The sequence below is a fragment of the Tateyamaria algicola genome (assembly GCF_047715485.1).
In the GTDB taxonomy this organism is placed as follows: domain Bacteria; phylum Pseudomonadota; class Alphaproteobacteria; order Rhodobacterales; family Rhodobacteraceae; genus Tateyamaria.
Genome location: NZ_CP180422.1, coordinates 1,180,911 through 1,238,581 on the forward strand (window position 1 = coordinate 1,180,911; position 57,671 = coordinate 1,238,581).

The 57,671-nt window shown below is 63.2% G+C and carries 46 protein-coding genes and 2 pseudogenes (2 of these 48 cut by a window edge); 24 read left to right on the forward strand and 24 right to left on the reverse strand.

Annotated features, from left to right (window positions below; genetic code table 11):
- Nucleotides 1-637, forward strand: the 3' portion of a protein-coding gene (locus ACMHLQ_RS08200; RefSeq protein WP_415404289.1) for a D-lyxose/D-mannose family sugar isomerase. The gene continues 29 nt to the left of window position 1, outside the view; 637 of the gene's 666 nt are visible here — the last part of the coding sequence; the start codon falls outside the window, past its left edge; its stop codon occupies nt 635-637.
- On the opposite strand, the gene ACMHLQ_RS08205 is transcribed toward ACMHLQ_RS08200, so the two are convergent.
- Nucleotides 624-4,028 (reverse strand): indolepyruvate ferredoxin oxidoreductase family protein, encoded by a 3,405-nt coding sequence (locus ACMHLQ_RS08205; protein ID WP_415404290.1) that lies wholly within the window; start codon nt 4,026-4,028, stop codon nt 624-626. The genes ACMHLQ_RS08200 and ACMHLQ_RS08205 overlap by 14 nt on opposite strands.
- 126 nt (nt 4,029-4,154) lie before the next feature.
- Between ACMHLQ_RS08205 and ACMHLQ_RS08210 the strand changes: the two genes are divergently transcribed.
- On the forward strand, nt 4,155-4,613 hold the full coding sequence (locus ACMHLQ_RS08210) for an Lrp/AsnC family transcriptional regulator (RefSeq protein ID WP_415404291.1): 459 nt from the start codon (nt 4,155-4,157) through the stop codon (nt 4,611-4,613).
- A 174-nt stretch (nt 4,614-4,787) separates the two neighbouring features.
- Here the strand turns inward: ACMHLQ_RS08210 and ACMHLQ_RS08215 are convergent.
- The 8 genes and pseudogenes from ACMHLQ_RS08215 to ACMHLQ_RS08250 all read right to left on the reverse strand — a co-directional run bounded on the left by ACMHLQ_RS08215 (nt 4,788) and on the right by ACMHLQ_RS08250 (nt 13,389).
- Nucleotides 4,788-6,124, reverse strand: a pseudogene (locus ACMHLQ_RS08215) (glutamine synthetase).
- Entirely contained in the window at nt 6,061-7,281 is a 1,221-nt protein-coding gene (locus ACMHLQ_RS08220) for a cytochrome P450 (RefSeq protein ID WP_415404292.1), read from the reverse strand. The pseudogene ACMHLQ_RS08215 and the gene ACMHLQ_RS08220 overlap by 64 nt, the downstream one beginning before the upstream one ends.
- Nucleotides 7,278-7,991, reverse strand: coding sequence for a type 1 glutamine amidotransferase (locus ACMHLQ_RS08225; protein ID WP_415404293.1), 714 nt, complete (start codon nt 7,989-7,991; stop codon nt 7,278-7,280). The genes ACMHLQ_RS08220 and ACMHLQ_RS08225 overlap by 4 nt, the downstream gene beginning before the upstream one ends.
- 47 nt (nt 7,992-8,038) lie before the next feature.
- Entirely contained in the window at nt 8,039-8,971 is a 933-nt protein-coding gene (locus tag ACMHLQ_RS08230) for a Bug family tripartite tricarboxylate transporter substrate binding protein (protein ID WP_415404294.1), read from the reverse strand.
- A 33-nt stretch (nt 8,972-9,004) separates the two neighbouring features.
- On the reverse strand, nt 9,005-10,495 hold the full coding sequence (locus ACMHLQ_RS08235) for a tripartite tricarboxylate transporter permease (protein WP_415404295.1): 1,491 nt from the start codon (nt 10,493-10,495) through the stop codon (nt 9,005-9,007).
- Between the two features lies 1 nt (nt 10,496).
- Nucleotides 10,497-11,183 (reverse strand): tripartite tricarboxylate transporter TctB family protein, encoded by a 687-nt coding sequence (locus tag ACMHLQ_RS08240; RefSeq protein WP_415404296.1) that lies wholly within the window; start codon nt 11,181-11,183, stop codon nt 10,497-10,499.
- Nucleotides 11,184-11,233: 50 nt separating this feature from the next.
- The gene (locus tag ACMHLQ_RS08245) at nt 11,234-12,592 is read right to left on the reverse strand and encodes an aminotransferase class III-fold pyridoxal phosphate-dependent enzyme (protein WP_415404297.1); all 1,359 of its coding nucleotides are present in this window, start codon (nt 12,590-12,592) and stop codon (nt 11,234-11,236) included.
- Nucleotides 12,589-13,389, reverse strand: a complete 801-nt coding sequence (locus ACMHLQ_RS08250) for an IclR family transcriptional regulator (protein WP_415404298.1) — start codon at nt 13,387-13,389, stop codon at nt 12,589-12,591. The genes ACMHLQ_RS08245 and ACMHLQ_RS08250 overlap by 4 nt, the downstream gene beginning before the upstream one ends.
- 89 nt (nt 13,390-13,478) lie before the next feature.
- On the opposite strand from ACMHLQ_RS08250, the gene hpaE reads away from it, so the two are divergent.
- The 5 genes from hpaE (at nt 13,479) to hpaH (ending at nt 19,258) form a co-directional block, all read left to right on the forward strand.
- Nucleotides 13,479-14,990, forward strand: a complete 1,512-nt coding sequence (hpaE, locus tag ACMHLQ_RS08255; protein ID WP_415404299.1) for a 5-carboxymethyl-2-hydroxymuconate semialdehyde dehydrogenase — start codon at nt 13,479-13,481, stop codon at nt 14,988-14,990.
- 104 nt (nt 14,991-15,094) lie between these two features.
- The gene (gene hpaD, locus ACMHLQ_RS08260; protein ID WP_415404300.1) at nt 15,095-16,075 is read left to right on the forward strand and encodes a 3,4-dihydroxyphenylacetate 2,3-dioxygenase; all 981 of its coding nucleotides are present in this window, start codon (nt 15,095-15,097) and stop codon (nt 16,073-16,075) included.
- Nucleotides 16,076-16,228: 153 nt separating this feature from the next.
- The gene (locus tag ACMHLQ_RS08265) at nt 16,229-17,623 is read left to right on the forward strand and encodes a pyridoxal phosphate-dependent decarboxylase family protein (protein WP_415404301.1); all 1,395 of its coding nucleotides are present in this window, start codon (nt 16,229-16,231) and stop codon (nt 17,621-17,623) included.
- On the forward strand, nt 17,623-18,474 hold the full coding sequence (locus tag ACMHLQ_RS08270) for a fumarylacetoacetate hydrolase family protein (RefSeq protein WP_415404302.1): 852 nt from the start codon (nt 17,623-17,625) through the stop codon (nt 18,472-18,474). Before ACMHLQ_RS08265 ends, ACMHLQ_RS08270 begins: the two co-directional genes overlap by 1 nt.
- The gene (gene hpaH / locus ACMHLQ_RS08275) at nt 18,464-19,258 is read left to right on the forward strand and encodes a 2-oxo-hept-4-ene-1,7-dioate hydratase (protein ID WP_415404303.1); all 795 of its coding nucleotides are present in this window, start codon (nt 18,464-18,466) and stop codon (nt 19,256-19,258) included. The genes ACMHLQ_RS08270 and hpaH overlap by 11 nt, the downstream gene beginning before the upstream one ends.
- A 2-nt stretch (nt 19,259-19,260) precedes the next feature.
- Here hpaH and ACMHLQ_RS08280 read toward each other — a convergent pair whose 3' ends face one another.
- The 4 genes from ACMHLQ_RS08280 to ACMHLQ_RS08295 form a co-directional block, all read right to left on the reverse strand.
- A complete protein-coding gene (locus ACMHLQ_RS08280) occupies nt 19,261-20,205 on the reverse strand; it encodes a glucokinase (protein ID WP_415404304.1) in 945 nt (314 codons plus the stop codon).
- Complete coding sequence (locus ACMHLQ_RS08285; RefSeq protein WP_415404305.1) at nt 20,205-20,978, reverse strand: ATP-binding cassette domain-containing protein; 774 nt, start codon at nt 20,976-20,978, stop codon at nt 20,205-20,207. Before ACMHLQ_RS08285 ends, ACMHLQ_RS08280 begins: the two co-directional genes overlap by 1 nt.
- The gene (locus tag ACMHLQ_RS08290; protein WP_415404306.1) at nt 20,975-22,300 is read right to left on the reverse strand and encodes a sugar ABC transporter permease; all 1,326 of its coding nucleotides are present in this window, start codon (nt 22,298-22,300) and stop codon (nt 20,975-20,977) included. Before ACMHLQ_RS08290 ends, ACMHLQ_RS08285 begins: the two co-directional genes overlap by 4 nt.
- A gap of 128 nt (nt 22,301-22,428) precedes the next feature.
- Nucleotides 22,429-23,463, reverse strand: a complete 1,035-nt coding sequence (locus ACMHLQ_RS08295) for a substrate-binding domain-containing protein (protein WP_415404307.1) — start codon at nt 23,461-23,463, stop codon at nt 22,429-22,431.
- Between the two features lie 176 nt (nt 23,464-23,639).
- On the opposite strand from ACMHLQ_RS08295, the gene ACMHLQ_RS08300 reads away from it, so the two are divergent.
- Both ACMHLQ_RS08300 and ACMHLQ_RS08305 read left to right on the forward strand, forming a co-directional pair.
- The gene (locus ACMHLQ_RS08300; protein WP_415404308.1) at nt 23,640-24,842 is read left to right on the forward strand and encodes an ROK family protein; all 1,203 of its coding nucleotides are present in this window, start codon (nt 23,640-23,642) and stop codon (nt 24,840-24,842) included.
- Complete coding sequence (locus tag ACMHLQ_RS08305) at nt 24,835-26,334, forward strand: CRTAC1 family protein (RefSeq protein ID WP_415404309.1); 1,500 nt, start codon at nt 24,835-24,837, stop codon at nt 26,332-26,334. Before ACMHLQ_RS08300 ends, ACMHLQ_RS08305 begins: the two co-directional genes overlap by 8 nt.
- An 18-nt stretch (nt 26,335-26,352) precedes the next feature.
- On the opposite strand, the gene ACMHLQ_RS08310 is transcribed toward ACMHLQ_RS08305, so the two are convergent.
- The 3 genes and pseudogenes from ACMHLQ_RS08310 to xylB all read right to left on the reverse strand — a co-directional run bounded on the left by ACMHLQ_RS08310 (nt 26,353) and on the right by xylB (nt 30,389).
- A complete protein-coding gene (locus ACMHLQ_RS08310) occupies nt 26,353-27,657 on the reverse strand; it encodes a cytochrome-c peroxidase (RefSeq protein ID WP_415404310.1) in 1,305 nt (434 codons plus the stop codon).
- A pseudogene (gene xylA, locus ACMHLQ_RS08315) lies at nt 27,638-28,944 on the reverse strand (xylose isomerase). The gene ACMHLQ_RS08310 and the pseudogene xylA overlap by 20 nt, the downstream one beginning before the upstream one ends.
- Nucleotides 28,941-30,389 (reverse strand): xylulokinase, encoded by a 1,449-nt coding sequence (gene xylB / locus ACMHLQ_RS08320; RefSeq protein WP_415404311.1) that lies wholly within the window; start codon nt 30,387-30,389, stop codon nt 28,941-28,943. Before xylB ends, xylA begins: the two are co-directional and overlap by 4 nt.
- A 201-nt stretch (nt 30,390-30,590) precedes the next feature.
- Here xylB and rpe point away from each other — a divergent pair, with 201 nt between their 5' ends.
- Complete coding sequence (gene rpe, locus ACMHLQ_RS08325; RefSeq protein WP_415404312.1) at nt 30,591-31,280, forward strand: ribulose-phosphate 3-epimerase; 690 nt, start codon at nt 30,591-30,593, stop codon at nt 31,278-31,280.
- A 76-nt stretch (nt 31,281-31,356) separates the two neighbouring features.
- On the opposite strand, the gene ACMHLQ_RS08330 is transcribed toward rpe, so the two are convergent.
- The 6 genes from ACMHLQ_RS08330 to ACMHLQ_RS08355 form a co-directional block, all read right to left on the reverse strand.
- On the reverse strand, nt 31,357-32,850 hold the full coding sequence (locus ACMHLQ_RS08330) for a class I adenylate-forming enzyme family protein (RefSeq protein WP_415404313.1): 1,494 nt from the start codon (nt 32,848-32,850) through the stop codon (nt 31,357-31,359).
- Between the two features lie 13 nt (nt 32,851-32,863).
- Nucleotides 32,864-33,283, reverse strand: a complete 420-nt coding sequence (locus ACMHLQ_RS08335; RefSeq protein WP_415404314.1) for a PaaI family thioesterase — start codon at nt 33,281-33,283, stop codon at nt 32,864-32,866.
- Nucleotides 33,264-34,334, reverse strand: a complete 1,071-nt coding sequence (locus tag ACMHLQ_RS08340) for an acyl-CoA dehydrogenase family protein (protein WP_415404315.1) — start codon at nt 34,332-34,334, stop codon at nt 33,264-33,266. Before ACMHLQ_RS08340 ends, ACMHLQ_RS08335 begins: the two co-directional genes overlap by 20 nt.
- Nucleotide 34,335: 1 nt before the next feature.
- A complete protein-coding gene (locus tag ACMHLQ_RS08345; protein ID WP_415404316.1) occupies nt 34,336-35,535 on the reverse strand; it encodes an acyl-CoA dehydrogenase family protein in 1,200 nt (399 codons plus the stop codon).
- Between the two features lie 3 nt (nt 35,536-35,538).
- On the reverse strand, nt 35,539-37,632 hold the full coding sequence (locus ACMHLQ_RS08350; protein WP_415404317.1) for a 3-hydroxyacyl-CoA dehydrogenase NAD-binding domain-containing protein: 2,094 nt from the start codon (nt 37,630-37,632) through the stop codon (nt 35,539-35,541).
- A 168-nt stretch (nt 37,633-37,800) separates the two neighbouring features.
- Nucleotides 37,801-38,298: a class I SAM-dependent methyltransferase gene (locus ACMHLQ_RS08355; RefSeq protein WP_415404318.1), complete on the reverse strand. Its 498-nt coding sequence runs from the start codon at nt 38,296-38,298 to the stop codon at nt 37,801-37,803.
- Between the two features lie 147 nt (nt 38,299-38,445).
- On the opposite strand from ACMHLQ_RS08355, the gene ACMHLQ_RS08360 reads away from it, so the two are divergent.
- From ACMHLQ_RS08360 to ACMHLQ_RS08375, 4 genes are read left to right on the forward strand one after another with little or no spacing between them, the layout of a single operon-like run.
- Complete coding sequence (locus tag ACMHLQ_RS08360; protein WP_415404319.1) at nt 38,446-40,215, forward strand: dipeptide ABC transporter ATP-binding protein; 1,770 nt, start codon at nt 38,446-38,448, stop codon at nt 40,213-40,215.
- A gap of 19 nt (nt 40,216-40,234) precedes the next feature.
- Complete coding sequence (locus tag ACMHLQ_RS08365; RefSeq protein WP_415405254.1) at nt 40,235-42,142, forward strand: ABC transporter substrate-binding protein; 1,908 nt, start codon at nt 40,235-40,237, stop codon at nt 42,140-42,142.
- Nucleotides 42,139-43,167, forward strand: a complete 1,029-nt coding sequence (locus tag ACMHLQ_RS08370; RefSeq protein ID WP_415404320.1) for an ABC transporter permease — start codon at nt 42,139-42,141, stop codon at nt 43,165-43,167. The genes ACMHLQ_RS08365 and ACMHLQ_RS08370 overlap by 4 nt, the downstream gene beginning before the upstream one ends.
- Nucleotides 43,168-43,172: 5 nt before the next feature.
- Nucleotides 43,173-44,327, forward strand: a complete 1,155-nt coding sequence (locus tag ACMHLQ_RS08375) for an ABC transporter permease (protein WP_415404321.1) — start codon at nt 43,173-43,175, stop codon at nt 44,325-44,327.
- On the opposite strand, the gene ACMHLQ_RS08380 is transcribed toward ACMHLQ_RS08375, so the two are convergent.
- Nucleotides 44,324-46,396, reverse strand: a complete 2,073-nt coding sequence (locus ACMHLQ_RS08380; protein ID WP_415404322.1) for a DEAD/DEAH box helicase — start codon at nt 46,394-46,396, stop codon at nt 44,324-44,326. The two genes, ACMHLQ_RS08375 and ACMHLQ_RS08380, sit on opposite strands and share 4 nt — an antisense overlap.
- An 89-nt stretch (nt 46,397-46,485) precedes the next feature.
- Nucleotides 46,486-48,843: a mechanosensitive ion channel family protein gene (locus tag ACMHLQ_RS08385; RefSeq protein WP_415404323.1), complete on the reverse strand. Its 2,358-nt coding sequence runs from the start codon at nt 48,841-48,843 to the stop codon at nt 46,486-46,488.
- Between the two features lie 279 nt (nt 48,844-49,122).
- Here ACMHLQ_RS08385 and ACMHLQ_RS08390 point away from each other — a divergent pair, with 279 nt between their 5' ends.
- From ACMHLQ_RS08390 to ACMHLQ_RS08435, 10 genes are all read left to right on the forward strand, one after another.
- Nucleotides 49,123-50,346, forward strand: a complete 1,224-nt coding sequence (locus tag ACMHLQ_RS08390; RefSeq protein WP_415404324.1) for a glycosyltransferase family protein — start codon at nt 49,123-49,125, stop codon at nt 50,344-50,346.
- The gene (locus tag ACMHLQ_RS08395; RefSeq protein ID WP_415404325.1) at nt 50,343-51,590 is read left to right on the forward strand and encodes a glycosyltransferase family 4 protein; all 1,248 of its coding nucleotides are present in this window, start codon (nt 50,343-50,345) and stop codon (nt 51,588-51,590) included. Before ACMHLQ_RS08390 ends, ACMHLQ_RS08395 begins: the two co-directional genes overlap by 4 nt.
- Nucleotides 51,587-52,654, forward strand: coding sequence for a glycosyltransferase (locus ACMHLQ_RS08400; protein ID WP_415404326.1), 1,068 nt, complete (start codon nt 51,587-51,589; stop codon nt 52,652-52,654). Before ACMHLQ_RS08395 ends, ACMHLQ_RS08400 begins: the two co-directional genes overlap by 4 nt.
- Nucleotides 52,651-53,235 (forward strand): histidine phosphatase family protein, encoded by a 585-nt coding sequence (locus tag ACMHLQ_RS08405; RefSeq protein ID WP_415404327.1) that lies wholly within the window; start codon nt 52,651-52,653, stop codon nt 53,233-53,235. Before ACMHLQ_RS08400 ends, ACMHLQ_RS08405 begins: the two co-directional genes overlap by 4 nt.
- Nucleotides 53,232-54,359: a glycosyltransferase family protein gene (locus ACMHLQ_RS08410; protein WP_415404328.1), complete on the forward strand. Its 1,128-nt coding sequence runs from the start codon at nt 53,232-53,234 to the stop codon at nt 54,357-54,359. The genes ACMHLQ_RS08405 and ACMHLQ_RS08410 overlap by 4 nt, the downstream gene beginning before the upstream one ends.
- Entirely contained in the window at nt 54,356-55,096 is a 741-nt protein-coding gene (locus tag ACMHLQ_RS08415) for a polysaccharide deacetylase family protein (protein WP_415404329.1), read from the forward strand. The genes ACMHLQ_RS08410 and ACMHLQ_RS08415 overlap by 4 nt, the downstream gene beginning before the upstream one ends.
- Nucleotides 55,093-55,572, forward strand: a complete 480-nt coding sequence (locus tag ACMHLQ_RS08420) for a class I SAM-dependent methyltransferase (protein ID WP_415404330.1) — start codon at nt 55,093-55,095, stop codon at nt 55,570-55,572. The genes ACMHLQ_RS08415 and ACMHLQ_RS08420 overlap by 4 nt, the downstream gene beginning before the upstream one ends.
- A 116-nt stretch (nt 55,573-55,688) precedes the next feature.
- Nucleotides 55,689-56,252 carry a PA14 domain-containing protein gene (locus ACMHLQ_RS08425; protein WP_415404331.1) on the forward strand — a complete coding sequence of 188 codons (564 nt, stop codon included), beginning with the start codon at nt 55,689-55,691 and terminating at the stop codon, nt 56,250-56,252.
- Between the two features lie 198 nt (nt 56,253-56,450).
- On the forward strand, nt 56,451-56,795 hold the full coding sequence (locus ACMHLQ_RS08430) for a hypothetical protein (RefSeq protein WP_415404332.1): 345 nt from the start codon (nt 56,451-56,453) through the stop codon (nt 56,793-56,795).
- 388 nt (nt 56,796-57,183) lie between these two features.
- Nucleotides 57,184-57,671, forward strand: the 5' portion of a protein-coding gene (locus ACMHLQ_RS08435; RefSeq protein ID WP_415404333.1) for an FAD-dependent oxidoreductase. The gene runs 1,066 nt beyond the window's last position; only the first 488 of its 1,554 coding nucleotides appear in the window; the start codon lies at nt 57,184-57,186; its stop codon lies beyond the right edge, outside the window.

Consider the following 57,671-nt stretch of genomic DNA (forward strand, 5'->3'; position numbering starts at 1 on the left):
GGCCGAAGGGGCCGACTTCTTTGCCAAACACGGCTGGACACCTCCACCCTTTGGCCACTGGAGCCCGGATGAAATCCGCAGCGAAAAGGCCGCCCATATCCGCGACCGCCGCCTTGGCTGGGACATCACCGATTACGGGCAGGGCCGTTTCGACGAGATGGGCCTGTTTCTCTTCACCATGCGCAATGGCGATCTGTCCGAGATGGGCCAGCAGGGCGCGATGCTCTATGCCGAAAAGCTGATGATTTCCCGTCAGGATCAACTGTCGCCCATGCACCGCCATGTGCTCAAGACCGAGGACATCATCAACCGCGGCGGTGCCACGCTGGTGCTCGAGCTGTTCACCTGCGACGCCGACGGCCAGATCGACCGCAAGACAGGCGTGAACGTGCTGACCGACGGCGTGCCGGTGACTCTGCCCGCGGGCGGTCACCTGAAACTGCCCGTCGGGGCCTCTGTCACCCTCACGCCGACCACTTGGCACGCCTTTTGGGGCGAGGGCGGTGATTGCCTGATCCACGAGGTTTCGACCGTCAACGATGACATGACCGACAACATCTTTGCCGACCCTATTGGCCGGTTCTCGGATATCGAGGAAGACGTGGCGCCGACACACCTGCTGGTCAGCGACTACTAGCGCGCTCCAGTGCGGCATCGGCCAACGGTTTGAGGCGGGCCACCGCCTCGGACTTGACCGGCCCGTATCCGCGAAACTCCAGTGGTGCGGCCAGGAAGGTGCGCGCCGCGTCCTCATCCGCGATGCCGCCCGCCAAACGTGCCAGCCCGTCAATGTACCAGTAGATTAAGGCGCGTTCCTCGCGCCGCTCGGCCATGTACCCGAACGGATCAGCCCAAGTGCCGCGCAGGCGCTTGCCCTTGGCCAGCAGGCGCATGGCACCCTGCATCCACGGCCCAAACCGCCGCTTGCGCGGCCTGCCCCGCGCATCATGCGCACGGGACAGCAGCGGCGGCGCCATGTGGTAGTGCACCTTGAAATCACCCTCAAACTGATTGGACAACCCTTCGACAAAGCCGGTTTGTGTATGCAGTCTCGCCACCTCGTATTCATCCTTGTAAGCCATCAGTTTGTAGAGCGCGCGGGCAGCCATCACGCGCATCTCCTCTCCAAACGCTTTGGTATGTTCATCTAGCATATCCCGGTAGCGCCGCGCATATCCCGCATCCTGATAGTCCGTCAGCAGACCAGCACGATGCGCAATGATCTCCTCAGCCGTGCGCGGCCCCTGTGGGCCGGGCGCAGCCTCAACCGCTGACGGATCATGCGCCCAGACACGCCCCAAATCAAAGGCGCGCCTGTTGGCCTCCACCGCAACACCGTTCAACTCAATCGCCTGCGTCAGGGCCACATCACTCACCGGCACCAGCCCCATCTGCCAAGCCGCCCCGAGCATCAGGACATTGGCAAAGACGGTATCGCCCAGCACCCGCTCCGCGAGCGCATTGGCATCCAGACTGCGCAGATGCTGGGCCCCGATCACCCCGGCAATCGCCGCCTCGCGCGCGTCCACCCGCAACTCAGCATCGCGGTGCAACACAATGTCACCTGTCGGCATCTCGGCACGGTTCAGCACCATCCGCGTGCCTGCGCAGTAGTGCGCGGATGCCTTGGGGGCTGAGGACACGACAACATCACAACCAATTACCGCATCTGCCGCCCCGGCCTCGATCCGCACCTGATGGATTGCCTCGGGATTGTCGGCAAGACGGATGTAGCTGAGCACCGTACCGAATTTCTGCGCAAAGCCGGTGAAATCCAGCACCGACGCCCCCCGCCCCTCGATATGCGCGGCCATGGTGATCAAGGCGCCAACGGTCACCACCCCGGTGCCACCCACGCCTGTCACCAGCAAATCAAACGGCGCATCCAGGGCAGGCAGCACAGGCGCAGGCACATCCCGCAGCAGCGCCCCAACATCCAAGCTCTCTCCCCCGGACCGTCGCCGCACTGCGCCCTCAACCGTCACGAAGCTGGGGCAAAACCCGTTCAGACAGGACATATCGCTGTTGCAGGTCGATTGATTGATCCGCCGCTTGCGCCCCAAGGGGGTCTGGATCGGCTCCACGCTCAAACAATTGCTTTCGACCGAGCAATCGCCGCAGCCCTCGCACACTTCCGGGTTGATCACGGCAAAGCGGGTCGCTGCCGCCATCTCGCCCCGCTTGCGACGGCGGCGTTTCTCGGTCGCGCAGGTCTGTTCATAGATCAGGACGGTCACGCCGGGCACATCCCGCAAGCGGCGCTGCACGTGGTCTAGATCGGCGCGGTCATGGAAACTGACGCCGGGTGGGAAGTCGGCCTGCCGGAACTTGTCGATGTCATCAGACACCAGCGCAATGCCCGCCACCCCTTCGGCATAGGACGACCACGCGATGCCATGCACGCTCACCGGCCCGTCAACAGGCTGCCCACCCGTCATGGCCACGGCATCGTTGAACAGCACCTTGTAGGTGATATTCGCCCCCGCAGCGACAGCCTGCCGCACGGCGAGAGAGCCGGAGTGATACCATGTCCCCTCCCCCAGATTCTGAAAGATATGCTTGCCCCCGTTGAACTTCGAGGTCGCCGCCCACGGCACCCCCTCGCCCCCCATCTGCGCATAGCCGCCCGTCTCTCGATCCATCCAGGACGCCATCACATGGCATCCGATGCCACTGGCCGCGCGCGACCCTTCCGGCACCTTGGTGGACGTGTTGTGCGGACAGCCCGAGCAGAAGTAAGGCGTGCGCGTGGCCCCTGCGACATTCAGCAGCACCGGCGGGTCCTGCAAGGTACGCGCCCGCGCGGGCAGGTCCAGATCGGGCACAAAGGGGTGCAGACGCGCCGCCACCAGCGGGGCCAGCATTTTGGGGCTCAACTCTCCGGTCCAGGGCACCAGCGGCGCGCCCGTCTCGTCCTGCTTGCCCACCATACGATCGGGTATGTCCCGCGGCAGGTCATAAAACGCCTCTTTCAACTGGCTCTCGATGATCCCGCGCTTTTCCTCGATCACCATGACTTCGGTCTTGCCGCGCACAAAGGCGCGCGCATCCTGGCGCGCCAGCGGCCAGACCATGCCAACCTTGTAGACGTCGATGCCCTGCGCGCGGCATGTGTCGGCATCCAGCCCCAGCAGGCGCAGCGCCTCCATCAAGTCCAGATGCCCCTTGCCCGTGGTGACAAAGCCGAACCGTGCGTCGGGCACGCCATAGACACAGCGATCAATCGGGTTCGCCCCGACAAAGGCGCGCACGGCCTCCAGCTTGTGCCCCATCCGCGCCTCGATCTCGGGGCTGGGCAGATCCGATGGGCGGATGTGCAAACCACCGGGCGGGGCGGTAAAATCCGGCTGGGTAAATGCAGGCTCGGGTGGCAACAAGACTGACGCACCGCTTTCCACAGTTTCCGAAATCGCCTTGAAGCCGACCCAGGTCCCGGAAAATCGGCTGAGCGCGAGGCCGTATGCCCCGAAACTCAAGTACTCTGCCACGTTGGCCGGGTTCAGCGTGGGCATGAACCAGGTCATGAACGCCACATCCGACTGGTGCGGCATGGACGAGGATACGCAGCCATGATCATCCCCCGCAACCACCAGCACGCCGCCCAAGGGTGAGGACCCATAGGCGTTGCCATGGCGCAGCGCATCGCCCGACCGGTCCACCCCCGACCCCTTGCCGTACCACATGGAAAACACGCCCTCATGGGTGCAGTCGGGGTCAAGGACCGCCTGCTGCGCGCCCAAAACGGCGGTGGCACCAAGGTCTTCGTTCACGGCAGGCAGGAACGTGATCTCAGCCGCCTTTGTCCTGGCCCGCTCGCGCCATAACTCCAGGTCGAGCCCGCCGAGCGGAGAGCCGCGATAGCCCGACACGAACCCCGCCGTGTGCCGCCCTGCCGCCCGATCCCGCCGCGCCTGATCCAGCATGATGCGCACCAGCGCCTGCGTGCCGGTCAGAAACACGCGCCCCTCGGTACGCTCATACCGGTCCTCAAGGCGATAGGGGTCGAAACGGTGGCTGGCATCGGACATCTGGCGTGCTCCTTTACGCTCAGTATCCATCGATATTGGTGGATGATGCGTTCAAATCAACCGCTTGTTGATGTGTACATCGAACGGTTGTTTCACATATCCATTAAATGTGGATAAAATCACCGCATGACCCTCGACTCACGTGACCACGCTCTCTTGCGCCATCTTCAGGCCGACAGCCGCATATCCAACGCCGATCTGGCGGACAAGGTCGGCATGTCCGCCTCTGCCTGCTGGCGCCGCGTGCGCAGCCTCGAAGAGGCGGGCGTCATCGACCGCTACGGTGCCATCCTGAACCCGCGCGCCGCCGGGCTTACCTTTCAGGCCATCGTGCACGTGCAACTGACCCGCCACAGCGAGGATGATCTGGCAGCCTTCATTCGCGGAGTCACCACCCGGCCCGAAGTGGCCGAATGCTATGCCACAACGGGGCAGTCCGACTACCAAATGCGAGTGCTTTGCCGCGATCTGGATGCCTATAACGCGTTCCTCGACACATTCCTGTTCCGCCTGCCTGCCGTGGCCAGCGCCCAAACCAACGTGGTTCTGCGCGAGATCAAGGTGAACAAAGGCCTCGCGCTCTGAAAGGGGCGCAGACCACCCTTCTCTGTTCGGAAAAATCCCGGGGAGGCCAAAGGCCGGGGGCAGAGCCCCCTCAAAAATAGTGTCGCCGCAAGGCGTCTGCAGGATCACGCCAGGTTTCGACAAACCTTTGTGAAAAATCGGCAAATCACCTCAAATCTGCCAACAGGTGCCTCATCACACAAACGGCAGATAGTAATCTCGCACCTCATCCACAGACTTGCCCGACAACCGCTTCCACTCGTCCTGCTTGAGAAAGATGAGGGCGTCGCAAATCTCTTCCCCCACAGCCTCCCGCAACGGCTTGTCCCTGTCCAGCGCATCCAGCGCCTTGTCGAGTGCCGAGGGCACATGCCGCGTCGCTCGCACGTTCTCCAACCCGTCCAGATCCTCGGCCGCAGGCAGATCATAGCCCTGCTCCACCCCCAGCAAGGCCGCCTGCAACACCGCAGCCACGGCAAGGTACGGATTGGTCGCACAATCTGCCATCCGATGCTCCAACCGCGCCGACCGGGGGAGGTTACACAAGACCGCGTTGTCACCAGACGATGATCATCCGCCCAGTTCGCCCAATACCCGGCCATCGATGCAGGCCCCAAGCGGTCATAGCTGTTCACGGTCATCGCCAGCAGCCCGGCGAGACCCTCGTGGTGATGGATCAGGCCCGCCATGCACCCCTTGGCGACATCCGACAGCACCCCATCCGGCGCAATCACATTGCCGCCCTGCGCATCAGCAAAGCTGAAATTGATGTGGAGGCCCGACCCGCCCCGATCCGGGATCGGCTTGGGCAGAAAGGTCAGCAGCAAGTCCATGTCCGCCGCGACCTCACGCGCCATAGCCTTGAAAAGAAACGCATTATCACAAGCGGCCAAAGCATCGTCGAACTTCAGCGTCAACTCGAACTGCCCGCTGTCATATTCGCCGTTCATCGACTCGATGGGCAGGCCCGCCGCCTCTGCCGTCATCCAGAGCGCATTCATCAACCCGTTCGGATCGTTCTGCGGACCGGTGCCATAAACAAACGCGCCGGGTGTGTCATAAGGCACCCACACGCCGTCCGCGTCCTGCTGGAACACATAGGCTTCCAGTTCCAGGCCCACCATGGGCGACAGTCCCTTCGCCTCCCAAGCCGCCACGGCTGCCTGCAAGCGGCCGCGCGCGCACAGGCCAAAGGGCGCGCCGTCCACATGCAAGGTGCCCAGCGCAATCTCGGAGTCCTGCTGCCAATCCGGGCGACGCAGATCATCCAGCACCAGCTCCATATCCGGGATGCCGTCAAACACCCCCGCGCCGGGCACCGGGATCAGGTCGCGATCAAAGGTCGTGCCAAACACGCCGCGGGCAAATCCGATGCCGCCCGCCGCAGCCACATCCGAGGGGACGTATTTGCCCCGTGGCAGGTTCAGCAGATCACAAAACAGGGCGCGGGTGCGTTGGGTCATGTCGGTCACTTCAAGGTTGGGCGCAGGGTCAGCGATTTGACCCCGCAGATGAAATTTGAACGGGTCCATGTGGGGGCGTCAACCGCCTCCAAGCCGCTGATCCGGCTGGCCAACTCCTGCAACACGCATTTCAGCTCCAGCTTGGCCAGCCACATGCCCAGGCACACATGCGGACCGCCTTGGCCAAAGGCCACATGGCGGTTCGGGCTGCGATCCAGCCGGGCGGTGTGGGGGTCATCAAACACAGCCTCATCGCGACTGCCGGATACGAACCACATCAGCACCTTGTCCCCTGTGCGGATGGTCTGACCATGCATTTCCACATCCCGCGTCGCGGTACGGCGAAAGTGCAAGGTGGGCGAGGCGAGGCGGATGAACTCATCCGCGCAACTGTCCCATACAGCGCCCGACTGCAAGTGGCCCAGCAGTTCCTTTTGTTGGGTCAGCAACCACAGCGCCATGGCGATGGAATAGCGCGTCGTGTCATTGCCCGCGGCTACCAGCAGGCAAAAGAAGTTCTTGAAATCCTGCCCCGCCATCGCGCCATCCTCGGCCCGCAAGACCCGCGCCAGAATGCCAGCCTCATCAATGGCGCGTGCCCCATTCAGGATGTCATCGGCATAATCATACAACTCCACCCCGGCCGGAGAGCGGAAGGGCATCATCCGGTAAGCGTCGGTATCGACCTTGTCGATCACGGTGTCGGTGAAATCGGGGTCGGTGTTGCCAATCAGCGCATCACCGCGTTCGACCAGCCAATCGAGGTCACCTTCGGGCACACCCAGAATGCGGCCCAGCATCAGCATGGGCAGACGCTTGGCAATCAGATCGATGCCGTCGAATTCGGTGTGCTCCAACGCTTGCGCGACGATGTCACGGGCCAGCTCGCGGATCAGCGGCTCGAACCCGGCCATGACGGGTTTGGCAAAGGCGGGATTAACGGTGCGGCGCGTCGCCGAATGCTCAGGCGGGTCCGTTTCCTGAAAGGTGCGGCGGGCGAGGTATTCTTCGCGGCTCTGATCTTCGATCCGGATTCCTTGAGCGCTGGAAAACGTTGTCGGGTCCTTCTGCGCGGCCATGATGTCGGCGTAGCGGGTCAGCGACCAGAATCCCTTTTGCCCAGCGAAATCCGGGGTCCAGTGCAGCGGCGCATCCCTGCGCATTTTCGCAAATGTGTCGTGCGGCACCCCGTCGACAAAGCTGTCGTGATCAGCGAGGTTTTTCATAGGGTTCCCCCGAAAAAGCGCGTGGCCCATTGGGCAAACACCGCCCCGTCATGGGCCCGCTCCAGCGTGGACTCGGCCCCGGCAATCTCTGCGGCGCTCAGATGCGGCTTGGTATAGTCCAGCACGCAGCGCATGAACGGGTCGGTGAATTCGGGATGGGCCTGCGTTGTAAAGATGTGGCGCCCCTTGGTGAACCCGGCCAGCGCGCAATTGGGCGAACTGGCATAGGGCGCACAATCGCCCGGCAGGGCCGTCACCCCGTCATGGTGAAACTGGTAGAGGTTCAGCGCCTCGCGCCCCGGTGTCATCCACGGCATCGTGCCGGTCATGGTCATGTGATCGACACCGATGTTCCAATCCTGCCGCTTGACCTGCCCACCCAGGGCAACCGCAATCGCCTGATGACCAAAGCAGGCACCGAGCAGGGGTTTACGCGCCGCGTCACAGCGGCGGATGAAGTCATAGAGCGCTGGCAAAAACGCCAGATCGTCTAAGACGCTCAGCGGAGAGCCGGTGATCAGATAGGCGTCCTGTTCGGCTACGTCGGCAGGCACTTCGCCGCCGATGGTCATGTAGACGCGATAGGTAAACCGTTGATCCTGCGCATCAAAAAGGTCGCGAAACCGGTGGGCATCATCAGGAAAGGCATCGCCCACCTCGACCGACCGGTCGTGGTTCACTTGCAGGATTCCGAGCTTCAAACGAGACATGGCGTGACCTTTGTAATGGGGGGCGGCACGAACCGCCCCCGCTGGTTTCAGCGGCCCAGGATCTCGTTGATCTCCGCCGATTTGGCGCGATCCGCTTCGATCCGCGCCTGCGCCTCTGCCTGACCCTGCCAGTAGACGGCGGCCCCGGTCTCGGCCATCAACTGTTGTGCTTCTTCGGACGCCATGGTTTCGGCGGCGACGGCAGCGATGGTGTCGATCACCTCTTGCGGTGTGCCCTTGGTCACGAACAGCCCGTTCCAGAGTTCGACATCGTTGACGCCGGATTGGGCCGCGATGGTCTCGACCCCGTCCAGCTTGGCGATGGGCTCTGCGCCGATATTGCCCAGCACGTTGATGTCATCGAGGCAAGGCTCGATCAGCGCCAGCGTCGTGTTGATCACATCCGCATCGCCGGAGGACAGCGTGTTGCAGTCCAGCAGGTCAAACGCGCTGTCGTCAGCAAACTCGAAGTCCATCTTGACCGCCGCCGCCATGGACACCGCCGTGGGCGTCAGACCCGCGCCGAAATGGCCCAGAACGACGTCGTTGTCCTGCGCATGCGCGGCCAGTTCCGCCATGTTGGAATAGGGCGCATCGCCTGATGCAGCCAACACAAACGGGTAGGTCAGAAAGATGCCGACGGGCACGAAACTGTCCTCTTCGATGCCGATGTCGATCTTGGGGCCGACAATCGGCACGCCGATCACGAACGAGCCGATGACCGACCCGTCATTGGGCGCGTTCAGCACCTCGAGCGCGCCGGGGAATGGGCCATCCCCGCCGCCAGGACGGTTGACCACGGACGCAGGCTGGCCCGTCGCCTCGGCCATATCGGCAGCAATCATGCGCGTCAGGATGTCCTCGAAATCACCGGGGGGCCACGGCACGATGAACTGCACGGGACCCGTGGGGTATTCGGCCAGCGCGGGGCCGGTTAGTGCGGCCAAGGCAAAGGCCGCTGATGTCAAAAGCTTTTTCATGTGTACTCTCCCTGAGTTTGTTTTGCTTTTGGGTTAGTGTTCGAACCTCTTCGTGCGGAGGCTTTGCGTGATCGTGACACCAATCACGATCAGGATGACAACAAAAAGTGTGCCGGACACGGGCCGGTTGACCAGATCGAATACGGTTTTGATCTGCCCGGCCCCGGCTGTCAGTTTTTCAATCATGATGGAGCCAAGGACGAGGCCCAGCACGATGGGCACCAGCGGCCAGTCAAGGCGGCGCAGGATGAACCCGAGAAACCCGAACCCGGCAGCAAACATCGCGTCGGTAAAGGAATTGCGGATCGAAAAGACCCCGACAAAGGACAGGATCAGGATAAACGCGCCCAGCAATCGGTTGGGGATATAGATGATCCGCGCGATCCATTTCGTGGATACGAGCAGCGTAACGACCACCAGCACATTGATGATCAACAGCGCGATGAACAGCGAGAACAGGAAGTCCGGGTTGTTATCGAAGATGTCCGGCCCGGGTTTGATACCCGCATCAAAGAACACGACCATCATCATGGCCGTCAGCGCCTCGCCCGGCACGCCCAGCGCCAGAAGGGGCACCATGGCAGCGGCGGGCACGGCGTTGTTACTGGCTTCTGACGCGATCAAGCCGTCTGGCGCACCGCGCCCGAACTTGCCCGGATCGCGCGAAATTGCCCGCGCGGTGGAGTAGCTGAAGAACTGCGCCACGAACTCGCCCACACCGGGGATGATGCCCATAATCGTGCCATAGCCCGCGCTGATTGCGGCAACGGCGGGATGTTTGCGCAACTCGCCAAAGCCGCGCAAAAGGCCCCCCTTCAGCCGCGCCTCGGGCGGGTCGGCATCCTTGCCCGTCAGCAGGAACAGGGCTTGGGAAATCGCAAAAATGCCCACGATGACTACGATCAGATTAAACCCGGGATAGAGGTATTCGATGTCGAACGTATAACGGTCGATCTGTTTCAGCGACTGCCGCCCGATCAGCGCGATCAGGAAACCAAGGCCAAACAGCAGCGCCGCAATCCCCATCGTCTTGCGGTGCGCTGCAATCAGCAGAACCGCCCCCAGGGCGGCGGCCATGAAGATGTCGCGCTGCCCGAACAGCGCACCCAGATCGCGCAGGTATGGGCCGAACAGCATGAGCGCGCCAAGGCCGAGCAGGATGGAAAAGCAGCCCCCGAAAAACGATGCGGCATAGGCCAGCGACAGGCCCCGCGCGGCCTCTCCGCGCCGCGTCATGGCATAGCCGTCATAGGTGGTCAGCGCGTTCACAGGCGTGCCCGGCGTGTTGATCAGGATCGCCGGGATCGCACCGCCGTACATGGATGACCCATAGACGCCGAGCAGGAGTACTAGGCTGACCAGATCGTCCAGAAACACAGTGGCCGGCAACAGGATCGCGATGGCGATGGCGGGGCCGATGCCCGGCACTGCCCCTATGGCCAGCCCCCCAACAGACCCGATGAGGATGGCGATCAGCACGGGCCAGCTGGCCAGGTTGTCGAGGCCTGTCCAGAACGCCTCCATCCTAGAACCACACCTGCATGAAGGTTTCGATCCGCTGGGGCAGTTGGTCGTAGAGCCAGATGTTGACGGGCGTGCGAATCTGCAAGCCAGTGCGGAAAACCAGCACGATGGCAAAGCTGGCGGCAAGGCAGATGCCCATCCACCGCAGCCCCCGATAGCCCAAGCGCCATGGCAACAGGGTGCCCAAGAGCAGCGTGGCGACCAGATAGCCGAGGATCGGCACGATCAGCGTGTAGGCCACGAACCACGCCACGAACTCCAGTGCGCGCAGCCACTGCATCAGCTCGTAAGCCACGCCCGTCGGCTGTTTGAATCGCGCCCGCCACACCTGCGCCCGGATCGCGCCGCGCAGGTTCCACAGGGCGGCGGGCACAAGGATGGCAAGGCACAGCATCGGTGCCATCCAGCTTTGTTTCAGGATACGGCCCAGCCGTGCGGGGCGCTTGTCTGGGTCCGTGATCCCGAACTGATCCATCCAGTAGCGGGCCATGTTGGCAGGCAGCTTGCGGTCTTCCCACCCTGTCTGGGTAAAGAAAAAGATCAGGAAAAACAGGGCCAAGCCGACCATGAACAGGGAAAAGATCAAATCGCCCCGGCCACGGCGAAAGTCGTTCACATCCGCGACGTTGATCTTGCGCGCCTGGGGGCAGTGGCTGGCAAAGCCGCCCCCGACCGCCTGTGATTGCATGGGGCGATGCGGTGTTGCGCTGCTCAGCGCACGGGCGGAGGCCCGGCTTTTCACGCGGCGGCCATGGCCTTGAGGCCGGTTTCGGTCGCCGACAGGATCTTCTGCACGTGGGTTTCGTCGATGATCAGGGGCGGAGAGAAGATGGCATTGTTGCCCGACACCCGGATCATCACGCCATCCTCATAGGCCGCCTTCTGAAAGGCGAGTGGCCCGGCCTTGCCCACGGGCGTCTTGGCGGTGCGGTCACTGACCAGTTCGATCGCGCACATCAACCCTTCGCCGCGCACATCGCCGATCACATCGTAGCGGGTGGCAAGCGCTTGCAGCCCCGCTTTCAACTCGGCCCCGCGCGGGCCTGCATTCTCCCACGGCTTGATGCGCATCGTTTCCTCAACCGCAGCCACGGCAGCCGCCGCGCCAACGGGATGGCCGGAATAGGTGTATCCGCTGTCGACAGACCCTGCCCCGCTTGTGTCATCCTCGAACACCGCTGCGACATGATCGGCGATCATGACGGCGCCAAAGGGGAAATAGCCATTGGTGATCGCCTTGGCTGTGCACATCAGATCAGGTTGCACGCCCCAGTGCCGTACACCTGTGGGCGATCCCGTGCGCCCAAATGCGGTGATCACCTCATCCGCGATCAGCAGCACCCCGTGCTTGTCACAGATATCGCGCACCATGGGCATGAAACTGGGATGGGGCGGGATCACGCCGCCCGCCCCCTGCACCGGCTCCATCACAAAGGCGGCGACCGTGTTGGCCCCCTGAAACGCGATCTCGCGCTCCAGCATGCCTGCCGACAGACGCGCCAGTTCCTCGGCGCTGTCCGTGCCAAACGGGTTGCGATAGAGGTAGGGGCCGGGAATGTGGTAGCACCCGGCCATCAATGGCTCGTATGTATTGCGGAACTTGGCATTCCCGTTGACCGAAGCGCCGCCGAAGTGGGTGCCGTGGTAGCCCTTGTCGAGGCTGATGAACTTGGTCCGCGTGCCCTCGCCCCGGATGCGGTGATACTGGCGGGCCAGCTTGAGCGCGATCTCGATACTGTCGGACCCGCCCGAGGTGTAAAAGCTCCGCGCCATGCCGTCGGGGCCGAAATACTCAGCGAGCAGGTAGGCCAGTTCGATTGCCTTGTCGTTGCTGGTGCCGCGAAAGGTCGAATAGTAAGGCAGCGCCTCGAGCTGGTCCGCAATCGCCGCTTTCACGGGCGCGCAGGAGTACCCAAGGTTCACGTTCCACAAGCCGCCCACGGCGTCGATGCTGCGATGGCCATCGACATCGGTGATGTACACCCCCTCGCCCCCGGTCAGGATCGTCGGCGGATTGGCCATGCTGTCGGCTGGGTGCGCCATGGGGTGCCAAAACTGGCGGGCATTGTTTTCCTTCAGGAAATTGCTGTCCTTCATGACACGGCCCTTTCATGGCTCGGGGTCCAGATGGCTTGCACATCGGGGGGCACGGCCCCGCCCATGGCTTCGGTGATGTCGCGACCGCGCTGCATCAAAAGGCGTGCCAGCCGGGTTTCCGCCTCTTTCCCGCCCCGCCCTGTCGGGTAGGCGATGGAACATGTGGCAAAGACACGGCTCGCCGCGTCGAACACAGGGATCGCGACCGAGGACACACCGAGGCGCAGCGCATCCCGGTTGCGCGCATAACCGCGGCGGGTGATAGCACCCAATTCGTCCTTGAGAGTGTCCTTGTCTGGCGCTCCCGCGCCCGGCACCCATGTGCGTTCGTCCGCCAACGCCACATCCAACAACCCACCCGGGGAAAAGGCCAGATAGGCCTTGCCCGAAGACGTCGCAAAGAGCGGCGGCAACCCATAGGCATCAAAGCTGACGCGCACGGGGTGCTCGTGATGTTCGGCGTGATACACATCAACCAGATCGAAACCCCGAAGGCGGCTGATATGCACCAACTCCCCCGCCTCGCGGCTGAGGGCATCGACGACGGTGCGCACCATCTCGACCTCGGGCACGGTGCGCGCACGCATCCCCGCCAGCCGGGTGAGCGCCGGCCCAAGGCGATAGGCACGCGTATCGGCGTCTTGCTCCAGGTATCCGATCTGCTCTAACGCGACGAGATGCCGGTGCACGGTCGCCTTGTCCCGCCCGGTCAGGCGCTGCACATCCGACAGGCCCAGCCGCGGCTGAGCGTCCGAGAACAGATTCAGAAGGCCAAGAGCTTTTGCAATGGTCGACATGAGCAAAGCTTGACGCACCTCGTTTCACCTTGCAATATATTTTTGCATCCATTGGTTCATTATATGAACCGGCAAAAGGCCAAACGCCCATGACAGACCTCGATCACAACCTTGCCACCCTCGCCCCTCATCTCGCCCGCATTGGCGAAACGGGCATCCTCAATCACATCGCTGGGCAGGCGCAGCCGGCGGCCTCGGGTGCGTGGTTCGACACGACCTCGCCCGTGGATGACAGCCAGATCGCCCGCGTGGCGCGCAGCGATGCAGCCGATGTCGACGCCGCTGCACAGGCGGCCAAGGCGGCATTTCCAGCGTGGCGCGACATGGGTGCCGCGGATCGCAAGGCCATCCTGCACGCCATCGCCGACGGGATCGAGGCGCGAGCCGAGGAAATCGCGCTGTGCGAATGCTGGGACACCGGCCAGGCCCTGCGGTTCATGTCCAAGGCCGCCCTGCGCGGTGCCGCAAACTTCCGCTTTTTCGCCGATCGCGCACCTTCTGCGCGTGACGGTCAGGCGCTGCCTTCGCCCACATTGATGAACATCACGACCCGTGTGCCGCTTGGTCCGGTTGGCGTGATCACCCCGTGGAACACCCCCTTCATGCTGTCGACGTGGAAGATCGCGCCCGCCCTCGCCGCAGGCTGCACGGTGGTCCACAAACCTGCGGAATTCAGTCCCTGGACAGCGCGCATATTGATGGAGATCGCCGAAGAGGCGGGCCTGCCGCCCGGCGTCTGGAACCTCGTCAACGGGATGGGCGAAGAGGCGGGCAAGGCCCTGACCGAACACCCCGACATCCGCGCAATCGCCTTTGTGGGCGAGTCCAAGACCGGCTCCGCCATCATGGCCCAGGGCGCGCCAACCCTGAAACGGGTGCATTTCGAACTGGGCGGCAAGAACCCGATCGTGGTGTTTGACGATGCAGACCTGGATGCCGCACTCGATGCCGCGATCTTCATGATCTACTCGCTCAACGGCGAACGCTGTACGTCGTCATCGCGCCTGCTTGTTCAGGACACGATTGCCGATGACTTCGAGGCGAAACTCGCCGACCGCGCCAAAGCGATCAAGGTGGGCCATCCGCTGGACCCTGCCACCGAAGTCGGCCCCCTGATCCACGACATACACCGCGCCAAGGTTATGGCCAGTTTCGACACCGCCAAAGCCGAAGGCGCGACAATCGCTGCGGGCGGCACACGCGTCGGTGACACAGGCCAGTTCGTGGCGCCCACCCTTTTTACCAACGCGACAAACGACATGAGGATCGCCCAAGAGGAAATCTTTGGCCCCGTCCTCACCTCGATCCGCTTCATCACCGAAGACGAAGCGCTGCGCATCGCAAACGACACGGCCTACGGGCTCACCGGCTATATCTGGACGGCAGATGTGACACGCGCAATGCGGTTCACGGACAAGCTCGAAGCGGGCATGATCTGGGTCAACTCCGCCAATGTGCGCCACCTGCCCACACCTTTTGGCGGCATGAAAGCCAGCGGCATCGGCCGTGACGGCGGCGACTGGTCGTTCGAATTCTACATGGAGCAGAAACATATCGGGATCGCCACCGGTGACCCCAAAATCCCGCGATTGGGTGCCTGATGCTTCTTCTGACCAAAAGTGCCATGGGGAGTTTGAGGGGTGAAACCCCTCATTCCAAAACACACAGCGTGCGGCGCAGCCGCTCAATCTGACAGGACCAGACCATGCCGATCCCAGCGCCCGTCCTCTACCCGCCCTTCAACATCGTGCGGCTCAGCCATGTGGAATACAGGGTCACCGACCTCGCAGCCTCACGCGCATTCTATGTCGACACGCTGGGTCTGCAGGTCAGCCACGAAGACGCCAATGCGATCTACCTGCGCGCGATGGAGGAACGCGGGCACCACTGTGTGATCCTGACGCAAGGTGATGAGGCCAATGTCGTCCGGCTCGGGTTCAAACTCTATGACCACCCCGACCTCGACAAGGCGGCGGACTGGTTCACGGCCCAGGGCTTGCCGACGGAATGGATCGAACGCCCCTTCATGGGGCGCGTCCTGCAAACCCGGGATCCTTGGGGCGTCCCGCTGGAGTTTTATGTCGAGATGGCGCGCCTGCCGACCATCGCCCAGAAATACGCGCTTTACCGTGGTGTCAAACCGCTGCGCATCGACCACTTCAACCTATTCTCTGCAGATGTAGATGGCGCGGTCGCGTTCTACACGCAAATGGGGTTCCGCACGACCGAATACACCGAGGATGCCGAAACCGGCAAATGCTGGGCGGCGTGGATGCACCGCAAGGGCGGGGTGCACGACATCGCCTTCACCAATGGCCTGGGCCCGCGCCTGCACCACTCTGCATTCTGGGTGCCGACGCCGCTCAACATCATCGACCTGCTCGATCTGATGAGCACGACAGGCTACCGCGAGAACATCGAACGCGGCCCCGGCCGGCACGGTATCTCGAATGCGTTCTTCCTCTATGTCCGCGACCCTGACGGGCACCGGATTGAAATCTACTGTTCGGACTATCAAACCGTCGATCCCGACCACGAACCCATCAAATGGGATCTCAAGGACCCGCAGCGTCAAACGCTCTGGGGCGCGCCCGCCCCGCGCAGCTGGTTCGAGGAAGGCAGCGCATTCGACAGTATCGCAACGCAAGAGCCCCTTCTCAAAGCCCAGCCCATCGTGGCACCCTGAGGGCGGAGGACACCTCCGCCTTACGTAAGGTGCACCTTGGTGCGCCACCCCGACCGAGGAGGGGCGCGCACCCCCTCACCCCATCTCGGCGGAGCACAGCTCCGCCTTACACTGTAAGGCGCACCTTGGTGCGCCCCGCCCGAAAGGATCACCATGAGCTGGGACGACTTTGCGAAAAATGCCAAAGACGCCGCCGATTGGGGTGCCACCTATCACAAAACCATCCGCGACCGCCCCGTCCGTGCCCAGACATCGCCCGGCGACATCGCGGCGCAACTCGACACCACACCACCCGAAGACGGCACCGAGCTCGCCGCGATCATGGCTGATTTCGAACGGATCGTGATGCCTGGCATCACCCATTGGCAACACCCCCGCTTCTTTGCGTATTTCAACTCCAACGCAGCCCCCGCCTCGGTGCTGGCCGAGTTCCTGACCGCGATCATCGCACCGCAATGCATGCTCTGGCAGACCTCGCCTGCTGCGACCGAGATGGAAACGCGGATGATGGACTGGCTGCGCCACGGCCTCGGCCTGCCGGATGCCTATCAGGGTGTCATCCAGGACAGCGCGTCGTCGGCCACCCTTGCCGCCGTGCTGACCATGCGCGAACGCGCCCTGAACTGGACGGGCAATATCGAAGGGCTGTCCGGCCAGCCCACCCTTCGCATCTACTGCTCGGACCAGGTGCACAGCTCGATCGACCGCGCCATTTGGGTGGCAGGCATCGGGCAGGACAACCTGGTCAAGATCCGCACCACCGGCGATCTGCGCCATATGGACCCGCTCGACCTCGAAGCCGCGATTGCGGAGGACAAGCAGGCAGGCCGTATTCCCGCTGGCATCATCGCCGCCACCGGCGCGACGGGCATGGGGGCCTGCGATGATCTGCAAAGCGTCGCGGCAGTGGCCAAGGAACACGGGATTTACACACATCTCGATGCGGCCTGGGCGGGCACGGCCATGATCTGCCCTGAATTCCGCACGCTGTGGGAGGGCGCAGACCAGTTCGACAGCATCGTCTTCAACCCGCACAAATGGCTGGGCGCGCAATTCGACTGCGCCGCCCACTTCCTGCGCGACCCCGACCAACTGCGTCAGACCCTCGCGATCCGACCCGAATACCTCAAGACCCACGGGGCGCAGGACGTTACCGACTACTCCGAATGGTCGATCCCGCTGGGTCGCCGTTTTCGCGCGCTCAAGCTGTGGTTTCTCATGCGCCATTACGGGATGGAGGGGCTGCGCGCCCGCATCCGCAACCATGTCACGTGGAGCCAGGCCCTGTGCGACCGCCTTTCTGCGGAGCCCGATTTCGAGATCGTCACGCCCCCCATCCTGTCGCTGTGGACATTCAAGGTGGCCGGGGCCAGCGATGATGACACCCAGCGGCTGGTGGACGCCATCAACGATGACGGACGCATCTACCTGACCCAAACTCTGGTCGATGGGCAAAAGGTGATCCGCTTTACCGCCGGGCAATTCGATTGCGAAGAGCGTGATTTCGACACCGCCTTTGACACCATTACCGAGATTGCGAGACGCTGATGAAATTCGCCACCTACAGCACGGACGGCGCCACATATTACGGCGCGGTTACAGATGCGGGCATGATCCCCCTGTCGCCGAACTTTGCCCAATGGCCGACCCTGCGCAACGTGATTGCGGCGGACGGCCTACACGATCTGGCCCAGGCCGCGGCGGGGCGCACGGCGACACATACCGACGTCACATACGACATCCCCGTGCCCAACCCGGAAAAGATCATCTGCGTCGGCGTCAACTTTCCCGACCGCAACGCCGAATACAAGGATGGGCAAGAGGCACCGCCCAACATGTCGCTTTTCCCCCGCTTTCCGCGCAGTTTCACCGGGCACAACCGTGCCGTCATCCGCCCGCCGGAAAGCGAAAAACTGGACTATGAGGGCGAGATCGCCATCGTGATCGGCAAGGGCGGGCGGCGCATTCCCGAGGCCGAGGCCTACGACCACATCGCCGCCCTCACCCTGTGCAATGAGGGCACGATCCGCGACTGGGTGCGCCATGCCAAGTTCAACGTGACACAAGGAAAGAACTGGGATGCCTCCGGCGCCATGGGCCCCTGGCTCGTGCCCTTTACTCACGCTGCGCAACTGGATGATATCCGCCTGACCTGCCACGTGAACGGCGAGTTACGGCAAGATGACCGCACCTCCCGCATGTTGTTCCCGATCCGCCGCCAGATCGCCTATATCTCGACCTTCACCACGCTCGTGCCCGGCGACATCATCGTCACGGGCACACCAACCGGCGCAGGTGCGCGGTTTGACCCGCCAAAGTTCCTAAGGCCTGGTGACGTGGTCGAGGTCAGCGCCGAAGGCATCGGCACCCTGCGCAGCGAGGTCGCCGATGACGCCTGAGGAACACGCACAGGCCGCCGCAAACCTGATCGAGGCGGAACGCAGCGGGGCACAGATCGGGCTGCTGTCGGTCGCTTACCCGAACATCACCATGGACGATGCCTATGCCATCCAGGGCCAGGTGGTTGCGGCCAAGGTCGCGGCGGGCGATCCGGTGATCGGATGGAAAATCGGGCTGACCAGCCGGGCGATGCAACAGGCGCTCAACATCGACATACCCGACAGTGGCGTGCTGACCCGCTCCATGCAGTTTGACAGCGGCGCAACCATTCCTGCGGGCCGCTTCATCCAGCCCCGGATCGAGGCCGAGATCGCCTTTGTCATGAAAGCCGACATTGGCGGTGCGGACGTGACACGCGACGAGGTGCTGGCCGCGACCGACTATGTGGCGCCATCGCTAGAAATCCTCGACACGCGCATCCTACGCAGCGACCCCGAGACGGGCCAGGCGCGCAAGGTGTTCGACACGATTGCCGACAACGCAGCCAATGCCGGGATCGTGTTGGGTCACGCGCGCCATCGCCCCGAAAACCTGCGGTGGGTCGGCGCGATTGTCACCGTGAACGGCACGGTCGAGGAAACCGGCCTTGGTGCAGGCGTACTGAACGATCCGGTGGAAAGCGTCGTGTGGCTGGCGCGGCGCATGGCGCTGTACGGCAACACGATCAAGGCGGGGCAAGTGATCCTGTCAGGCAGCTTTATCCGGCCCATCGAGTGCCCGCCGGGCACGCAGATCAATGCGGATTTCGGAAGTTTCGGATCGGTTGTTCTGAACTTTGCCTGACGTCAGGCGCTTTCGCGCACGCGGGCCAGCAGACGCGCCGTGCAGCCTCCGAGGGCCACGGTGTCGGACACGAACAGGAAGGCCGGGATACGCGAAAACTGGCCGTCAAAGCCGGGGTCAGAGCGCAGCGGCGCCAGCACACGTTCGCGCCGTTCCGGGGCCATCAGGAATTTGGCGAGCGAGCCGTTGAAGTAAAGGCCCGCACGCGGAAAATAGGCATAGGCCAATTCGCGCACCATCAGCCCGAACGCGTCGGCACAGGTCTCCAGCGCCTCCTTGGCGCGGGGGTCGTCGCTCTTGGCGAGGGCCTCGGCACTGTCCACATCCACACCGATCACGCGGGCCAAACGCAGCAGGCCGACACCGGAAAACAGGTTTTCGACGGTGTCGAACCGCGATGTATCCGGCATATGCGCCTGTAGGACGGACAAGACATTTGCGGGCAGGCTGGCATGGCCCATCTCGGATATCAGAACCGCGCCGCTGGCCATGTGCACGGCGGAGACGTTAAAGCCGGTGCCAAGGCCGACGACCAGCGCCTGACCGGACCCGCCCAGCGTAGCCCCCTCGTGCAGTGGTTGAACCGCGTCCGGCGCAACGCTTGGCACGGCTTGGCCCAGTGCCTCGAGGTCGTTCATCAATGTGACATCGGACGCCCCCAGCGCCTCGGTCAGCGCATCGGCGTCGAAATCCCAGTTGCGGTTCGTCAGACGGGCGTGTTTGCCCGCGACCGGCCCCGCCACCGCGATGACGACAAAGGGCGGCGCGGAATGGCCCGACAAGTAATCCTGTGCCAGGTCCAGAAAGCTGTCGAATTTGGCATTCGGGCGGCTAACCACAGTTTCCGGCAGCACACCACCCTGACCGACAAGCGCAAGGCGCGTGTTTGTCCCACCAACGTCGGCGACAAGGCCGATGGCCTTGTCATGTGCTGCCCAGCTTTCCATTACGCTTCGCCCGGTTTCTTGCCCAAGATGATCATTCCGAGCAGGTCATCGTCGGTAACGTCGTCAACGTCAACCGTGCCCACGAGTTTCCCGTTCTTCATCACGGATGCGCGGTCACACAGCTCCATCACGTCATGGATGTCATGGCTGATCAGGAAGATGCCGATGCCATCCGCCTTGAGCTGCTGGATCAGTTCCGACACCATCTGCGTCTCGTGCGGGCCGAGGGCAGCAGTGGGTTCGTCCATGATCAGGATACGCGCGTTGAAATAGACGGCGCGGGCAATGGCCACCGACTGGCGCTGACCGCCTGACAGGGCCGAAACCGGGTCCTTGAACTTTTTGAAGTTCGGGTTGAGGCGCGCCATGATCTTGCGCGTCTCGGCCTCCATCGCGTCATCATCAACAAAGCCGAGGTTCGACACCAACTCGCGCCCGAGAAACAGGTTCGAGGCGGCATCAAGGTTATCGGCCAGCGCGAGCGTCTGGTAGATCGTCTCGATGTTATAGGACCGCGCGTCGCGGGGGTTGGTGATGGTCGCTTTTTCCCCGTTCACGTAGATCTCTCCCGAGTCCATGGCATAGGCACCCGACAGGATCTTGATCAGGGTCGATTTGCCTGCGCCATTGTGGCCCAACAGGCCCACGACTTCACCGGGATAGAGGTCGACCGACACGTGGTCGACCGCATGAACCCCGCCGAACGAGATGCAGATGTCACGCATGTCGACAAGCGGCGTTCCCGTGCGGTCAATTTGCTTGGAAGCGGTCATTTCGAAGCCCTCCGGTAGAGGTTGTCCAGATAGACGGCCAGCACGAGGACAGAGCCCACGACGACCTGTTGAATGGCGGCGTCAAAGCCGATCAGCACCATGCCGGTTTGCAGGGATTGCATCACGAATGCGCCCAGCACCGCGCCATAGATTGTGCCAACCCCACCGGCAAGCGAGGTGCCCCCGATCACGGCGGCCGCGATCACATAGAGCTCGTCCAGCGTGCCAAGCGCATTGGTGGCCGAGCCCAGACGGGCCGAGGCGACCGAGGCCGACAGACCCGTAAGGAACCCCATTAGGGCGAAAATCTTGACTGTCATCCACTTGGTATTGATGCCCGCCAGGGCCGCCGCTTCGGGGTTGCCCCCGATAGCATAGACATAGCGGCCAAAGCGTGTGCGCGACATGACCAGCGTCATGACGATGGCGACCACCAGCAGGATCAGGACAGGGATGGCAAAGCCGTGGCTGATGAACAGCCCGCCCTCTGGGACCGTGATGTCATTGGCCGCCGCATAACGGCGCACAACACCGCGCGGCCACGGGTATGCGTTGACCAGCAGAACGGCCCCGATCACACCCCCGGCCCCGATGGCCGCGATGAACCCATCCGCCCAGACCGGACGCTGGGCAAAACCGTGTTTCTTGCGCTGAGCGCGGCCCGCAAAGACGAGGCCCACAACCACGGCAGCCCCGATCAGGCCGATGATCCACGACCCGGTCGCGCCCACCGCGCCCTCGGGCGTGCCGCCAAGCAGGCGGAACGTACTGTCCACGGGCGAGATCGTCTCGCCCCGCGCGACGAGAAAGGCGGCACCGCGCCAGACCAGCAGACCGCCCAGCGTGACGATGAAGGCGGGGATTTGCATGTAAGCGATCAGGTAGCCGTGGAATGCGCCCACCAGTGTTCCACAGATCAGGCCTACGATGACGGCGATGATCCAGATCGACCAGTGCTCAAGGCCCACCAGCTGGGGCAGGAACCACACCTGGGTCACGCCCATCACGATGGCGCAAAAGCCTAAGACAGAGCCGACCGAGAGGTCGATATGGCGGGTGACGATGACCAGCACCATCCCGCAGGCCATGATCCCGATAGAGGATGTCTGAACGCTCAGGTTCCACAGGTTGCGCGGTGTCAGGAACGCGCCAAAGCCGTTGACCAGCGCGCCATAGAGATGAAAGCCAATCCAGATCAGGGCCAGCGCGCCCAGCATGCCCAGAAGGCGGGTGTCGAGTTCGGTCGCCTGGATAAAGCGCGCCACAGGGCCCTTGGGGGCGGGGGGCGTCGGCTGTCCGGCGTCGTTGGTTGTGTCAGTCATCACTGTGTCCAGAATATAGGGTGCCGGATGCCGCAAGAAGTGACTTGGACAGGCGCACGCAGGTGATGTTTGGAAGTCGTTCGAAAATGCACCGGCGACCCAAGAGCCGCCGGTGCGGGGAGTACCCCTTAGCTGCAGCCGTCAACACCGGCCATGGCACCGGCACACACTTTTTCTTTTTCAATGTGGCCAGCGTCGATCACGGCGCTGATGTTGTCTTTGGTGATCGGCGTGGGGTCGAGGAAGATGGCGTTCATCTCGACACCGTTCGCACCACCGGACCATTTCACGGCACCGTCGATGCTGTCGAGCGACGCGCCACCGGCCAGGGCCACGGCGATGTCAGCAGCGGCCGAACCGAGGTCAAGCGCGTTTTTCCAGACCGACACGGTCTGCTCACCGCGTGCAACGCGGTTCAGGGCCGCGTGGTCACCGTCCTGGCCACCAACGGGCACCGACAGACCCTGGGCTTGCAGAGCGGCGATTGCGCCACCGGCCATGCCGTCATTCTGGCTCAGAACCGCGTCGACGTTGTTGTCGTTGGCGGTCAGGATCTGTTCCATGTTCTTCTGCGCGTTGTCAGGCTTCCACCCGTCCGAGAACGCCTCGCCCACGATGTTGATCTTGCCCGCGGCAACGTCGTCACCGATGACTTCCATCATGCCTTCCAGCAGGAAGCCGGCGTTGGGGTCGCCCTTGTCGCCCTTGATGATGGCAAAGTTGCCTTCGGGCTGTGCGGCCTTCACGGTCTCGGCGATGATACGGCCCACACCCTTGTTGTCGAATGTCAGGTAGAAGGTGCGCGCGTCTTCGATCAGACGGTCATAGCCCACAACCGGGATGCCTTCGTTGTCGGCCTGGTCGATGGCGGGGCCGATGGCGTCCTTGTCCATCGCGAGGATGATCAGGGCGTCGGCGCCTTGAGCGATCAGGGCCTCAACATCGGTCAGCTGCTTGGCAGCAGAGGCTTGCGCGTCGGCAGAGATGTATTTCGCGCCCAGCGCTTCCAGCTGCGATTTGATCGCGGCTTCGTCCGTTTTCCAGCGCTCTTCCTGGAAGTTCGACCAGCTTACGCCAACAGTCACGCCGTGACCGTCTGCAAAGACCGGAGTCGAGAACATCGTGGCAGCCGCAAGGGCGCCGAGTATCGTGCGTCGTTTCATTAGGTGTCCTCCCAAAGACTATGCCCGCCCCGGTCGTTTTCCGGGCGGTGGCTCATTGTTAGCGGTTTAAATTCGAAAAGCAAATTAAATTGGACAGTTCGTGAAAAAACCGTCATCATCCCAATCAGGGAGGCTGGGGCGCTGCCGCGGCCGGGAGGAAAAAAGAAAGTCTTTTCATGGCGTTCGGTCACCAGAAGGTCGAAAGCAGACGGCTGCTTTTGCGGGAAATCTCGCAGCGCGGCCCGCTTCCACGCATCGATTTGGCAGAGCGGACTGGCATCAGCCGGGCCACCGTGACCTCGGTCACGGCCGAGCTTTTGCGCGGCGGACTGATCGCGGAAGTGCCCCGCGAATCACGCAGTGACGAGGCCGCGCGGGGCCGCCCGCGCGTCGATCTCAAGATCGCGGGCCAGGCGCATTTGATTGCGGGCCTCAAAGTGTCGGACACGTCCATTTCCCTCGTTCTGGTCGATTTCGAAGGTGTCCACATCGCGGATCACGAACGTGACATCAACGTGGGCCGTTTGAGTGCCGCAGCCCTTGCAGACGAGATTGCCGAGGGGCTGGTGGCCCTCACGGCCAAGGTTGACCGGAGTCTTTCCGACCTATCAGGCGTTGGTGTCGGGCTGGCCGGTGTGGTCGACGCCGATCACGGGCTGGTCTACTGGTCACCGTCGCTGGATCAACGCAATGTCCCGCTGAGCACCGTGTTGTCGGACCGGTTGGGCGTCGCGGTCTATGTCGACAATGACGCCAACCTTGTCGCCATGGCCGAACTGACCTTTGGCATCGGCAAGGATCATTCCGATTTCATCGTCATCACCATCGAAAGCGGTGTGGGCATGGGCATGGTGCTGGGCGGTCAGCTCTATCGTGGCACCCGGGGATGCGGGGCCGAGTTCGGGCACACCAAGGTGCATCTCGATGGCGCCCTGTGCCGGTGCGGTCAGCGCGGATGCCTTGAGGCTTACGTGGCCGACTACGCCCTTGTGCGCGAGGCCACGAGCGTCGGCGGCGTCAGCCTGACCACCTCCACGTCCCAAGCCGTCAGCACCGTGTTGACCGCGGCCAAGGCGGGCGACCCCACAGCCCGCACCGTGATCGAACGCGCGGGCAAGATGTTTGCCATGGGCCTGGCCAACCTCGTGAACATCTTTGATCCTGAGCTGGTGATCCTGGCGGGCGAGCAGATGCAGTTTGACCACCTCTACGCCGATGCCGTCATCGAAGAGATGCGCAAAAGCATCGTCGAGATCGACAAACCCGCCCCGGCGGTCGTCGTGCACAAGTGGGACAACCTGATGTGGGCGCGGGGGGCGGCAGCCTATGCCCTAGAGTTCGTTCAGGACACTGCAGTCGAGGCACTCGAGGATGCGTAACTGTCTGGTGGCGTCCCTGCTCATGACCGGGCAGGCATGGGCGAACGATGCGCCCCTGTTTCAGCCTGTGGACGTGCCTGCCCACACCTATGACGGCGGGTGGGAACACTTTGTCGGCGGCGGTCTGGCCGTCCTGGATTGCGATGGCGATGCGCGCCCTGACTTGGTCGCGGCAGGCGGGTCGAACCCCTTGATGCTGCTGCGCAACACGTCAATGCCAGGCGGTGCGCTGTCGTTTGAGGATGCAACCCCCGACAGCCTCGCCCTGACTGGCACCACCGGGGCCTACCCGCTCGACATCGACAATGATGGCCTGCTTGACCTCGTGATCCTGCGAGTCGGTCCCGATGCTGTCCTGCGCGGGCTGGGCGATTGCCAGTTCGAACCGGTGCCCTTTGAAACGGGCGATCAGTGGAGCACCGCCTTTTCCGCCACGTGGGAGGCCGGACAGTCCCGCCCCACCCTCGCCTTTGGCCACTATGTCGACCGCTCCGATCCCGAAGGTCCGTTCGAGGCCTGTGACGTCAACCACCTTTGGCGCCCCGACGGCAGCGCGTACGCCGTCACCGACCTCACCCCCGGCCACTGCGCCTTGTCCATGCTGTTCACGGACTGGTCCCGCACGGGCCGCGCCGATCTGCGCGTGTCCAATGACCGGCACTATTACGTGCGCGACGGACAGGAACAGCTCTGGGCGATGGAAGACTCCCCGCGCCTGTTTACGGAAGATGAAGGCTGGGCGCGCCACATGCTCTGGGGCATGGGCATTGCCGCGCGCGATCTGGATCGCGATGGCCGGGACGAGGTCTATCTCAGCTCGATGGGCGATCAGCGGCTGATGCGCCAGACGTCGGACGCGCCCAGCTATGTCGACGTGCCCTTTGCCACCGGCACCACGGCGCAGCGCCCGTATATCGGTGACGATGGCCGCCCCTCGACCGGGTGGCACATCGCCTTTGGCGACGTGAACAACGATGGCTGGGATGACGCGTTCATTGCCAAGGGCAATGTGCAGCAGATGCCGGGCAACGCGATGGAAGACCCCAACAACCTGTTGGTCGGGAGCGCAAATGGCAGCTTTGCCGAGGTGGGGGATGTGGCTGGCGTCGCCTCGCTCCATCGTGGGCGTGGGGCGGCACTGGTGGACTTCAACGCGGATGGATTGCTCGACCTCGCGGTCGTGAACCGCCGCGCGCCGCTGGAGGTCTGGCAGAACGTAAGTGTCGATACGGGCCAGTGGTTTAGCGTGTCTCTGGCACAGGAGGGTGCCAATACCCAAGCGGTCGGCGCCTGGATCGAGGTTGATGACGGCACACAGGTTCAGGCACGTGAGATCACGGTGGGCGGGGGCCATGCAGGCGGCATCGCCGGCCCGCAGCACTTTGGCCTTGGTAAGGCGGATGCAATCCGCCTGCGCGTCCGCTGGCCGCATCAGGGCTGGTCAGAGTGGCGGAACGTGGCCGCAAATCAGCACATCAACATCACGCCGTAAGGCGGGGGTGTCCCCGCCCTAGCGGTCTACGGGCAGACCGCTAGGGACCGCATCCGGCACGCCGAGCGCGCCGCGGATGCTTTGCGGGTCGGTCAGTGCGTTGAGGAAAGCGATGAGGTCGTCGACCTCGGCATCCGACAGCGTCATCGGCGCAAGGTCATTGGCCGCCGCGATTGCGTCCACCTCCTCCACGTCACTCATCACCCGCAGATCGTCCGCATCCAAGCCCGGCATCACCGCTTGGGAAATGTCATAGGTCCGCAGGGATGCCACCGGATCGAGGTGATGGCGCACCACCCCTTCCAGCGTCGCATAGGCCCCCGAATGCCCATAAGGCCCGGTCTGCGCGACGTTGCGCAGCGGCGGCGTGCGGAACGCATAGGCATCCTCGGGATCGCCCGTCACGCGCATCCGGCCCGTATCGCGCGCATGGGATTCAAAGCGCGCCGCCTTGCCCGGCCCGATCTGGGGCATGGCGATGGCGTGGAAATCATGGTCGGTCTGGAAGCGGCCCGCGTGACAGCTGGCGCAATCAGCCTTGCCGTAGAACAGGTCCATCCCCCGCATGGCTGCAGGGTCCATCTCGGTCCCGTTGCGCAGGTAGAGGTCGAAGGGGCTGGCCACGCCCCGCCATTCGAAGTCCAGGAACGCGGCGACGGCATCCGAGATGTCGGTGAATCCGATCGCTTCCTCCCCGATCACGTCATCAAAGCGCGCCCGATACTCCGGGATCGCCGCGACCCGCTGCGCGAGGATGTCCCACGCTCCGCCCGGACCGGTCAGCAGCCCCTGGCGCACCGCCTGTGCCACGTCATTTTCGGCGTAATGCCCGGCCATCTCATCCGGGGACAGCACCGGGAACATGGATTGGGCCGACAGGGCCGAGGCAAAGCCCATCTCCATCTCTGCCCCCAATGGCGTGCGGATGCCCGAGGCGCGGGTGGCGTCCTGTTCCAGCCGCCCGTCATGGAAGAATACGGTGAACTCGCTGGCCCCAAGGTTGAACAGAGGTGGCGCGTTGCGCGGGATGCGCTGTTCGGGGAGGTTATCCGTGTCCACAACGCGGTCGGGCCCAAGGCCACTGCCCCCGTCGCCCAAGCCCAGCGACACTGCGTCGCCCGTGGCGAATTTGGGGTGGTGGCAGGTGGCGCAACTGACCGTTTTCGACCCCGACAGGATCGGATCATAGAACAGCAACTGCCCCAATTCGATCTGCGCGCTGTCAAGCTGTGGAAAGACGGGTTCGGCGTAAGGCAGGTCAGCCGCCCCCGCCGGGGCAGCCAACAGCCAGACGGCAAGCGCCTTAAACGAAACGCGAGACATGGTTTTCCAGTATCTCCTGACGGCCCGAATGCGGCTGCGGTTCGATCCCCTCGCCCAACACCCGCTCGGAAATCGAGGCGAGATCGCTGTCGAGCATCGCCTTGGCCTCGGCCGTGTCCCAACCTGCGTAACGGGCGGTCACCGCGTCCTGCAAGCCGCCATCCTCGATCATCGCCGCCGCCGCCTTGAGGCCCCGCGCACAGATGTCCATCGCGCCCACATGGGCGGCAATCAGGTCTTCGGCGTCCAGGCTTTGGCGTCGCAGCTTCGCATCAAAGTTGGTGCCCCCAAGGCCAAGGCCCCCCGCCTGCAGGATGTGGTAATAGCACAGCGCCACTTCAGGCACGTTGTTGGGGAATTGATCGGTGTCCCAGCCCGACTGGTAGTCATTGCGGTTCATGTCGATGGAGCCGAGCATCCCCTCGCTCGCCGCCACCGCAATCTCGTGCTCGAACGAATGTCCGGCAAGGATCGCATGCCCCTGTTCGAGGTTCAGCTTCACCTCGTCCTCCAGCCCGTATTTGCGCAGGAAACCGATGCAGGTCGCCGCATCGAAGTCATACTGGTGCTTGGACGGCTCCTGGGGTTTTGGCTCCACCAGGATCTGTCCCTTGAACCCGATCTTGTGCTTGTACTCGACCACCATGTTGAGGAAGCGGCCCATATGGTCCAGCTCGCGCCCCATATCGGTGTTGAGCAGGGTCTCGTACCCCTCGCGCCCGCCCCAGAGGACATAGTTCTGCCCGCCCATCTTGAGCGTGTTGTCCATGCAGGACTTCACCGTGGCGGCGGCATAGGCGAACACATCCGGGTCGGGGTTGGTCGAGGCCCCGGACATCCAGCGGCGGTGGCTGAACATGTTGGCGGTGCCCCAAAGCAGGCCAACGCCGGTCTGCTCCATCTTGCCCATCATGTAATCGGTGATCTCGTCGAGCCGCGCGATGCTTTCAGCCAATGTCGCCCCCTCGGGGCGCACATCAGCGTCGTGCCAGCAAAAGAACGGCACGCCGAGGCGCTCGAACATCTCGAACGCCACATCCGCCTTCATCTTGGCGCGGCCCATATCGTCCTGCGGATGCCAAGGGCGGATAAAGGTCTGCCCACCAAAGGGGTCGCCCCCTCCCATGCGAAGGAATGCCAATAGGCGACGGCAAAACGCAGATGGTCCTCCATCCGCTTGCCCATCACCATCTCGTCCGGGTTGTAGTGGCGGAAGGCCATGGGGTTGGTGCTGTCCGGCCCCTCGTAGGTGGCGGGGGCAACGGCGTCAAAAAATCCTGTGGTCATGGCATGGCTTTCAAAGTTGGGTAAGCGGCGGCAAAGCCGCGATAGGCGTCATCATAGGCGGATGTCAGGGCCGGATCGGGGTCGATCACATCCACAATGGGTGGTTTGGTCATGATGCTGGCGGGGTCATCGCCCGTCACGCCGCACATGGCGATGCGGGCTGCGCCAAGGGCAGCGCCGAATGCGCTTTCGTCCGGGCGTTCCAGCGGAATGTTGAGCGTGGTGGCCAGCATCCGTGTCCAGTGATCTGACCGGCTGCCGCCCCCGATGGCCAGCGCGCTGTCAAGCGTGGCGCCCGTCTTGCGCAGCGCCTCGAAACTGTCGCGCAGGGCAAAGCTGACCCCGGTCATCACGGCGCGGGTAAGGTCGGCAGGACCGGAGGCAATGTCGAGCCCGGTAAATCCGCCCCGCACCTGCGCATCATTATGCGGCGTGCGTTCGCCGGACAGATAGGGGTAGAATTTCACATCTGGCGGAGGCAGCAGCGCCTCGCCCAAAGCGTTCGACAGAGCCGCCGCCGACTGGCCGGTGATCCGCGACAACCAGTTCAGGCTGTCCGTTGCGGCCAGCACCACGCCCATCTGATACCATCGCCCCGGCACAGCGTGGCAAAAGGTGTGCACCGCGCTGTCGGCCATGGGCGCATAGCGGTCCCGACCCGTCAGCACGACGCCAGAGGTCCCGAGAGAGACAAACCCCTCGCCCTCGCCCAGCGCGCCCACACCACAGGCGGCCACGGCATTGTCGGCCCCGCCTGCCACGACAACACAGCCAGCAGGCAGGCCAAGATCGGCCCGCGCGGCCTGCACGTCACCCACAACGTCGGTGCCTTCCAAAAGGTCTGGCATCTGGTCAGCGTTCATGCCGCCAAGGGCGAGCAGGTCGTCGGAAAAGGCGCGCGCGCCCACGTCCAGCCAAGCGGTGCCAGCGGCATCTGACATCTCGGTCGCATGACGCCCGGTGAGCCACCAGACAACGTAATCCTTGGGTAACATGACCTTTGCGACCCTGGCAAAGGTCTCGGGTTCATGCGCGGCGACCCAGGCCAGTTTCGGCGCGGTAAAGCCGGGAAACACGATGTTGCCACTGATCGCGCGGGCCTGCGGGTCGGCATCCATCCGGGCGGCCTCGGCAAAGCTGCGCGTGTCGTTCCACAGGATGCAGGGGCGCAGCACTGTATCTGCGGCATCGACCATGACCGCGCCGTGCATGTGCCCGGACAGGGCCAGACCGCGTACGGCGCCAAACGCGGCCGGATACGCCGCGCGCAAGGATGCCAGCACCGCCGTAACACCCGCGATCCAATCGGCAGGATCCTGTTCGCTCCACCCCGCCGCGGGGTTTGACACCTCATAGGTGGCATCGGCACTGCCAACCGCGCGGCCATCGCCGTCCACCAGCAACGCCTTGACACCTGACGTGCCCAGATCAAGACCCAGATACATCGCATTCCTCCCTGACGCACACAGTTGCCCGCTTTAATTCGAAAGTCAAATTAAACTGAGCCGAAATCACAAATCCCCGTCCGTTTGCAACATCGCACTGGCCTGCGTCCTTCTCTGTTCCCCAAAAATCCTCCCCGAAGGGCCCCTTTCCACGCGGCGCGTAGATGGATATATCGCGACCACATCTCACAGGAGCCGCACATGACCTTTGATCGCGCCATCAAGATCGCCCCCTCGATCCTCGCCGCAGATTTTGCCAATTTCGGTGCGGAATGCGCAGCCGTCGAAGGGCAAGGCGCGGACTGGATTCATGTGGACGTGATGGACGGGCATTTCGTGCCCAACATCACCTTTGGTCCCGCGACCTGTGCCGCCATTCGCCCCCACATCAAGGGGGTGATGGACGTGCACCTGATGATTGCCCCGGTCGATCCTTACATCGACGCCTTTGCGCAGGCCGGTGCGGACGTGCTGACCGCCCATGTAGAGGCCGGTCCGCACATCCACCGCACACTTCAGGCCATTCGCGGCGCCGGCATGAAGGCGGGCGTGGCGTTAAACCCCGGCACGCCAGCGGCGGCAGTCGAAGAGCTTATGGACATGGTCGACCTGATCTGTGTGATGACGGTCAACCCCGGCTTTGGCGGGCAAAAGTTCATCGACATGAGCGCCAAGATCAAGGCGCTGCGCACGATGATCGGGGACCGCGAGGTGCATATCGAAATCGACGGCGGCGTGGACCCGAAAACCGCGCCAACCGTGGCACAGGCGGGCGCAGATGTGCTGGTGGCAGGCTCGGCCGTGTTCCGGGGCGGTTCGGTCAGCGACCCGGCCCCTTACGGAGAGAACATCCGCGCCATCCGCGCGGCTGCCGAGGGCGTCTGGGCCTGATCCTGTTCAGAGCCAACGCCAGCCACCTCGCATTTTTCGCATCGAAAAATAGCCGGAATGCGCGTCGCACTCCGTTTCACTGCAGGTCGTCTGAAAACGTGTCGATCAGCTTGTGTTTCAGCACCTTGCCCGTGGGTGCCGCAGGCAGGCTGTTGGCAAACACGTAGCGCGCAGGTCGCTTGTACCCGGCCAGCCGATCGCGCACGAAGATGCGCAAGGTCTCTTCGCTCAGCGTGCTCCCTTGCGCCACCTGGACAAAGGCCAGCACTTCCTCGTCCCCCGCTTTGCGCCGCCCGACGACCGCGGCCTGAATCACCTCCGGATGATCGTTCAGCGCCGCCTCGACCTCGGGCGGATAGACGTTGAACCCGCCATGGATGATCAATTCCTTCGACCGGCCCAGAATGTGCAGATGCCCGGCCTCGTCGATCCGGCCCAGGTCACCCGTGCGCAACCAGCCATTCCCACCAAGTACAGCCGCTGTCAGGTCAGGCGCCCGGAAGTACCCTTTCATTACATGCGGGCCGCGCGTCAGTACCTCGCCCATGCCATCGCCACCGCCCTCAACCGCTTGGTCGATGGCAATCTCGATACCCGGCAGGGGCGGACCAACGGACGTGTCGGGATCGCCCATCGGATTGGAAGTGGCCGCCGCCCCCGCCGTGCTTTCCGTCAGCCCGTATCCGTTCTGCAGCGCCACGCCATAGAACGCCTCGGCCTCGCGTTTCCACGTGGGATCGAGCGGGGCCGCACCCGAGGACACAAAGCGCAGCGTGTCAGAACCCAGCCGATCCAACCCCTTTGCGCGCGCATGCGCCATAAGCAGCGCGTGCATCTGCGGCACGCCCGAGAACAATGTAATTCCGTCGCGCAAACCGTCATAGACCGCCGCCACGTCAAAGCGCGGGATCAGCCGCACAGGCGCGCCCGCAAAGACCGCCGCCACAATGATCGAGCACAGGCCGAACACATGGGTGCTGGGCAGCACACCGTAGATCAGATCGTCAGGTGTCATGGCCCGGAATTGGGCCGAGGTCATGCCGCCAAACCGCACATTTGCGTGGGTCAGCATTACGCCCTTGGGATCCCCCGTGGTACCGGTGGTGTAAAGGATGACGGCGACATCGGCGTCGGCCCTGGGACTGTCCCCGCGGGGACAGTTGAGGTCGAGTTGGCCCCAGACACCAGAGGTTGTGTCTGCACCGAGGCGTTGGCCGTGTTTGGCGGCCTCTTGCGAGACTTCGGAGGTAAAGAATATCGCGCGCGGCTCTGCATGGGCGATGATCCGGTCAAGTTCCTGCGCGGATTGGCGGGCGTTGACCGGGACGGCGACAGCCCCCATGCGCCACGTGGCAAAAAGGGCTGCAACAGCAGCGGCGCAGTTTTCCGACACAATCATCACGCGGTCGCCTTGCCTCACGCCCTGCGCGGCCAGTGTATCGACCAAACCATCCGCCGCAGCGGCGAGATCGCGATAAGTCCAGCGCGCGCCGGTGGCGTCCTCGAGCGCTGGGGCGTCAGGCCGTATAGCAAGCTGATGGGCCAGAAGATCGTGCAAGTTCGACGTCATGGCCCGGTCGCGATCATTGGCCCGGCACCCGTTTGTAAACGCCCGTGGCCGTGGCGATCACCGTGCCTGCGGCGTCCGTCACCTCGCCATCGGCAAAGACGAGGTTGCGGCCCGCGCCGGTGATTTCACCATGCGCCGTCACCCGCCCCTCACGCGCGGGAGCAAGGTATTGCGTCGTCATCGAGATGGTCATGAAGCGCGTATCACCCGCCCCGTTCCCCGTCAGCGACGCGGCAAAGCCCATCGCATTGTCGAGCATGCAGGATATGATCCCGCCATGCAGCCCGCCGTGCCGGTTGCCATGCTGCGGCCCGATGTCGAGGTGGCACCGCGCGGTGCCGTCGCCCGTGCTGATATCAACCACGTAGCCGAGCAGGGTCTGCGCGCCGGTTTCGTCCCTTATGATCCCGTCTTCAGGCGGCAGAGAGGGCAATGAACCGCTCCAGATGGTAATCGGTGTCGCCAAAGCGGTGATCGGCCATGATGATCCGCTTGGCGATATGGGCCAGTTCGTATTCCTGCGTCATGGCAATGCCGCCATGCATCTGGATCGCTTCCTCGGCCACCAGACGGCCCGCGCGGCCAATGAGGTTCTTGGTGGCGGACAGGTGCAGATCGCGGTCGGATGCATCCAGATACCCGGCGGCGTTGATCACGGCAGAGCGGACCTGTTCGAGTTCGATCAAGAGGTCGGCCATGCGGTGGGCGAGCGCCTGGAACGTGCCGATGGGCCGCCCGAATTGCTTTCGCGTCATCAGGTAGTCCTTGGTCAGCGCGGTGGCGGTTTCCATCGCGCCCAGTGCCTCGGCAGATATGGCGACGAGGGCGAGGTCCGTCACCTCTTGCAAGGCGTCCATGCCTAGGCCGAGCGGTGTGGCCGGTGTTTTGTCGAGCACCAGTTCGGCCGCACGCCCACCTGCAAGCAGGGGATAACCCTGAATGTCGAGGCCACTGGCCCCCTTGTCCACGAGGAAGAGCGCGATGTCGTCACCATTGCGGGCCGAAACGATGATGTGATCAGCGGCTTCGGCGTTCATAACGACCGCCTTGCGCCCTGTGATCGCATCTCCATTCGCCTGCGTCTGGACGTGATCCATGTCGTAACGCCCGCCCGGTTCGCCATGGGCAACGGCGAGGTGCAGATCACCTGCAATCAGCGCCTCAACCTTGTCCATCTGCCCGGCAGAGGCCAGCAGTCGCCCGCCCATCAGAGCGCTGTCGAGCACCGGTTCCACGACGCCTGCGCGCCCCAGCTCCTCGAACACCACGGCGATGTCGAACCCCGCACCGCCAAAGCCGCCCTGATCCTCGGTGAACAGGGCGCCGAGGATGCCCAACTCGGCCAGCTCGGCCCAGATGTCGGATGACATGCCCGCCTCGGAGTCGAGGATCTCGTTCCGCGTGGCGGTCGTGTATTTGTCGCGCAGATAACGGCGCAACGTGTCTTGCAGCATCTGCCGCTCTTCTGTGAGGTCAAAGTTCATGTCAGGCGCCCCCGCTCATGGTGACCTTGGCGATGATGCCGCGCTGGATTTCGTTGGATCCGCCGAAGATCGACAATTTGCGGTTGTTGAAATACTGCGCCGCGACCGGTCCTGCGCCATGCGGGTCGGGGATCATGTCATTGGCCCCTTCAACGGCTTCGGAGGCGAAAGGCATCGCGTAAGGCCCTGCCGCGCGGCGCGCGAGGTCGTTGATTTCCTGACGGATGATCGACCCTTTGACCTTGAGCATCGACGCCTCAAGCCCCGGTGCACCGCCTGCGGCGGCTTGGGATACGATGCGCAGGTTTGATGTGGCCATCGCGCGCATGTCGATTTCCACCTGTGCGATGCGGGCGGCGAAGTGGGGGTTTTCGATCAGCGGCTTGCCATTGTGGCTTTCGGCGCGAGCCAGCCGTTTGACCGCCGCAAGGCCCGCCTGGCTGGACCCCACACCGCCGAGCCCCGTGCGTTCGTGGGTCAGCAGATATTTGGCATAGGTCCAGCCCTTGTTTTCCTCGCCCACGAGGTTGTCGACCGGCACGCGCACATCCGTGAACCAGACCTCGTTCACCTCGTGACAACCATCCAGCAGGATGATGGGCCGCACCTCGACCCCGGGGCTGTCCATGTCGATCAGCAGGAACGATATCCCTTCCTGCTGCTTGACCTCCGGGTCGGTACGGACAAGGCAGAAGATCATGTTGGCGTGCTGGCCCAACGTCGTCCACGTCTTTTGCCCGTTGACAATGTAGTGGTCCCCGTCGCGCACCGCGCGGGTTTTCAGCGAGGCGAGGTCGGACCCCGCCCCCGGCTCGGAATAGCCCTGGCACCACCAGTCCGACCCATCGAGGATGCGGGGCAGCCAGTGGTCCTGCTGTGCCTTAGAGCCGAATTTTTGCAGCACCGGGCCGAGCATCGAGAGGCCAAAGGGCACGATGCGTGGAGCGTGGGCGGCCGAGGCCTCCACGTCGTAGATGTGGCGCTGCACCGCGCTCCACTCGGCGCCGCCAAAGGCTTTGGGCCAGTTCTGCGCCAGCCAGCCGCGGTTGTTCAGGATCGTGTGCCAACGGTCCATATCGGCCTTGGCTAGGTCCTGCCCGGTGCGCACCTTGTCCGCGATCTCGGTCGGCAGTTCGTCACGCAGGAAGGCGCGCAATTCGTCCTGAAAGGCAAGTTCGTCGGCGGAATAGCTCAGGTCCATGGCTTAGCCCTCTTTGTTGAGATCATCGAATGTGCGCCCGTCGGCGACCAACTGTTCAAGCAGCGGTGCGGGGTGCCAGAAATAGGGGTCGGTTTCTGCGTAACCCTTGATATCGTTCAGAAGTTCGGGAAGGCCCTGTATGTCCGCCCATTTGAGTGGTCCGCCGCGATAGCGCGGGAAACCGTAGCCGAAGAGCAGCGTCATATCTACGTCCGAGGGGCGGCGGGCGATGCCTTCGCCTACAACCTTGGCCGCCTCGTTGACCATCGACGCCATGTAGCGGCGCACGATCTCCTCATGGGTAAAGCTGCGCGGCGTGATGCCTTGCGCCGCACGCTCGGCCTCGATCAGGGGCAGGACATCGGGGTTGGGTACGCGGGCCTTGGGACCAGCGGCGTAGTCGTAGTACCCTTTGCCGGTCTTCTGGCCGAAATGGCCGTCCTCACACAGCTTGTCGGCGTAGTGCGTGTCGCGGGCGCGGGGGTCGAGCCCCTCGGCCCGTTTGCGTTTGCGCACCGCCCAGCCAATGTCGAGGCCTGCGAGGTCGGCCACGGCAAAGGGGCCCATGGCGAATCCAAACGCTTCGAGGGCGGCGTCGATGTCATAGGGTGAGGCGCCGTCGAGGATCATGTGATCGGCAGCGGTGCGATAGGTCGACAGGATGCGGTTGCCGATGAATCCGTCGCAGACACCCGCGCGGACCGAGATTTTGCCCAGCATCTTGCCCAGCGCAAAGCCGGTGGCCGTCACATCCGGTGCCGTCTTGTCCGCCACGACCACTTCGAGCAGCTTCATCACGTGGGCGGGGGAAAAGAAGTGCAGGCCCAGCACATCTGCCGGGCGCGAGGTACTGGCCGCGATTTCGTTGATGTCGAGGTAAGAGGTGTTGGAGGCCAGGATCGCGCCCTGTTTGCAGACGCAGTCGAGTTCGCCGAACACCTTTTTCTTGACGCTCATGTCCTCGAACACGGCCTCGATCACCAGATCGACGTCGTGGAGTTTTTCGTAGTTGGTGACGACAACCAGCGTGTGCGTCAGGATCTGGTCGTGCTGGTTGGGGGTGATCTTGCCCCGTTTGACTGCGCCCGACAGGTTGCGTTCGATCCGGTCGCGGGCGGCCTGCCCGGCCTCTGCGCTCATCTCAAGCAGCGTGACCTCAAGCCCGGCAAGCAGGGCCGCCGTGGCAATGCCCGCGCCCATGGTGCCGCCGCCGATCACGCCGATATGCTGAAGACCGCGGGGCGTCACGCCCTTGAGTTCGGGCAGGTTGCTGACGGCCCGTTCGGAGAAAAAGGCGTGGATCATGCCCTGACGCTGGTCGGTCTGCATGAGATCGTAGAAAATCTGGCGCTCGGCCTTCAGCCCTTCGGCAAAGGGTTTTTCGACAGAGGCCTGCACCGCGCGCACGCAATGGGCGGGCGAAATCTGCCCCTTGGAGCGGGCCAGCGTCGCCTCGAACGCCGCATCCCAATCGATGGGTTCGGGCGGGGGCATTTCGCTGACTGCGCGGCGGCCTGCGCCGTCTTTCAGCAGTTTCTGGGCATAGGCGAGGCCGTTCTTGCCCGGATCGCCATCCTTGATCACGTCGATGATGCCCAGATCATGGGCAGCTTTCGCGCCCACATGCCGGCCCGTGGTCATCACCTCGAGCGCGGGTTCGACGCCGGTGAGGCGCGGCAGACGCTGGGTGCCGCCCGCGCCGGGGATGAGGCCCAGATGCACTTCGGGCAGGCCCACGCGCGCTGACGGAACTGCGATGCGATAGTGACAGCCCAGCGCCACCTCGAGCCCACCGCCAAGGGACACGCCGTGCATCGAGGCAACGACAAGCAGCGGCGACGCCTCGATCCGGTTGATGAGGTCGGGCAGGTGCGGTTCGAGCGGAGGTTTGCCGAATTCCGTGATGTCGGCCCCGGCAAAGAAGGCGCGCCCCTCGCCCACGATCAGCACGGCGCGCACGCCATCATCGGATTCGGCCTGGTCCATGCCTGCCCACAGACCCGCGCGCACGGCATGGCTGAGGGCGTTGACGGGCGGGTTTTGCACAGTCAGGACGGCGATATCGCCGTCGCGGGAATAGGCAATCTTGTCGCTCATGGGACCTCCGCTGGTGCTGATGGGCACGGCGCGCTCCTCCGCGCCACCGGCTCGGGGTTCAGCCTAGGCAGCGGAGGAAAAAGGGCAAGCCCTTCGCAAAGCGACGCAACGTCTCTCTGGTTTGAAACAGGGCAACCATCGCCCCGTAGAGGGCCGGGGTGCGCGACCTCAAGCCTCGCGCCGATAGATGAAACAGCGCCCCTCTACCGCCCCATCGGGCAATGGCTGTTCAACCAGGTTGTCGAAATACATCCGGTCCGACGCGACCATCAAACCGCCGACCGCCAGCAACGGCTCGACACTGGGTGAGATGCGGCGCGCAAAAAGGTCGTTTTTCTCGCGGTTGTGCCCGCCAAGGTCGGCGTGGATCAGGGCCGCCGTCGCGCCGAAGCGTTCAAGCGCCATGGGCAAGGTGTCAAACACATCGCCCAGCATCACCATGTCGTCGGGCGGGGTGCTGTCGGGATGCGAGGCGATGGCGCGTTCGAACACGAAAATCTCGCGCTTGGGCATGATGTGGCACATGTGGTGATAGGTGCGCCCGTTGCCGAGGCCCAATTCGAACACTGGCCCCTCCAGCGCGGCCACCGCGCGGGCGGCGTGGTCGAGGCAGGCGCGTTGCGACACCATACGGTCGACAAACAGATCAAGGCGGCTTTGGGTCATGCGTAGTTCCTATGCTTTTGCCTTAGATGGGACAGAAAATTCGAAAAGTGTAGCACGAAACCGCGAGGTTAGCGTGTATGGACGTATTGGCCGGAATCGGTTTGACTGAGTTCCGGGAAGACAAGTGCAGCAATTCAAGGACGGTATATGGCCCCCCTGCTCGACGTGCGAGACCTCTCTATCGGCTTTGGCGTGGCCCCTCCGGTTGTGGCGGGTGTGAACTTTTCCGTGAGTGCGGGCGAGACGCTGGCGTTGGTTGGTGAAAGCGGGTCGGGCAAGACGCTGACCTGCCGGTCGATCCTGCGCATTCTTCCCGGTACGGCGCAGCTGCGCCGGGGCGAGATCGAATTTGGCACTGGCACATCGCGCACCGACCTGTTGAAGCTGGGCAGCCGCGAGATCCGTGACATTCGCGGCGACCGTATTTCGATGATTTTTCAAGAGCCTATGCGGTCCCTGTCGCCTTTGCATCGCATTGGTAACCAGGTGGCCGAGGTTCTGACCCTGCACCGCGACATGGGCGCGGCAGAGGCCAAGCGGGACGTTCTGGCCACGTTTGAGCGCGTTGGCTTTGTCGATCCCGAGCGGGCGTTCCGCGCCTATCCGTTCGAGATGTCGGGCGGCATGCGCCAACGCGCCATGATCGCCATGGCCATGGTGGCCAAGCCCGACCTTTTGATTGCCGACGAACCCACAACCGCGCTGGACGTGACCACGCAGGCCCAGGTGCTGGGCCTGATGAAAGACCTCCAGCGCGACACCGGCATGGCGATGATCCTCGTCACTCACGATCTGGGCGTGGTCGCCAACATGGCCGATACCGTGGTTGTGATGAACAAGGGCCACGTCATGGAAAGCGGCCCCGCCCCCGTTGTTCTGGGCGATCCCGGCCATGGCTACACTCAAAAGCTGTTTGCCGCCGCCCCGGCGATCCCCGAGAACCCGTCGCTGGTCGACCCCGTGGTGCAGGACGATGTGATCCTCGAGCTGAAGAATGTGTCCAAGACCTACACGGTACGGGCGGGCGGCTGGAAGGCCAGCAAGCATGTCTATGCCTGCCGCGATGTCTCGCTGATCCTGCCCCGTGGCAAGACCCTTGCCGTGGTCGGTGAAAGCGGGTCGGGCAAGACGACCTGTGCCCGCATCGCGCTGGGGGCCGAAGTGCCGGACGCGGGCGCCGAGGTGTTGTTTCGCGCCGAACCCGGTGCCGAACCTGTCTGTATCAACAAGCTGAGCCGCGCACAGAAAGTGGCGTTCCAGCGTCAGGCGCAGATGGTGTTTCAGGATCCCTATTCCTCTCTCTCTCCGCGCATGCGGGTGCAGGAGGCGCTGACCGAGCCGATGGAGATCCACCGCATCGGCAACAGGACTGCGCGCCGGGACAAGGCCGCAGAAATGCTGCGCTGGGTCGGCCTGAACCCGGACATGCTGAAGCGCTATCCGCACGCCTTTTCCGGCGGGCAACGCCAGCGTCTGTCGATTGCCCGTGCGCTCACCCTCGATCCGGTGCTGCTGGTCTGTGATGAGCCGACATCGGCCCTGGATGTGAGCGTTCAGGAGCAGATTCTGGTGCTGCTTGAGCGCATACGTGATGGTATGGGCCTCAGCTATCTCTTCATCAGTCACGATCTGGCCGTGGTGTCACGCATTGCGGATGAGGTGGCTGTGATGCGCCAGGGTGTGGTGGTCGAACAGGCCCCACCCGAGACGCTGTTTCACAACCCGCGCCATCCTTACACGAAGGCGCTGATTGCGGCCCAGCCAACGCCAGACATCAAGCGACCCATTGATCTGGCGCAGGTGTCCCAGGGCGCGGGATCACCCGCCAGCTGGCCGGAGATGTTCCGCTTTGAGGGGCTGGATGCCCCCGACCTCACCCAGATCGAACCCGGACACAAGGTGCGCTGTCATGTTTGAGCGTTTGACGACATTGCTGATGGCCGGGCTGATCGCTCTGCCCGCCCTCGCCCAACAACCCGCCCAACCCGTGATCAAGGAAAGCGGGTTCTGGGCTGCAGAGGTCGCCAAGGGCCAGATGGACCCGGCCCCCGAACGCGTGCCCGAGACCCCGCTGGTTGTCGACCTCGAGGCCAAGGGCCGGGAGTTCGGCAAACAGGGCGGTACGCTGCGCACCATGGTCACCCGGTCCAAGGACGTCCGCCAGATGGTGGTCTATGGCTACGCGCGTCTTGTCGGCTACGACGAGAACTATCAGCTCAAGCCCGACATCCTGCGCGATGTCGAGGTCGAGGACGAGCGCATCTTTACGCTGCATCTGCGCCCGGGGCATCGCTGGTCGAACGGTGCGCCCTTCACCTCCGAAGACTTCAGGTACTGGTGGGAAAACGTCGCGCTGAATCAGGAGCTGAGCCCCAATGGCCCGCCCGAGGTCATGCGCATCGGCAACGAGGTCGCCACCATGACCTTTCCCGACGCGCATACGGTGATCGTGTCATTTGCCCGGCCCAACCCGATGTTCCTGCAATTGCTGGCACAGGCCAGCCCGCCGTTCATCTACCGCCCGTCCGAGTATCTCAAACAGTTCCACGTCGACTTTAACACCAAAGAGGCGATGGAAGAGATGATCGACAAGAAGCGGGTCCGCAGTTGGGCACCGCTGCACAACAAGCTCGACAACATGTACAAGTTCGACAATCACGAACTGCCCACCCTCCAACCGTGGATGCCCGCCAGCACGGCCGGCAAATCGCGCCAGTTGTTCGTGCGCAACCCCTATTTCCACCGTGTGGACGCGCGCGGCACGCAACTGCCCTATATCGACGTGGTCGAGATGGGAATCGTGGGCAGCGGCCTTGTTGCGGCCAAGTCCAATGCGGGCGAGGCGGATTTGCAGGCCCGTGGCCTCGATTTCCGCGACGTGTCGATCCTGAAGAAGGGCGAGGCCGATGGCGCGCCCTACCGCACCTTTCTCTGGGCCAATGGCGCGGCCAGCCAGATCGCCATCTATCCCAACCTGAACTTTGCCGACCCAATCTGGCGGCAGGTGATGCGCGACGCCCGGTTCCGCCGCGCGCTGTCCATGGGGATCGACCGGCGCATGATCAACCGTGCGCTCTACTTCGGTCTCGGCAAGGAAGGGGGCATGACGGCGCTGGCCAAAAGCCCGTTCTTTGACGCCGAGAACCTGAGCAAATGGGCGCTTTATGATCCGGATGTCGCCAACATGTTGCTGGACGAGATGGGCCTGACCGAGCGCACGCCCGCCGGTATCCGACTGCTGCCTGATGGACGCCCGATGGAGTTCGTGATCGAGACCGCGGGCGAGCGGCAAGAGGTCGAGAACGCGCTGGCCATCATCACCGACACATGGCGCGATCTGGGCATCAAGCTGATCATGCGCCCGCTGGACCGCGATATCCTGCGCAACCGGGTGTTTTCTGGGGTGACCATGGCCGCCGTCTGGTTCGGCTGGGACAATGGTATTCCCCAAACCTACACGCCGCCCAGCTATCTCGCGCCCACCGATCAGGTGTTTTTCGCGTGGCCCAAATGGGGGCAGTACTACCAGACCCACGGCGCAGCGGGTGAGCCTGTGGACATGCCCGAAGCGCAACGCCTGATGGCGCTGGCCGCCGAATGGCAGGCCAAACCGACACCGCAGGAACGCGACCGCATCTGGCGCGAGATGCTTGCGATCCATGCCGATCAGCAGTTTGGTATCGGCATTCTGGCCGAAGCACCGCAGCCCGTCGTCGTTTCCAACCGCCTGCGCAACGTGCCCGAATTCGGCAAATGGGCCTGGGATCCGGGCGCGCATTTCGGCGTACACCGCATGGACGAGTTTTACTTTGCGGATGAAGAACTGGCGCAGGTGTCCGAATGATGTTCATACGCTACGCGGCCTATCGTTTGATGACGATGGTGCTGACGTTGATTGTCGTGTCGATGCTGGTGTTCATCATCATCAACCTGCCCCCCGGCGACTACCTGTCGAACCAGATTGCCGAGTTGCGCGCCACGGGCCAGGCCGAGGGCGTGGCCAAGGCCGAATTCCTGCGCAAGGAATACGCCCTCGACCGCCCGCTCTATCAGCAATACCTGATCTGGGTCGGTGTGATCCCCGGGCCGCAGGGGTTTTCCGGGCTGATCCAGGGCGATTTCGGTTGGTCCTTTGAATTCGACGCCCCTGTCGCTGACATTGTGGGCGACGCACTCTGGCTGACCGTTCTCGTCAACCTGGCGGCGGTCCTCTTCGTCTACCTCGTGGCGCTGCCGCTGGGTGTGCTGGCCGCGTGGCGTTCGGCCACCTGGGTCGATTACACCACGGCCTTCATCGGCTATCTGGGCCTTGCCACACCCAACTTTCTGCTGGCGCTGATGCTGTTTTATTATGGGCACAAATATCTTGGCCTGCCCATCGGTGGCTTGATGGACCCGTCTTTTGAGGGCGAGCCGATGAGTTTCGCCAAGGTGCAGTCGATCCTCGTCCACCTGATCGTCCCCACATTCGTTATCGGCACCTCGGGGGCGGCGGGCATGATGCAGCGCCTGCGCGCCAACATGCTGGACGAGCTGAGCAAACCCTATGTCGAGACTGCCACAGCCAAGGGGCTTGCCCCCTCGCGGATGCTGACCAAGTATCCGCTGCGCATGGCTTTCAACCCCTTTGTCGCGGATATCGGCAACCTGCTGCCCGCGATGGTGTCGGGGTCGGTTCTGGTCTCGGTCGTGCTGGGTTTGCAGACGATCGGGCCGGCGCTGCTGACCGCGCTCAAGTCGCAGGACCAGTTCCTGGCGGCCTTTGTGCTGATGTTCGTGGCCCTGCTGACCCTGATCGGCACGATGATTTCCGACCTTTTGCTGGTGCTGCTTGATCCGCGCATCCGCTACGGCGCGCGAGAAGGATAAGACGAATGAGCACCCTTCCCGACGGACGCTATATCGACGATGCCCCATATGATCCGAATGTGGACCTGTCAGCCATTGACCGCACGGATATGGACGCGCCGAATTGGCTGCTGGTCTGGCGCAAGTTCCGCAAGCATCGGCTGGGTCTGCTGTCTGGCATCTTTCTGCTGCTGGCCTATATGGCGATACCATTTGCAGGGTTCTTTTCGCCCTACACGCCGAATGAGCGTAGCGCCGACTATCTCTATCACCCGCCCCAGGCGATCAATTTCTGGCACGAGGGCGAGTATATCGGCCCCTTCGTCTATCCGACCGAGGCGGTGGCCGACCTCGAGAATTACCGCTGGACCTACATCACGGACGAAACCCGGCCCATGCCCTTGCAGTTCTTTTGCAAGCGAACCGAATACAACCTGTTTGGCGTGATCCCGACCGAGCGGCATCTGTTCTGCGCGCCCGAGGGGGCAACCATTTTCATCTTTGGCTCTGACCGTTTGGGGCGCGATGTGTTCTCGCGCATCTCTTACGGCGCGCAACTGTCCCTGACCGTTGGCCTGATCGGCATCACCGTGTCCTTCATCCTCGGCATCGGGTTCGGCGCGATTGCGGGCTATTTCGGAGGCTGGGTCGACTGGGTCGTGAACCGCGCCATTGAAATCCTGCGTTCGCTGCCCGAACTGCCCTTGTGGCTGGCCCTGTCTGCGGCGGTGCCATCGAATTGGGGGCCTGTGTCGGTCTTTTTCATCATATCGATCATATTGGGATTACTGGATTGGCCCGGCCTCGCGCGGGCGGTCCGAAGTAAGTTCCTCTCGCTGAGAGAGGAGGAATATGTGCGCGCGGCAGAGATGATGGGGGCCAAACCGGGGCGGGTGATCCGGCGGCACTTGTTGCCGAACTTCATGTCGCACCTGATTGCCTCGGCCACGCTGTCGATCCCGGCGATGATCCTCGGTGAAACTGCGCTCAGTTTCCTGGGTCTTGGCCTGCGTGCGCCTGCGGTATCCTGGGGTGTGATGCTGAACGACGCGCAGAACCTTGCGAGCATCGAGATCTATCCGTGGACGGCGATCCCGATGCTGCCGATCATCATCGTGGTGCTGGCCTTCAACTTCCTTGGCGACGGTCTGCGCGACAGTTTGGACCCCTACAAGGGTTAGGGTTTGCGCCGGGGCGGCTGTGCGCCGCCCTGCCCTGCCGCCGCGCGGCGGGCCTGGTTTTTCTTGCTGTTGTATTTACCGACCTTGGGCGCGCCCGTTGTGGGTTTGCCTGTGGGCTTGCCCTTTTGCGTGGTCTTGTGGCGTGGTTTCTTGCCCGTACTCACGGCCCCGTCCCTGACCGCTTTGTCCATCGTCGAAGGCGCCTTGGAGAATCGCGACTTGCCCGCCGGTTTGCCCTTGGTCTTGTCGCCGGGTTTCGGTTTGCGCGGCTTGGGGGTCGAGGTGTCGTTCCAGTCGATGGGGGCCGCGTCATTGCGCGGTTTGGGCGCGGGTGCGGCGGCGCTGTCCCAGACTTTCTTGGGCGAGGGTTTGGTGGCCGGTTTGTGCGCATCGGCAAAGCCGCGTTTGGGCTTGTCGTCATAGCTGCGCTTGGGTTTGTCACCGTAGTCGCGCTTGGGCTTGGGCTCAAAACGTGGCTTTGGCTGGCTCGCCGCATCGGGGATCCCGTCAAGCCTGGTCACCTTTGCCCCGCCTTCGACCTGCATCGCCGCGCCAAGGTTTTTCAGGAAACCGTCGACCGCCTCGGTCTTCAGCTCGACATAGGACATATCCCCAACGATGCGGATCGCGCCGATGTCGTCCTTGGTGATGTCGCCGGCATTGCAGATGATGGGCAGAAGGCGACGCACCTCGACCCCCTGATCGCGCCCGCCCGTGACTGAAAACCACGTGCTGGGCCCGAATGGCGCGCGCGCCTTGGGGGCCTTTTCACCCGTGACGGCAGAGAGGTGCTCGGGCGCCGAATGGCGCAAGCCGTGAATGCGCAGCACGGCGGCGGCCAGTTGTTCAGGGGTGAACCGTTCGGTGAACTTGGCGACCATGTCGGCCTCGCCCTCGGTGATGGCATCCGTCCACATGGGATCGTCCATCAGGCGGATTTCGTCCTGCGCGCGCACAGCCTCGGCAGAGGGCGCATCGACCCACTCGGCCTCCAGCTTGGCCCCTTTGAGGATGCGCATGGCTTTCGATCGCACCTTGGCCGTGACGATCAACGCGCTTGTGCCCTTGCGCCCGGCGCGGCCTGTGCGCCCCGAGCGGTGCAGCAGCGTTTCGTGGTTGGAGGGCAGTTCGGCATGCACCACCAGATCGAGGTTGGGCAGGTCGATCCCGCGTGCGGCCACGTCCGTCGCCACGCAGACCCGCGCGCGCCCGTCGCGCATCGCTTGCAGCGCATTGGTGCGTTCGGATTGCGTCAGCTCGCCCGAAAGCGCCACAACCGGAAAACCCCGGTTGGACAGGCGCGTGGTGACGCGGTTGACCATGGCGCGGGTGTTGCAGAACACGATGGCATTGGGGGCCTCGTGGAACCGCAGGATGTTGATGATCGCATTTTCGGCGTCGTGATTGGCCACCATCATGGCCTGATAGGTGATGTCGGCGTGTTGTTTCTGACCCGAGGTCGTTTCGACCCGCACCGCGTCTTTCTGATAGGTCTTGGCCAGCCGCGCGATCTGCGCGGGCACCGTGGCCGAGAACATGAGGGTGCGGCGTGTGTCCGGGCATTCACCGAGGATGAATTCGAGGTCTTCGCGAAAGCCGAGGTCGAGCATCTCGTCCGCCTCGTCCAGCACCACGCCGCGAATGGCGGTGAGGTCAATCGAGCCGCGCATGATGTGGTCGCGCAAGCGCCCCGGCGTGGCGACAACAATATGCGCGCCGCGCCCCAGCGCACGGCGTTCGTCGCGCATGTCCATGCCGCCCACACAAGACGCCATCACAACGCCCGTTTCACCGTAAAGCCAGCCAAGTTCGCGTTTCACCTGCATCGCCAATTCGCGCGTCGGCGCGATCACGAGGGCCAGCGGCGCATCGGCCATCTGGAACAGGTCCTCGTCCCCCAGCAGCGTGGGGCCAAGGGCGAGGCCAAAGCCCACGGTCTTGCCCGATCCTGTCTGGGCAGACACCAGCAAATCGGCAGCTGTCAACGCGGGGTCGGTCACGGCGGTCTGAACGGGGGTCAGGTCGGTATAGCCGCGTGCGGTCAGCGCGGTCTGAAGCGGAGTAATCAAGCGAACGGTCCATATATGGCAGGGCGACAGGCAGGGGGCGTCACCAAGCATGCGCGCCTATGCCTTTTGGGCCGACTTGTCGAGGGGGTTTATCTGTCGTCCCCGAACTCTGCGGCATCTTCGAGCATCTCTTCCTCGATCGAGGCCTGGGCAGCGGCAGAGATCGCCTTGCGGTCTTCCTCGGTCAGCTCATCGGCTTTTTGCCCGTCTGCCAGGCGCACCGTGACCTCGCGATGGGCAAACTTGATCCCCTCGCGTTCGAATAGGGCGCGGATTTCCTCGTAGACCTTCTTGCGCACCAGCCACTGATCACCCGGCTTGGTCATGAACTTGACCCGGATGATCATCGCGCTGTCTTGCATTTCGATCACGCCCTGTGATTTCAGCGGCTGAATGAAGTTGTCGCCGATCACCGGGTCATCCAGCAGGGTGACACCCAGGTTCTTGATCAGCTTGCGCACCTTTTCCACGTCAGTGTCGTAGGTGACGCGCAGGGGCAGCTTCATGATCACCCAATCACGGGAATAGTTGGTCAGCACCTGGATTTCGCCAAAGGGAATGGTGTGCAACGCGCCGAGGTGGTGGCGCAGTTGGAAGCTGCGCACCGAGATATTCTCGACCGTGCCTTTCACCCCGCCCACATCGATGTATTCGCCCTTGCGAAAGGCATCGTCGAACAAAAAGAACGCGCCGGAAAAGATATCGCGCACCAGGCTTTGACTGCCAAAACCGACGGCAACACCCACGATCCCTGCCCCGGCAAAGAGCGGGCCGACATTCACCCCCATCTCCATCAACACGATCAGAAGGATGGTGAGGATGATGACGAGCAAGACGAAGTTGCGGAACAAAGGCAGCAACGTCGCAAGGCGCGAGGCGGATGAGCCACCGCCCTCATCCCCCAGCTCCGCCTCGACCACGTCGCCCTGTTCCTCGATGATCTTGTTGTCGATCCAGATGCGGAAAGCGTTGTAAGCGATGTAGCCGATGAACAGGATCACCATGATGTCGAGCAGACGGTCGGTCAGGCTGTCGCCCATCATGCCGGTGTTCGGGCTCCAGATCCTGACAAAGGCATAGGTGCCGGCAACAAAGGCGAGGATACCCGCGATGCGCTGTGCCAGCCCTTCAAAGGTCATGATGCGGGGGCCGCGCGTGTCTTCGGGGCTGCCTGGCACAGGCTCGGGCAGAAGGCCTGCCGCCTCGCTGCGCGCACGCAGGGTGCGGGCCCGTTCAAAGCTGCGTTCGATGACGTAGTTGATGACGCCGTAAACCACGATGATGGTTGTCAGGATCGCCCAGGCCGCAGGCATCAAGGGCACGCCAAGCGGATCGTCGATCACCAGGTGGTAGGTCTGATCGCCCCAGGCGAACAGGAAATAGAGCACTGCCGCAGGCGCCCAGAGACGCGACAGCATGCGCAGAATCCACGTCGCCTCTTTGGCGCGTTTTCCGTTCAGGATGGCCGTCGTGATCGCGGGGCCGTTCACCCAGACCAGCGCGATGTTCAGCAACATCACGCCAAAGCTGAGAAGGGAAAACAGGAACACATAGACTTCGGCATTGAGGCCCAGTTCTTCGATCCAGATGCCGAACAGGATGGCGATAAAGCCCATTGCGGCCACGGCACTCAGCCAGATATGCAGCCGCTTGGCGTCGCGGTCGGTGAACAGCGGGATGCGGTATTGCGACAGGTAGGGCGACAGGATCATCCGCCACAAGGCGGCCGCCACGCGGGCCGAAAAGTAGCCCACGTTGATCAGCACGGCAGTGAACTGCAGGGCCGGGTCCTCGAGCGAACCAAAGAGGATCGAGCCGAGGATATAGGCCACGGCCATCGACACCAGAATGCCGATCACCCCCATGACAAACCGGAACACGAGGAACGGCATCTTTTCGCTGTAGCCTTTCGGCGCATCGAGGATGCGCGAGATGACAAAGCGTTTGACGATGCGTTTGCCGTAGACCTGGCTTTGGAACACCATGCCAACGGCCAGAAGGCCCAGACTGTAAAGCAGCACCTTGACGTAAGCAAAGATCGTGCCGTCCGGGCTGGTTGCGCGCAGGATGTAGATCACCTCGTTGAAGGCGGCAGGCAGGTGCACAAACCGGTCCACGATGGCGGCGCGGAATGCGACCGCTTCGTCCTGCATGGCCATCAGGGTCGAGTCGCCCCCCGAAGCCTCCGTCTCCTGCGTGCTGTCACCCACCTGGGTCAACACCCGTCCGTCGCTGTCGATGACCACCACGCTCACGCCGTTTTCGGCAGCGGTGCGCATGATGTCGGCGATGTCGCTTTCCGGCTCTTCGGACGCGGATGGCAGCAGAGTGGTGAGGCCCTGCGCCGTGGCGGCGACTGGAACAAGACAAAGCGCCCATACGAGAACGCAGACCATCCACCCGATGACCTTGTATTTTACCCAGCTTTGCCCGTCCCTTGATCGCATTCCGAAAACGCTACGCGAGCCCATGCGCGTTTACAATCGTTCGCCATCGAATTGTGAGCGGTACACGGGTTGGGGAGCAGTCGTGTTTTGCATCGGGGGCATTTCCGTGCAATAGCGCTGATATAATGCCCCGTGGTGGGCACGCGAGGTTTGTCACTGGATATGGATTGACGTGCCTCATAGCTTGGGAGCCAGAATCGCTGTGTAACGGCGCTGCAAAGACTGCTTTGGATGCCTATGTGTAGGCGTCCGGAGAAATACGGGGAAACGACAACAATCATGGGCGATACTATTTCAGCGACACCGGGCATGACCGGGAGACGCCCACGGCGCGTTGTGCTTTATAGCCACGACACGTTTGGCCTTGGCCACCTGCGCCGCAGCCGCGCGCTTGCCTCGGCGCTGACCCAATCGGGCACGGTGGGGTCCGCAATCATCCTGACAGGCAGTCCTGTGGCGGGCCGCTTCACCTTTCCCCGTGCGGTGGACCATGTGCGCCTGCCGGGCGTCAAAAAACTGGCGGATGGGTCCTATGTCAGCCAGAACTCGGGCATGGACATCGAGGCCACAACCGCCCTGCGCACGGGGCTGATCGAGTCCACGGTTTCCCAATACGACCCGGACCTGCTGATCGTCGACAAGGAACCCACGGGCTTTCGCGGCGAGTTGCTGCCGACGCTGGAAAAGCTGAACCAGAGCGGACGCACCCGTATTGTGCTGGGCCTGCGCGATGTGCTGGATGAACCCGAGGTGTTGGCCGCCGAATGGGCGCGCAAAGGCGCAGTCGAGGCGGCCGAGGCCTTTTACGACGAGATGTGGGTCTATGGCGTGAAGTCGGTCTATGATCCCACCAGCGGCCTGCCGCTGTCGGATGCGGCCCGGGCCCGCACCGTGTGGACGGGGTATTTGCGCCGCGCGATCATCGACCCTGCCGAGGTGCCCGACACGCCCTACATCCTCATCACCCCAGGCGGTGGCGGCGATGGCGAGGCGATGGTCGACCTCGTCCTGCAGGCCTATGAGCGGGACAAGGATTTGTCGCCGCATGCCGTTCTCGTCTACGGCCCGTTCCTGTCGGGTGACACGCGCGATGCGTTCGAAACCCGCGTGGCGGCACTTGAGGGCCGCGTGACGGCCACCGGCTTTGACAGCCGGATCGAGTCCCTATTTGCCGAGGCGCAGGGCGTCATCTGCATGGGGGGCTACAACACGTTCTGCGAGCTGTTGTCCTTTGACCAGCGCGCCGTGATCGTCCCACGGACCAAACCGCGGCTCGAGCAGTGGATCCGCGCAAATCGCGCGGAAGAGCTGGGCCTGGTGCGCAACCTCGACCAGTTCCGCGACGGCTTGACCCCCGAAGCGATGATCGCCGCCATTCGCGGCCTGCCCCACCAGCAACGCCCGTCCCAAGCCGGGGCGGATGGCCTGCTGGATGGCTTGGACGTGGTCAACGTGCGCGCGCGGCACCTGATGGGCCAGACCCTCACCAACGCGGCCGAATGACACAACCACCCCGTCTTGCCGTCACCGTCAAAGGCTGGCCGCGCCTGTCCGAGACATTCATTGCCCAGGAACTGCTTGCCCTGGAACGTGCGGGTGTAGGGTTTGACATCTGGTCGCTGCGCCACCCGACGGACAAGAAAACCCACCCCCTGCACGATCAGGTGCAGGCGGCCGTGCACTATCTGCCGGAATACCTGCACGAGGAACCTGTGCGCGTGCTGCGCGGTGTCTTCTCTGCCTTGGGGCGGAGGGCCTTCTGGCCTGCCTTTGTGCAGTTTGCCCGCGACCTGTCGCGTGATTTCAATCGGAACCGCGTGCGCCGGTTCGGACAGGCCTGTGTCATGGCCCGTGAACTGCCCGAAGGGACCGAGGCGATCTATGCCCACTTCCTGCACACACCTTCTTCGGTGGCGCGCTATGCGGCGATGCTGCGCGGCATGCCGTGGTCATTTTCCGCGCATGCCAAGGATATCTGGACCTCCCCCGACTGGGAGTTGCGCGAAAAGCTGAGCAGCGTGACATCCGGCGCAGCCTTTGGCGCGACATGCACCGCATTCGGGGCCGCCCATTTGAACGATCTGGCCACGGATACGCCTGTCGATCTGGTCTATCACGGCCTCGACCTCAGCCGCTTTCCGGCCGCACCGGACCGCGTGCAGCGCCAGGCGGGCGAGCCGTTTGCCCTGTTGTCCGTCGGGCGGCTGGTCGAGAAGAAGGGGTTTGACCGGCTGATCGACGCCCTTGTGCTGTTGCCCGATCACGTCGACTGGCATTTCACCCATATCGGTGGCGGTGCGTTGGACGCTGAAATGCGCGCACGGGCAGAACGTCATGGCATCGCCCACCGCATCACCTGGCGCGGGGCCTGCGATCAGCCTGAGGTGATTGCGGCCATGCGTTCAGCGGACCTGTTCGTGCTGCCAAGCCGCATCGCGGCGGATGGCGATCGCGACGGGTTGCCGAATGTGTTGATGGAGGCCGCCAGCCAGCGCCTGCCCATCCTGTCAACGCCCGTGTCCGCCATCCCCGAATTCATTGATGACGGTGTGCATGGCATCCTGAGCGACGATGATCCGGCCATTCTGGCAGAGCACATGACGCGCCTGGCCATTGAACCCGCTTTGGGCCCGGCATTGGCCGACGCGGCCCACGCCCGTTTGCACGCGGACTTCAGGATGCAGCCCGGTATCGACCACCTTGCCCAGCGCCTGCGCGCCATGATGGATGCAAGGACAGGCGCATGACGTTCGCGTTTTATGCCCCGCTGAAAGCCCCCGATCACCCGGTGCCTTCGGGTGATCGGGCGATGGCACGGGCGGTGATAGCTGCGCTTGAGCTGGCGGGATACGAGGTGTCGCTTGCATCTGGCCTGCGGCTCTATGATGGCGCGGGCGACGCGGTGCATCAGGATACGCTGATGGCCAAGGCTGACATGGAAATCGCCCGGTTGTGCGCTTTGCCCGAGGCGGCAGGGTGGCGGGCCTGGATCACCTATCACAACTATTACAAGGCGCCCGACCTGATTGGCCCGCATGTGGCGCGCGCGCTGAACATTCCGTATTTTCAAGTGGAAAGCACCCGTGCCCGCAAGCGACTGACAGGCCCCTGGGCGCGCTTTGCCGCCGCTGCGGAGGCGGCCAGCGACGCGGCGCACACGATCTTTTACCTCACGCACCGGGACGCAGAGACGCTGCGCCGCGATGCGCCTGACGGGCAGAACCTGTGCCATCTGCCCCCCTTTCTGGCGCGAACCGATCTGCCTGCCGCCAGCGACCTGAGCGGCCCGATGCTGAGCGTTGGCATGATGCGCACGGGGGACAAGGTAACCTCTTACACGTTGATCGCGCAAACCCTCGCCGCGCTGCCCCAGACGCTGGAGTGGCAGCTTGAGATCGCCGGGGACGGAGAGGCGCGTGCCGAGGTGGCTGACCTGATGGCCCCTTTCGGGGGCCGTGTCGCGCTACTCGGCGCGCTGGATGCAGATGCGGTGCAAGCGCGATATGCCAAGGCCAGCCTGTTGTTCTGGCCCGGCGTGAACGAGGCCTTTGGCATGACTTATCTGGAAGCGCAGGCGGCTGGCCTCCCCGTGGTTGCACAGGACCGCCCAGGTGTGCGGGACGTCGTGACTGGCCCGCAACCGGATGTCGCGCAGGGACCAACGGCCATGGCGGCGCGCCTTGCCGCATTGCTACAGGATCGGGATGCACGGGGCGCTGCCGGGGCAACCGCGCGACAAGCGGTCAAGGCGCATCACCTGCTTGGCAGTGCGGCCAAGACGCTGCGCACCGTGTTGGAGACGGCGACATGATCCGCCTTGCCCTTTTGCGCCACGGCCACACGGCCTGGAACCGCGCGGGCCGTATTCAGGGGCGCACTGATGTAGCGCTGCACGAAGAGGCGCGCGCGCAGCTTGCACAGCTGCAACTGCCCGTTGGCTGGGACGGGGCGGACATTGTGGCAAGCCCGCTGGCCCGCGCGATGGAGACCGGGCACCTCGTCTCTGGCCGTGCCCCGCAGGCCGCACCGGCGCTGATCGAGATGAATTGGGGCGATTGGGAAGGGGCACACGGGGCCGCGCTGCGCAGCGATCCGAACACTGGGTTCCGCGACATCGAGGCATGGGGCTGGCACTATCGCCCGCCAAATGGCGAATGCCCCGATGATCTGCGCGCCCGGTTGCGCCCTTGGGCGAACGGCTTGCGCCGCGACACGGTGGCAATCTGTCATATCGGCGTGATGCGGGTGCTGATGGCGATGGCCACGGGCTGGGATTTTGACGGCCCTGCCCCGTTTCAGATCAAGCGCAACCGGTTGTTTGTCCTGCACATCGACGCAGATGGCTGGCACGCTGACCCGACGCCGCAACGGTTGGAGGTGCGCGCGCAATGAAGGTGATGATTGTCGTCACGCATCTGTTGGGCACGGGCCATCTGGCGCGTGCCCTGACGCTTGCCCGCGCCTTTGCCGCCGCCGGTGACGTGGTGCGTGTCGTGAGCGGCGGCAGCCCGGTGCCGCATTTTGACACGACCGGCGTGTCACTTGTCCAACTGCCGCCAGTGCGCTCGGACGGGACGGATTTCACAACGCTGCTGGATGATCAGGGCGCAGCCATGTCCGCCCAAGACCTGGCCAACCGTGCCGACCAGCTGGTTGCCGCGCTTGCCGTGTTTGCGCCGGATGTGCTGATCACGGAACTCTTCCCCTTTGGCCGCCGCATCCTGCGCGACGAGTTCCGCCAGCTTCTTGCTGCGGCGCATAACAGCGATCCGCGCCCGCTGCTCCTGTCCTCCATCCGCGATATTCTGGCCCCGCCCAGCAAACCGGCCAAGGTGGTCTTTGCCGACGAGATGGTTGCGCAGTTCTATGACGGTGTGTTGGTGCATTCCGACCCCTCCATCGTCCCGCTGTCGCGCAGCTGGCCGGTCTCGGACATCCTGGCAGACCGCTTGCATTACACCGGCTTTGTCGCCCCCGCCCCGCCCCCGCCAACGACGGCGCGGCATGGCGAGGTTTTGGTCAGCACGGGCGGCGGGTCTGTCGGTGATGCGGTCTTTGACGCTGCCATTGCGGCCGCCCGGAACATGCCGGACACGCAGTGGCGTTTCCTCGTGGGTGGCGGTGAGGATCGCGTCACCCGGATCGCGGATCAGGCAACTGCAAACGTGCGCGTCGAAGGACCCCGGCCCGACTTTCGTACCCTGTTGCAGGGCGCAAGCGCGTCCATCTCGATGTGCGGGTACAACACGGCGCTGGATGTGCTGCAAACCGGCGTTCCGGCTGTCTTGATCCCGTTCGATGATGGCGGTGAAGTCGAACAGCGTCTGCGGGCAGACGCGCTCGCCGCCCTGCCTGCGGTGACTGTCTTGCGACAAGACAGCCTGAGCGGCACCGCCCTCGCCAAAGCGGTGGCAGAGGTCACAACCGCGCTCGAACGTGCGCCGCGCACCATCGGTATGCAGGGTGCCACGGAAACGGTTGAGATTGTGCGCGCATTATGGGCAGAGCACAGATGAGCGGCGATTGGACCCCACTCCGAAACGCCCTGACGGAGTGCCGACGGGACGGCATGGCCGTTCCGCTCTGGTGGCGCGACGATGATGCGATTGCGCCCACGCAGGCTTTGGACCAACTGAGGGGGCTGTCGGAAGAGATCGACCTGTCCGTCCATCTGGCCGTGATTCCATCGCTTGCCCAACCTGCCTTGGTCGATGCGATGGCGGGCATGATCCCCGTCGTGCATGGCTGGGCCCATCAGGATCACAGCACGGCACCCGAAAAGAAGAACGAGTTTCAGACGCCACGCCCCGATGCGGTAGAGGAAACTGCCATGGCGCTGGCCCGGATGCACGACATCTTTGGCACCCGGCTGCGCCCCATGTTCGTCCCGCCCTGGAACCGGATCAACGCCGACGTCACGCAAGCACTCGCGGCACAAGGCTATACCGCTCTGTCCACCTTTGGACCGCGTGCAGGCCCACAGGCCGCCCCCGGACTGACGCAGATCAACACCCATATCGACCCGATCTGGTGGAAAGGGACGCGCGATCTGGTGGACCCCGATCACCTGATCGCACAGACCGTGCGCCACCTGACCGCCCGGCGCACGGGCACCGAAGACACAGAGGAACCGCTGGGCCTGTTGACCCATCACCTCGTTCACACCCCTGAGATATGGTCTTTTACCCGTGCCTTCCTGCACGAGATGATATCGGGCGGGGCAACCTCCTGGGTGATGGAGAGCAAGACATGAGCAGACTGGAATCCATGCGACGCCGCTTGAGCGCGCAGATTGACGGCATCAACTGGGCGGCGGAGCAGATCAGGGACACCCCCGGCGACGTGCTGGAACTGGGCCTGGGCAATGGGCGCACCTATGACCATCTGCGCCAGGAAATCCCCGACCGCCGCATCTGGGTCATCGACCGCGTGCTGAAACCGCATCCCAGCTGCATCCCGCCGGAACAGGATTTCCTGCAGGGCGAAGCCGAAGAGATGATGCAACGCCTTGCCGCGAACGGTCACAAGATGGCACTGGCCCATTACGACTTTGGCTATGGGGTCAAGGATAGGGATGTTGCCGAAGGGGCCAAGCTCAGTCCGCTGATCGCGGCGCTGATGGTGCCGGGCGGCCTGGTGCTGTCGCAACAGCCGCTTGTGGGTTTCGAACAGGTCAGCGGGCCGGACACAATCGCCCCGGATCGGTATCTTTTCTACCGCTACGTGTAGCTTTGCAAGGGTTTCATCACGATTGCCCGCCCGACCGTTGACCGCCCGCGACCCTCCCTTAGAGTGACGACTGATTCAAGGTCACAGCAAGTGGCCAGTCCAACGGGAGTAAGTGAATGACCATGATGAAGACGGCCCTGGCCGCCGCAACCACGCTGCTTGTCGCAACCACCGCTTTCGCGGCCCCCCTGAAACTGGAACCGGCAGATCCGCAGCCCACCGACCTCAAGCAGGGGCTGGGCGTCAGCTACTACTTTGACAGCGTGCGCACCCTCAGCGATGCGAGCCGCGCCTATGACAAGGCGAAACCGGGCAAGCCATTGGAAGGGCTGGATTATCGCGACACGGCCGAGGGCGACGAGACGCTGACTTCGGGCGAGGCGCAAAAGGTGATCGCCGTGATCGAGGGCTATGTCCGCTTTGACGAACCCGGCACCTACATCATCGACTTCATGAGCAATGACGGGCTGGAAATGCGCATCGGCGGGCAGGAAGTTGTCTATTTCGACGGGGTGCATGGGTGCGACCCAAGCGAACAGGTCGAGGCCGTTGTGCCCGAGGCCGGGTGGTACGCGCTGGAGGGGCTGTACTTCCAACGCAAGGGCAGCGCCTGCCTGATGATGCGCGCCGGAATCGGATCGCCCGAGTGGATGGAAAACGAGTCGTTCGGGTATAACTGAAGACGTCGTTTACGCACCGTCCGGCCCCTTAAGGGGTCCGTGATGGGCCCCGGATACGGTCGAAAATGTGCAGTTTCGACCTGAATATGCCCCGTTTGAAACGGCCCCGATCCCGCGATTTGGGGCCGTTTTGCGTGATGTGCGCAGATTTGGTCGGAAAATGTACATTTTGTCCCGAGGCCAAAGAGGTGCGACACCATGGCAACCGAAATTCGCAAGATTTCTTTTACAGACTTCCGCCGCCACGCCAGCCGAGAGCTGAAATTCGTGCATGAAGAGATGGGGCATCTGTGGCTGCATCACCACCGCAAACCGCTTTGCGTCGTGATCCCGATGCGGGACGAATTGGTGCTGCACCGCGCCATCGGGCTGGACCCGGAGGAGGCGCTGCACCGCGCCACGGTCGATCACGCGCGCCGTGTGGCGGCGATCGAGGAACGGGGGCGCTGGCGGTCGCAACCCGTGATGCCGCTGGCGGGCGGCTACCCGCCGCGGGGTATGGACGATACGGGCTATGCGGCGTGGAAGGCATCGCAGGACTAGCCGCTTTACCCCGCCTTAACCACGAGGCGGTCAGGCTGCGGCATGCCGAACTATCGCCGTCCTAGGGTCACCGGAGCTTGCGTGTTTTTCACCGTCGCGTTGGCGCGGCGTGGGGTTGGCGAGGACGCGGTGTCATCTAAGGTAGTGCGTTTCACAAAGACAGAACGGCCTTTTGCGGTTAAACTCTGATTTTGGCTCGACAAACTCGCGGCTTTGACTATGTAGGTAAACATCAGGTTTGAGAATAAGTCCGTCCAAAGCATCCCTTTCTGTTTGCCAAAAGTGGACAAAAATGTGAAACAGTCAAATGATAGGTTTTCGGCTTTCCTAAAACTTTTTTCCACGATAAGCACTCAGTACAAATTAATCGTTTTTTCGGATCAGTTAAATGAAAAAGTTTGATTTTTGTATTTATGGCGGAACACCTGCTGGAATAATTGCTTGCGTTACCGCAGCGCGCTTAGGCAAAAAAGTTGCGTTGGTTGAACCCTCAAGCCAAGTTGGCGGTATGATGACGTCGGGATTGAATGCAACTGACGCGGTAGGTAAAAGTTGGATTACAGGTGTTTCTCGGGAGTACTTCATCCGGGCGCGCATGCACTATGGTACAAGATACCTACCCAGCAGGATTGAGAGTAAAGTCTCTGCAAACATCTTCGAGGCGATGCTCTCCGACCCCAGAATCGAAGTTTTCAAGGATACATATATTACAGACAAGTTGAGGGGTGGCCAGCATATTTTGAAGGTATCACTTTCAAACGGTGAGATAATTTCTGCAAAATGGTGGCTAGACGCGACTTACGAGGGAGACTTGTTGCATATCGCTGGCGTTGCGTATCGTGCAGGCAGGGAACCCCGAACCGAATTCAATGAAGC

Coding starts and splice junctions, on each gene's coding strand:
- ACMHLQ_RS08210 (WP_415404291.1), top strand. CDS start 4,155: ATGACCCTCGACTCACGTGACCACGCTCTCTTGCGCCATCTTCAGGCC.
- ACMHLQ_RS08415 (WP_415404329.1), top strand. CDS start 54,356: ATGAGCGGCGATTGGACCCCACTCCGAAACGCCCTGACGGAGTGCCGA.
- ACMHLQ_RS08385 (WP_415404323.1), bottom strand. CDS start 48,843: ATGCGATCAAGGGACGGGCAAAGCTGGGTAAAATACAAGGTCATCGGG.
- ACMHLQ_RS08405 (WP_415404327.1), top strand. CDS start 52,651: ATGATCCGCCTTGCCCTTTTGCGCCACGGCCACACGGCCTGGAACCGC.
- ACMHLQ_RS08375 (WP_415404321.1), top strand. CDS start 43,173: ATGAGCACCCTTCCCGACGGACGCTATATCGACGATGCCCCATATGAT.
- xylB (WP_415404311.1), bottom strand. CDS start 30,389: ATGTATCTGGGTCTTGATCTGGGCACGTCAGGTGTCAAGGCGTTGCTG.
- ACMHLQ_RS08290 (WP_415404306.1), bottom strand. CDS start 22,300: ATGACTGACACAACCAACGACGCCGGACAGCCGACGCCCCCCGCCCCC.
- ACMHLQ_RS08420 (WP_415404330.1), top strand. CDS start 55,093: ATGAGCAGACTGGAATCCATGCGACGCCGCTTGAGCGCGCAGATTGAC.
- ACMHLQ_RS08410 (WP_415404328.1), top strand. CDS start 53,232: ATGAAGGTGATGATTGTCGTCACGCATCTGTTGGGCACGGGCCATCTG.
- ACMHLQ_RS08395 (WP_415404325.1), top strand. CDS start 50,343: ATGACACAACCACCCCGTCTTGCCGTCACCGTCAAAGGCTGGCCGCGC.
- ACMHLQ_RS08245 (WP_415404297.1), bottom strand. CDS start 12,592: ATGAAGGACAGCAATTTCCTGAAGGAAAACAATGCCCGCCAGTTTTGG.
- ACMHLQ_RS08205 (WP_415404290.1), bottom strand. CDS start 4,028: ATGTCCGATGCCAGCCACCGTTTCGACCCCTATCGCCTTGAGGACCGG.
- ACMHLQ_RS08350 (WP_415404317.1), bottom strand. CDS start 37,632: ATGAGCGACAAGATTGCCTATTCCCGCGACGGCGATATCGCCGTCCTG.
- ACMHLQ_RS08425 (WP_415404331.1), top strand. CDS start 55,689: ATGACCATGATGAAGACGGCCCTGGCCGCCGCAACCACGCTGCTTGTC.
- ACMHLQ_RS08330 (WP_415404313.1), bottom strand. CDS start 32,850: ATGACGTCGAACTTGCACGATCTTCTGGCCCATCAGCTTGCTATACGG.
- ACMHLQ_RS08400 (WP_415404326.1), top strand. CDS start 51,587: ATGACGTTCGCGTTTTATGCCCCGCTGAAAGCCCCCGATCACCCGGTG.
- ACMHLQ_RS08225 (WP_415404293.1), bottom strand. CDS start 7,991: ATGTCTCGTTTGAAGCTCGGAATCCTGCAAGTGAACCACGACCGGTCG.
- ACMHLQ_RS08285 (WP_415404305.1), bottom strand. CDS start 20,978: ATGACCGCTTCCAAGCAAATTGACCGCACGGGAACGCCGCTTGTCGAC.
- ACMHLQ_RS08430 (WP_415404332.1), top strand. CDS start 56,451: ATGGCAACCGAAATTCGCAAGATTTCTTTTACAGACTTCCGCCGCCAC.
- ACMHLQ_RS08340 (WP_415404315.1), bottom strand. CDS start 34,334: ATGAACTTTGACCTCACAGAAGAGCGGCAGATGCTGCAAGACACGTTG.
- ACMHLQ_RS08305 (WP_415404309.1), top strand. CDS start 24,835: ATGCGTAACTGTCTGGTGGCGTCCCTGCTCATGACCGGGCAGGCATGG.
- ACMHLQ_RS08250 (WP_415404298.1), bottom strand. CDS start 13,389: ATGTCGACCATTGCAAAAGCTCTTGGCCTTCTGAATCTGTTCTCGGAC.
- ACMHLQ_RS08390 (WP_415404324.1), top strand. CDS start 49,123: ATGGGCGATACTATTTCAGCGACACCGGGCATGACCGGGAGACGCCCA.
- ACMHLQ_RS08235 (WP_415404295.1), bottom strand. CDS start 10,495: ATGGAGGCGTTCTGGACAGGCCTCGACAACCTGGCCAGCTGGCCCGTG.
- ACMHLQ_RS08270 (WP_415404302.1), top strand. CDS start 17,623: ATGAAATTCGCCACCTACAGCACGGACGGCGCCACATATTACGGCGCG.
- ACMHLQ_RS08265 (WP_415404301.1), top strand. CDS start 16,229: ATGAGCTGGGACGACTTTGCGAAAAATGCCAAAGACGCCGCCGATTGG.
- hpaE (WP_415404299.1), top strand. CDS start 13,479: ATGACAGACCTCGATCACAACCTTGCCACCCTCGCCCCTCATCTCGCC.
- ACMHLQ_RS08280 (WP_415404304.1), bottom strand. CDS start 20,205: ATGGAAAGCTGGGCAGCACATGACAAGGCCATCGGCCTTGTCGCCGAC.
- ACMHLQ_RS08295 (WP_415404307.1), bottom strand. CDS start 23,463: ATGAAACGACGCACGATACTCGGCGCCCTTGCGGCTGCCACGATGTTC.
- ACMHLQ_RS08365 (WP_415405254.1), top strand. CDS start 40,235: ATGGCCGGGCTGATCGCTCTGCCCGCCCTCGCCCAACAACCCGCCCAA.
- hpaD (WP_415404300.1), top strand. CDS start 15,095: ATGCCGATCCCAGCGCCCGTCCTCTACCCGCCCTTCAACATCGTGCGG.
- rpe (WP_415404312.1), top strand. CDS start 30,591: ATGACCTTTGATCGCGCCATCAAGATCGCCCCCTCGATCCTCGCCGCA.
- ACMHLQ_RS08300 (WP_415404308.1), top strand. CDS start 23,640: ATGGCGTTCGGTCACCAGAAGGTCGAAAGCAGACGGCTGCTTTTGCGG.
- ACMHLQ_RS08220 (WP_415404292.1), bottom strand. CDS start 7,281: ATGAAAAACCTCGCTGATCACGACAGCTTTGTCGACGGGGTGCCGCAC.
- ACMHLQ_RS08345 (WP_415404316.1), bottom strand. CDS start 35,535: ATGGACCTGAGCTATTCCGCCGACGAACTTGCCTTTCAGGACGAATTG.
- ACMHLQ_RS08240 (WP_415404296.1), bottom strand. CDS start 11,183: ATGCAATCACAGGCGGTCGGGGGCGGCTTTGCCAGCCACTGCCCCCAG.
- ACMHLQ_RS08310 (WP_415404310.1), bottom strand. CDS start 27,657: ATGTCTCGCGTTTCGTTTAAGGCGCTTGCCGTCTGGCTGTTGGCTGCC.
- hpaH (WP_415404303.1), top strand. CDS start 18,464: ATGACGCCTGAGGAACACGCACAGGCCGCCGCAAACCTGATCGAGGCG.
- ACMHLQ_RS08355 (WP_415404318.1), bottom strand. CDS start 38,298: ATGACCCAAAGCCGCCTTGATCTGTTTGTCGACCGTATGGTGTCGCAA.
- ACMHLQ_RS08370 (WP_415404320.1), top strand. CDS start 42,139: ATGATGTTCATACGCTACGCGGCCTATCGTTTGATGACGATGGTGCTG.
- ACMHLQ_RS08360 (WP_415404319.1), top strand. CDS start 38,446: ATGGCCCCCCTGCTCGACGTGCGAGACCTCTCTATCGGCTTTGGCGTG.
- ACMHLQ_RS08230 (WP_415404294.1), bottom strand. CDS start 8,971: ATGAAAAAGCTTTTGACATCAGCGGCCTTTGCCTTGGCCGCACTAACC.